This window comes from Streptomyces typhae, assembly GCF_009755605.1.
Lineage (GTDB): Bacteria > Actinomycetota > Actinomycetes > Streptomycetales > Streptomycetaceae > Streptomyces > Streptomyces typhae.
The window spans coordinates 1-54,829 of the sequence record NZ_WPNZ01000009.1; the positions used below are offsets into that span (position 1 = coordinate 1).

A 54,829-nucleotide genomic window follows, 5' to 3' on the forward strand; every position below is an offset into this window, starting at 1 on the left:
CGGGGGTGCCGCGGGCTCCGCTGCGGGTGCCTCGGATTCCGCCGGGGGTGCCTCGGGCTCCGCCGGGGCCTCGGATTCCGGCTTCGCCGGGAGGTCGGACGGGGAGCCCTCGTCGTTGGCGGTGCCGTCGGCCGTGGCTGTGCCCACCCGTTCCGCCCCCTGGGCGGCCCAGGTGCCCACAGGGGAGGCGGCGGGCTCCGCTGCGGGTGCCTCGGGCTCCGCCGGGGCCTCGGATTCCGGCTTCGCCGGGGGGTCGGACGGGGAGCGCTCGTCGTTGGCGGTGCCGGCGGCCGTGGCTGTGCCCACCCGTTCCGCCCCCTGGGCGGCCCAGGTGCCCACAGGGGAGGCGGCGGGCTCGGTGCCCGCGGCGTCGGGTGCCGTGCGGGCTGCGGGGATGTCGGCCAGGGGGTCCTCGGTGGCCGGAGCCGGGGCGGGAGCCTCCGGCGCCGCAGTGGCTTCTGCGGACGGTGCCGGGGCTTCCGGCGCCGTAGCAGCACCCGGCTGTTCGGGGTCACGGGTGGGCGGGTGGGAGTCCTCCGCCGCGGAGCGGCGGGCCTCGGGCACGCGTACCGTCACGTTGTCGAAGGCCTGGGCCACGAGCGCCTCCGCGGCGGCGGACCCGACGGAGGTCACGGCGGGAGCGGCACTGAGCCCGCCGTCGGCGGCAGCACCGGAGCCCTCCCGTGCCGAGGGGACGGAGCCCCCCTCGGCGTCCCGCGGGGACGAGGCGCCCCGAGCGGGAGCGGCCGAGGCTCCCTCGGAATCCCCTGCCGGGGGGTCGGCAGGTTCGGGGGACGCCGACGGGCCCCCCGTGGACGCGGCAGCGGCTTCGTTGCGGGACCGTCGGAAGACAGCCCGCAGGCGGTTCCAAATGCCCATGTGCGCAACCCTTCACGTGACTTGTGTCCCGGTGACCCCGGAGCCCCCCTCTGGCCAAGAGGGACACGTAAGGTTAGCGGCCCCCGCCGGAACCGCACCGGCGGCCCACGACCGACGACGGATTCACCCTCCGTTCACCCGCAGTCCCCCGTCGTGCAGGTCACCACCCCTAGCCTCCAGCCGGAATCACCGGCAAAAAGAAGCCAAAGCGCCGCCAACCGGCCACTTCATGGAGGACCCCGTGCCCAAGCTGCTGCCTCTGATCACCTCACACCCGGGCGGCTCCGGCGGCCGCTCGGCCATGACGTGCCGGTTCCGCTGTGGCGACGCCTGCTTCCACCCGGTGCCCAACACCAGCGACAACGCGTACATGGGCGACGTCATAGCGGGCGCGCTGAGCCGCCGCTCGATGATGCGCGCCGCGGCGGTCGTGACCGTCGCGACGGCCGCCACCGGCGGTCTCGCCCTCGGTCCTGGCGCGGCGGAGGCCCAGGCGGCGTCCGGCTCCGCGGAGGCGCGGGCGGCGGCCGCGGCGGCCAAACGCAGAGGGAAAGCCGCCCGGGGGCTCCGCTTCACGCCGGTCGCCCCGAACACCGCCGACACGGTCACCGTCCCCACCGGCTACGGCCAGAACGTGGTGATCCGCTGGGGCGAGCCCATCCTGCGCGGCGCGCCGGCCTTCGACCCGGACAGGCAGACGGCCAAGGCGCAGGCGGGCCAGTTCGGCTACAACAACGACTTCCTGAGCCTGCTCCCGCTGCCCGGTGAGAAGCACGGCGAGCACCACGGCCGTCAGGTCCTCGTGGCCAACCACGAGTACACGGACGAGATCCTGATGTTCAAGGGGTACGACGCGAAGAACCCCACCCGTGAGCAGGTCGAGATCGCCTGGGCCGCGCACGGCCTCTCGGTGGTCGTGGTGGAGGGCGAGCGCAGGAGTGGCGCGCTGCGTGCCGTACCGCGCCACCAGCTGAACCGCCGGCTGACCGTCACCAGCAAGTTCCACCTGACCGGGCCCGCCGCCCGCAGCGAGTACGTGCGCACCAAGGCCGACCCGCGGGGCGTCACCGTCCTCGGCACCCTCAACAACTGCGCGGGCGGCACCACGCCGTGGGGCACGACCCTGCACGGCGAGGAGAACTTCAACCAGTACTTCGCGAACGCGGAGAAGGTCACCGACCCCACGCAGGCGGCGCGCCTGAAGCGGTACGGCGTCGCGGGCGGTGAGTCGGAGCGCAAGTGGGAGCGTTTCGACGAGCGCTTCGACCTCACCAAGGAGCCCAACGAGGCCAACCGCTTCGGCTGGGTCGTCGAACTCGACCCGTACGACCCCGACTCGGTGCCGCGCAAGCGCACCGCGCTCGGGCGCTTCAAGCACGAGGGCGCCCAGCCGCGTCTGACCAGTGACGGCCGCCCGGTCGTCTACATGGGCGACGACGAGCGCTTCGACTACGTCTACAAGTTCGTCGGCAGCAAGCGGATGGCGAAGGGCAGCTCCCGCTGGGCCCGTGAGCACAACCTCACGCTGCTCGACGAGGGCACCCTGTACGTCGCGAAGTTCACCGGCGACTCCCCGGCGGCGGAGATCGACGGCACGGGCAAGCTCCCCTCCGACGGCGAGTTCGACGGCAGCGGCACGTGGATTCCGCTGGCGACCTCGTACGCGGGCGGGAAGGCCGTCTCGCACGTCGAGGGCATGTCCGCCGACGAGGTGTACGTCTTCACGCGCCTCGCGGGCGACAAGGTCGGTGCCACGAAGATGGACCGCCCCGAGGACATCGAGCCCTCCCCGCAGTCCGGCAAGGTGTACATCGCCCTGACGAACAACACCGACCGCGGCAAGCCCGGCAAGGCCGGCGCCGACGAGGCCAACCCGCGCAACCTCAACAAGCACGGCCAGATCCTGGAGCTGACGGAGTCCCGCAACCGCCCGGAGTCCACCCGCTTCGCCTGGAACCTCTTCCTCGTCGCGGGCGACCCGAACGACCCGGCCACGTACTTCGCGGGCTTCCCGAAGGACAAGGTCAGCCCCATCTCCTGCCCGGACAACGTCACCTTCGACCCGCACGGCAACCTGTGGATCTCCACGGACGGCGCGCAGCTCGGCTCCCACGACGGCCTGTTCGGCGTCGCCACCAAGGGTGACCGGCGCGGTGAGCTGAAGCAGTTCCTGACGATGCCCAAGGGCGCGGAGACCTGCGGCCCGCTCGTGCAGGAGCGGCGCGTGCTCGTCGCCGTGCAGCACCCGGGCGAGATCGACGGCGCGTCCGTCGAGAAGCCCGCGAGCGTCTGGCCCGACGGGCCCGGCCGGATCGTGCGCCCGGCGGTCGTGTCGGTGTGGCGCAAGGACGGCTCCGACGTCGGCGTCTGAGCGCCCCACGCGCATCGCACCGCGATCCAGGTGCCCTTCCCGGTCCGCGCGCCGCGCGGGCGGGGAGGGGCGCCCGCCCGTGGGGCGGGCGGGGTCAGAGCGGGGTGGGGCGGAGGTCCTGGGCCGCTGCGGGGCCGAGGTCCGGCGGGGGGACACGGCCGGTGGCGAGGCGCGGGAGGCGGGCCGGCGCGGGGGCCTGCTCGATGGGCGGGACCGGGGTCGGGATCCGGTCGAGGGTCGGACAGGGGGGCGGGGCGGTGCCTCTCGTGCCGAGCAGCCAGTCCTGGTACGAGGGGGCTTCCGCGGCGGCCTCCCAGTACGCGGACTCCAGTTCGCCGTAGACCGCGTCCAGCTCCGCGTCCGTGCGGGCCGCGACGAGCAGTCGTACCCCGAGTGGATCGCCGTACAGGGGTCTGACCGCCATGTCGGGTCTCGCCGCCGACGTCGGCTGACAGACCGTGACGACCTCGCCGGTGGCGACGAGGGTGGCGGCGGTGAGGTAGTCCCCGTGCAGGACGCGCGGGGAGAGCCCCGCTTCGCGCAGCACTCTTTGCAGTCCGTCCCATTCGCCGTCGACGGTCGGGTCCACCATCCAGCGGTCGGACGCGAGGTCGGTGAGGTGGACGACGGGTTTGCGGGCCGCGGGATGGTCGGCGGCGAGGGAGACGAACTGCGGTTCGCGTTCGACGAGCACCCGTTGGCGCAGCCCTTCGGGGAGGCGCAGCGGGCTGCCCTCCACTTCGTGCACGAAGGCGATGTCAAGCTGTCCCGCGGCCACCATTTGCAGGAGCGCGTTCGCGGAGACGTCCATCTGGAGCGAGGTGTCGGCCTCCGGCATGCGGTGCCGCAGCCGGCGCAGCCACCCCGGTATGGCGCGGCTCGCGGTGGAGCCGATGCGCAGCTGCGGGGCGCCGTCGGCGGCGCGGGCCGCCACCGCGCGGGCCTCGGTGATCAGGGCGCGCATCTCCACGACGAGGGGGCGGGCGCGGCTGAGGACGGTGCGGCCGAGCGGCGTCGGCCGGCAGCCGGTGCGCTCGCGGGCGAAGAGCTGACCGCCGACGGCGTACTCGATGCGGCGCAGCTGGGTGGTCAGCGAGGGCTGGCTCATGCCGAGTTGGCGGGCGGCCTTGTGCAGGCTGCCCGTATCGGCGATGGCACAGAGTGCGCGGAGGTGCCTGACCTCAAGCTCCATGGCCGTTGAGACTAGAGCGGCGGACGGCCTCACACCAGCCTCCCAAACCCCTACGGACCCCCATGAGTTGGTACGTATGAGCGGTGTCCTGATGTGCGGCGATAGGGCGGTGCTATCGCCATCTGCCATCATCCGCACGCGGCGTGGCTCCCCGACACTCTCGGGTACCGAAACGTTCACCTTTCACCGAACGAGCAGGGAGCCCCCCACATGCACAAGCGTTACCTGTCTGTCGCCGCCGCCCTCGGCCTCGCCGCCGCCGCCCTCGGGACCTCGTCCGTCGCGTCGGCCTCCGACTCCCCCCGGGCCGCCGCCGGTACCGCGTCGGTGTCCACGCCCGCGTCCATCGCCAAGTACGCGGGATCGGGTGAGGAGGCCGCCGCCAACAAGGCCTTCTTCGAGGCCGTCGTGAAGGCCGTCGCCGAGAAGCGCGCCGCCAACCCCGGCGCCCAGGCCGTCACCGTGACGTACAACCCCTCGGGGGCGCCGCGGTTCCAGCAGCAGATAGCCGCGTCCACCTCGATCTGGAACGCCGCCGTCACCAACGTCAAGCTCCGCGCGGGCACCACCGGCGCGAGCTTCTCGTACCGCGAGGGCAACGACTCGCGTGGTTCGTACGCGAGCACCGACGGCCACGGCCGCGGCTACATCTTCCTCGACTATCGGCAGAACCAGCAGTACAACTCCACCCGGGTGACCACCCACGAGACGGGCCACGTGCTCGGCCTCCCCGACAACTACCGCGGCCCGTGCTCCGAGCTGATGTCCGGTGGCGGCCCCGGCCCGTCCTGCACCAACGCCCAGCCCGACGCGCGGGAGCGGGCCCGCGTCAACCAGCTGTGGGCCAACGGCCTCGCCAAGGCCATGAAGCAGGTCCAGAAGTAGGTCCAGAAGCAAGCCCGGAAGCAAGCCCGGAAGCAGGTCCAGAAGTAGCAGGCCCGGCTCTCACGTCAGGACAGCCGCCCGCCCGGTGACGCCACCGCGCGGGCCGCTGTCACTTCCTGACGGAGCGGGCCGAGCACACCGTCGTCGGTCCCGGTGAACTCCACCGGGACCGGCACCAGGACCACCACCTCGCGCAGGCCCCCGGCCAGCTCCCGCAACTGCCGGGATACCTCGGCCACTTCCCCGGGGCCGGGCGGCGGGGCACCGTGCCGCACCCGTACCCGCGCGGCGGTCGTCGCGTCGACGATCCGCTCGACGGCCACCACGAGCGGCCACCACGCGGCGGCCCGCGCCCCGGTGGGCGGCGGCTCGGTGAGGGCGCGCTGGAACTCGGTGCGGATGTCGGACAGGTCGCGGTAGAGGCGGCGCCGCATCCGGGCGCGGGACGCGGGCGCCTGCTCGGACTCGGCGGCCCCGGCGGCCCCTGCGGTCTCCGTGCCGAAGGCGCACTCGACGTACCGGGCGGTGTCGGAGACGGCGTCGGCGAGCCGGTCGCCGATGCGGGTGTGCCAGCTCTCCGGCCAGAGCAGATACCCGGCGACGAGCGCGATGGCGCAGCCCACGAGGCTGTCGACGAGTCGCGGGACGACGAGCCCGAAGCCCTGGTGGTTGAGGACGTCGGACAGGAGCAGGATGACCGGGGTGATGGCGGCCGTCTGGTAGCCGTAGCCGCGGGGGGTGAGCGCCGGCACGAGCGCGGCGAACACGAGCACCACCGGCACGTCCCACCAGCCGCGTTCGACGGAGGCGAGGACGGGGGCGGCCACCACGAGCCCGGCGACGGTGCCGAGCGCCCGCAGGACGGCGCGCGAGAACACCGACCCGAAGTCGGGCTTCAGGACGAACGTGATGGTCAGGGCCACCCAGTACGAGCGCGGTACGTCGATGAGCGACACCAGCGCCTGGGCGATGCCGATGCACAGGGCCAGGCGGAGGCCGTAGCGCCAGGAGGCCCCGGAGAGGACGACGTTGCGGGTGGCGCGGCGGACGCGGACCCGGAGCGCGGCCGGGCGGCCGAGGCGGTCCTCCGCGCGCACCACCGTGAGCGGGTCGGGGTCGGCGAGGGTGTCGGCGGCGTGCCGCAGGGCGTGGTGGACGGCGCGGGCCGCGGGACCGTACGGCGGGGCCGGTTCCTCGGGCAGGCCGATGTCGGTGTACGCCGCGTCGCCGGGACGTTCGCCGCGGACGACGGCCGCGGCGAGGGCACGCAGGGCGGCGGGCAGTTCGGGCGGCAGTTCCTCGCCGTACCGGTGGGCGGTGGGCGCGGCCTCCACCACGGGCGTGACGGCGTTGAGCTCGGCGACGAGGCGGACCAGGTCCGGGCTGCGGCCGTGGTCGCGGGTACGGCGGGCGAGGACCAGGTCGTAGGCCTTGTTGAGGGCGGCGGTGACGTCGGCGCGCGCCTTGTCGTACGCCTCGTGCCGGTCGGTGGCGCCCTCGCCACGGCCCGCCGCCTCCAGGAGCGCGGCCGCGCTGCGGTACGTCGCCGCGACGGCGGCCCGTTCGGGTACGCCGGAGCGCAGGGGCCAGGAGAGCAGGGCCAGGGCCAGGACGAGGAGGCCGCCGCCGGTCATCAGGGCGGGGGCGAGCCACCACTGGCCCGGCAGCGGGAGGCCCGCCCCGATCACGCTGTTGAGCAGGAGCAGCAGCCCCGACACGGAGGCGACGGCACCGATCGTCGACATCATCCCGGAGACCAGCGCGACGGCCGTGACCGCGGCGACGGCTGTCCAGCCGTGGCCGAAGACCAGGGCGCCGAGGGTGACGCCCAGGGCGCCGAAGAGTTGGGGTACGGCGATGTTGAGGACGCGCATGCGGTACGCGTCCGCGGTGTCGCCGATGACGCCCGAGAGGGCGCCCATCGACGCCAGGGCGCCGTACTCCGGGTGTCCGGCCGCGGTGCCCACCGCCAGGGGGAGGCTCATCGCGATGGCCGCGCGGGTCACTGCTGCCCAGGGGGTGGGGGCAGCTTGTGGCTTCAGCGAGCGGACCAGCCAGTCGGGCGGGGTGAGGGGCCGGAGTGTGCTGTTCCGCATGCGCTCATTATCGCTGCCGCGCGCGTGCGTTCCCTCGCGGGGCGCCCCAGTCCCGCCCCTTCTCCGATCCTGGGGCTCCGCCCCAGACCCCGTATCGGCGCTGCGCGCCTCGTCCTCAAACGCCGGACGGGCTCGAATTTCCGCCGGGGCGGGCGAGAAGGGTGGGCGAGCGAGAAGGGTGCGTGGGCGAGAAGGGCGGGTGGGCGAGAAGGGTGGGTGGGTGGGGGAAAAGATCGCCGCGTAGCGGCGGCTTGTCGCGCTGGCGCGCTCGTCCTCAATCGCCGGACGGGCTGAAAACTTCGCCGGGGCGGGCGAGAAGGGTGCGTGGGAGAGAAGGGGGGTGGGAGAGAAGGGTGGGTGGGGGAGCAGATCGCCGCGTAGCGGCGGCTTGTCGCGCCGGCGCGCTCGTCCTCAAACGCCGGACGGGCTGAATCCCCCGCCCGGAGGGCGTAAGCGCCGGTGCGCGAGCGGTCACCCCGCCGCGCGGTGCAGCGTCAGATCGATGAGGAGCGCCCGGTGATCGGTGTCACCGATCTCCAGAAAGCGGGCGTCGCGCGCGGCGAAGTCCTTCGTGGTCAGGACGTGGTCGATCTGCGTCCCGAAGGGCCGGGGCACGGCGGTGGGCCAACTGGGAGTGCGGGCGGAGCCCGCGATCCGCGCGCCGTCGCGCAGCCCGGCCCCGAGGATCCGCCGGAAGGCGGCGTGGTCCTGGGTGGCGTTGAAGTCCCCGGCGAGAATGGTGGCCTGCCCGCCGCCCGAGGCGGCGAAGTCGCGCAGCCGCCCCAGCTCGGTGCGCCACCGCGCGACGTCACCGGGCGTCGGCGGCATGGGGTGGGCGAGCTGGAGGCGTACGGGAATGCCCTTCACGTCGGCGACGGCGCCGGGCATGCCGAGCGTGCCGCGCACCCCTTCGGCCGGTTTCAGCGGCAGGTTGCTGAGGATGACGGATCCGTCGGCACCGTTCCCGGCGACGGCGGCCCGGTAGGGGTAGGCGGACCGGGGCAGACCGGCCCGCAGCTCGGCGTCGCACGCCCGGTCGCACTCGGAGGCGAAGACGAGGTCGGGCCTGCGTTCCCGCACCGTCTCGACGAGCCCCCGCACCCCCCGCCCGAACTCGACGTTCGAGGCGAGGACCCGTACCTCGGCGACCGGCGGCCCCTCGGGGTCGCCCACCGTCCCGTACGGCTGGACGAACCACGCGAGCCCGCCGAGCACGGCCACCGCCCACACCAGACCGACCCGCCACCGCCCGAGCGCCGCGAGCAGCAGCGCCACCACGGCGGGCACGAGCAGCCACGGCAGGAACGCGAGGATCTGCGGCACGGGCGTGAAGGCGTCCGTGTCGGCGACGCGGCACCCGAGCACGGCGCTCACCGCGGCGAGCAGCAGCCCGGCGACCCAGGCGGCGACGCGGCGGCTCTGCGGCCGCCGTACGGCAAGGTGTTCGGCACCGGCGGCGTGGCCGTCGGCGCCCGCCTCGGGAGGCGGGGACGGTGCCGTCACGTGCTTCAAGGCATGCCCTTTCGTCTCGCAGATCCTCCCTCAGGGACGCGAACGGGCGGTGGGCGGGTTGCCGGTGACGGGGGCGGGGTCGGCGGCGGCAGCCGACCGCCCAGGCTCCGCACCCCGCCCGGCCCGCCGGAACGGTCCTGTCAGGCGGGACAACCGGGACCCCGGATTCACCTGGTCCTCCGGGGACAACCGGGACCCCGGAGTCCCCTGGTCCCCCCGGGACGACCGGGGCAGACGTCGGCTCACCCACACCCCGAGCGCCACGGCGAGCCCCACGGCGACGATGATCCAGGACGCGGTGCGCAGGGTGTCGGTCAGCGCGTCGTACACGGCGCCCGCCGCGTCCCGGGACACGTCCGGGGGCAGGTCGTCCAGGGTGAGGCCGCGGCCCACGGCGACGGCGGCGGCGAGCGCGCCCGCTCCCGCGGCAGCGCCGAGGGCGGTCGCGATGACGGCCCGGCGGCGGCGCACCGCGAGGAGGACGCCGCCCGCGGCGAGCAGCACGGCGGCGACGGGCAGCCAGAGCCCCGCGACCTGGAGCATGCGGAACCCCTTACGGAAGTCGCTGAGGTCCTGGGCCTGCATGACCGTGACCTCGGTGTGCCGCACCGGGATGCGGTTCGCGAACGGTGTGCCCTCTTCGGTGAGCTGACGCTTGACCTGCTGGGTGATGGGCGCGAGGTCGATGGTGACGGCGCCGTCGGAGTCATGGGTGAGCGCCGACTGGACGGCGTCGTGGGCGGCGCGGTTGGCGGCGTTCCACGCGGCCTGGAAGGCGCCGGTCTCGGTGAAGGAGTGCACCGCGTCCCGGACGAAGGAGGTGACCACCGACTGGAGCGGGCCCGCGTCGATCTCGTTCATCGCCGACTCGGTGACGGCGTCGCTGACGGCGGCGCGCACCGCCGGGTCGGAGGCGAGCGGCGCCATCGTGGCGACGTACGCGCTCGCGTCCTCGATCTCGTACTTCGCCCAGGTCGAGACCGTGCCGAGCGGTACGAGCAGGCAGGCGAGGACCAGCAGCACGGCGGACAGGGCGGCGCGAGGGCGTCTGGGCACGCCCCCCAGGCAAGACCCCGGCCACACACCGCGCGACCGGGGTCACTGCATATGGGGGCAGGAATGCCCGCCTTGGTGGGACGCCGCCCGCGAGCCGCCGACGCCTGGCCCTGCTCGCGGTTGTACAGCCGCCGGCGCCGGGTCCTACTTGCGGTTGTACAGCCGCATCGTCACCGGCCCGAACACCGCCACGAGCAGCCCCGCCCAGCCGAGGCTCCAGGCGACGTCGGCGGCGGGCCAGTCGCCCTCCATCAGGCCGCGCACGGCGGAGGCGACGTGCGTGACGGGGTTGTTGTTCACGAACGCCTGGAGCCAGCCCGGCATCGTCTCCGGCTTCACGAAGATGTCGCTGAGGAACGTCAGCGGGAAGAGCACCATCATGCTGACGCCCATCACGGACTTCTCCGTACGCAGGAGCAGCCCGAACATGGTCCACACCCAGGAGAAGGCGAACGAGAACACGAGCAGGAGCAGCACCCCGGCGAGCACGCCGAGGGCGCTGTCCGGGCGGAAGCCCAGGATGATGCCGACGGTCAGCATCACCGCGGACGCCATCGCGTACCGCAGGGCGTCGCCGAGGAGATAGCCCACCAGCGTCGAGGGCCGCCAGATCGGCAGCGAGCGGAAGCGGTCGAAGACGCCCTTCTCGATGTCGGTGTTCACCGAGACGCCCGTGTACATCGTGATCATGACGACCGACATCACCAGGATGCCGGGGAGCAGGTACTGGATGTACTCGCGCGGGGAACCGGCGAGGGCGCCTCCGAAGAGGTACGTGTACATCAGCACCATCATGATCGGGAACGCCGTGACGTCGAAGAGCTGCTCCGGCACGTGCTTGATCTTGAGGATGGCGCGCCAGCCGAAGGTCAGGGACGCGGACAGGGCGCTGGGTCGCTGCGGGCGCTCCTTGGCGATGAGCAGTTCGGCGAGGGACTCCGTGCGGACGGGTGCGAGGTCCTGGGCGTCGGTGGTGGCGGTGCTCATGCTGTCGCCTCTTCCTTGCGGAGGTCCGCTTCCTTGCGGAGGTCCGCGTCCTGCGGGGGCTCGGGTTCGCTGGGATGGCCGGTGAGGGCCAGGAAAACCTCGTCGAGGCTGGGCTGGCCCAGGGAGAAGTTGTCGACGGTGATGCCGGTGCGGGCCAGCTCGGCGAGGGCGCGCGAGGCCTGCTCGGCGGCGCCCGCTGCGCCCGCGGCGCTCTCGCCGACGCGGGCGGTGAGCGCGACCGGGTCGGCCTCCAGCTGGATCCGGGCGTCGTCGAGTGCGCGCCGCAGCACCTCCTCGGCCTGCGCGCGCTGCTCGGCGTGGCGCAGCCTGACGTGCACGGAGCCCGCGCCGACGGACGCCTTCAGCTCGCCCTTGGTGCCCTCGGCGATGACGCGGCCCTTGTCGATGACGGCGATGCGGGAGGCGAGCTGGTCGGCCTCGTCCAGATACTGCGTGGTCAGGAGCACCGTCGTGCCGTGGCCGACGACGGCGCGGACGATGTCCCAGACCTGGTTGCGGCTGCGCGGGTCGAGGCCGGTCGTCGGCTCGTCGAGGAAGAGCAGGTCGGGGGTGTTGAGGATGGACGCGGCGATGTCGATGCGGCGCCGCATGCCACCGGAGTAGTTCTTCACCTGCCGGGACGCGGCCTCGCCGAGGCCGAAGGCGTCGAGGAGCTGTTCGGCGCGGGCGTACGCGGCCTTCTTGCCGTGGCCGGTGAGGCGGGCGAGGAGCACCAGGTTCTCGGTGCCGGTGAGGTCCTCGTCCACCGAGGCGTACTGCCCGGTGAGGCTGACGAGGCCGCGGACCGTGTCGGCCTCGCGGACCACGTCGTGGCCGAACACATGCGCCTGGCCGCCGTCCGGGCGCAACAGCGTGGCCAGCATCTTCACGGTCGTCGTCTTGCCCGCGCCGTTCGGCCCGAGGACGCCGTAGACCGTGCCGGCCGGGACGGTCAGGTCGACGCCGTCGACCGCGCGGTTGTCGCCGAACGTCTTGACCAGGCCCGCGGTCTCGATGGCCGGACCACCGGAGCCCGGACTCCGGTGCGGCTGCTTGCTGCTCATGTCCCTGTGCCCTCCGCTGTGCGGTTCGTACGGCTGTTCGTCGTGAGGGGAGACCGGTCCCGCGGCGGAAACTCATCGCCGCGGGGCCGGGGCAGCGGGTCGCTGAGGTTCAGCGTGGCACGGGCTCCGGTGGAGCATGGGGTCGAACGGGTGTTTCCTTGAGCTGGGGACAGGACGCCACTGGGCGTGACTGAGCAGAGAGGAGCCGTCATGGCTCACATCGCACCCACCGCACCCACCGGCCACGGCGCGCACACCGGCCCCGGCGGGCATGGAGCGCACGGGGGTCTCCGCACGCTCTCGGCCGTCGGGGCGGTGCCCGCCCTCCTCGCCGTCGTCTACGGCCTCTGGGCCGCCGCCAACCACCGCGACGGCGGCCCGATCACCGGCGGGAACGTCCTCCTGGGCGTGGTCTCGGGACTGGTCTTCGGAGCGCTGTACGCGGGTCTGCGCCAGGCAGCCCCCACGCTCCCGCGCGAGCTGCGCGCGGGAGCGTGGGCGGTGTTCGCCGGGCTGTCCTTCGGCTTCCTGTGCGGCCTCACGGACGCGAGTGTCCTGCGGACGGCGGCGATGGCCGCCGCGGTCGCCGCTGCCGTCTTCGCGACGGTGTTCTACCGGTACTACACACGGGAGTGACGTCCCCTCCGCGGTGACTCAGAGGGTCCCGAGGTCGACGGCCCGCGCCATGGCCCGGTACCCCGCGTCGTTCGGGTGCAGGTGGTCCCCGCTGTCGTAGGCGGGCCGCAGCCGCTCCGGGTCCGCCGGATCGGCGAGCGCCCGGTCGAGGTCGACGTACCCGTCGTACTCGCCGGACGTCCGCACCCACGTGTTGAACGCGTCGCTGACGGCCGCGGCCCGCGGACCGTAGTGGTCGGATCCGCCGAGCGGCAGCAGCGTCGCCCCGATCACCTTCAGGCCCTTGTCGTGCGCGGCCCGGATCAGCTTGCGGTGCCCGGCGACGAGTTCGTCGGCGCTGACGACGGGCGCGGGCTTGTAGGTGGGCTTGTCGGTCTCGCTGAAGCCGATGTCGTTGACGCCTTCGAGGACGACGACGGTCTTGGCGCCCGGCAGGTCGAGCGCGTCCCGCAGGAAACGCCCGGTGCCCTTGTCGCCGTACCAGGCCGAGTCGTTGAGGACCATGTTCCCGCCGATGCCGGAGTTCAGGACGGGCCGGGGCGCGCCGGACTTCGCGAGGCGCTCGGCGAGGGCGTCGGACCAGCGCCGGTTGGCGTCGGTGGTGGAGGCGAAACCGTCCGTGATGGAGTCGCCGAAGAGGACGACCCCGCCGCGCCCTGACGACCGGGAGCCGTGCCCGGACGACGGGGATCCGTGCCCGGACGACCGGGGTCCGTGCCCGGACGACCGGGCCCCATGCCTGCCCGCCTCCCTGGTGGCGTGCGGTTTCGCGTCGCGTACGTCCACGCCGGACAGGTAGTACCAGGACTCGGTCGACTCCTTGAAGGCGCCCGCGCCGGTGTCGGCGGTGTGGTCGCCCTGCGCGCGGTAGCTGGTGGCGAACGACTGGGCGTGGAACGTGGCGGGGCCCGTGGTGCCCGCCAGGTGCAGAGTGACGGTCACGGACTCGAACCGGCCGAGGTCGAGGCCGACTTCGTCGCTGGTGAGCTGTCCGCCCGCCGGGACGGTTGCGGTTCTCCCGCCGCCGAAGGCGAGCCGCCGCACGGAGCCCCGCTCGACGCCCGCGCCCTTGGTGCCGTCGGTGCGGGCGACGGTGGCGCCCGCGATGTGCAGCGGGGACGCCCCGTACCGGTTGGAGAGGCGGACGCGGGCTCTGTCACCCCCTTCCGTCACCCGCACGACCTGCCGGAGGGTCTGGTGGTCGAAGCCCGCTTCGGACCAGTTGGGCCTGAACCCGGCGCTCGGGCGCTGCGGGGCCGCGGCCCATGCCGCGGTCCAGGCCGCCGCGCGGGCGTCGTGGCCGGTGGCGGGCGCGTCGGAGGCCCGCGCCACGGTGACGGCGGCTCCGGCGGTGACGGCGAGGGCGACGGCGACGGCGGTCGTACGGGCACGCGAAATCATCACAGGCTCCAGGGGGTTGGACGTGGGGGGCCGGGAGTGCCCCGGCCCCGGGGTGGTCCGGCACGCTGCCGTGCCGACTCCTCAAAGATCCGCCGACGGCGCGGGGCCAGCAACGCCGATCTGTGGAACGATCACCACGCTCAGGCTTATCGATCCAGGTCACAGGGGGAGCGCGCCATGGAGCGACAGGAACTTCAGACCTTCCTGACTCTCGCCGAGGAGCTGCACTTCGGCCGTACCGCCGAGCGGCTGCTGCTCTCGCAGGCCCGGGTCAGCCAGACCGTGAAGAAGCTGGAGCGGAAGATCGGCGCGCCGCTGTTCGAGCGCACCAGCAGGGTCGTGCGGATGTCGCCGCTGGGACGGCAGTTGTACGACGACCTGGCGCCGCTGCACGACCGGATGGAGGCGGCGGTGGCCCGCGCCAAGGACGTGGCGCGCGGGGTGGAGGGTGAGCTGGGGGTCGGCTTCCTCGGGTCCGGGGCCGGGTCGCTCACGCAGCCGGTCCTGAAGCTGTTCCGTGAGCGCTGCCCCGGGTGCGCGGTGCGGCTGCGCGAGACGCAGTTCCAGGACCCGCTCGGCGCGCTGCGCTCGGGCGAGGTGGACGTCCTCTTCACCTGCCTGCCGGTGCAGGAGCCCGATCTGACGGTGGGCCCGGTCGTCATCAACGAGTCCCGGGCCCTCGCGGTGCCGCTCGGCCACCGCTTCGCGGGCCGCTCCTCGCTGTCCTTCGAGGAGCTCGCGGGCGAGACGTTCTTCGGCGTGGCCGGTGGCGCGCCCGCGTACTGGTGGGACTTCCATGTGCCGCCGCGCACGCCGAGCGGCCGGGAGATCGGGCGCGGGCAGGACGTGGCGACGTTCCAGGAACTGATGACGCTGGTCGCCACGGGGCAGGGCGTGTCCCCGGTGATCGCCTCCGTGGGGACGTACTACTCCCGGCCGGACGTCGTCTTCGTCCCCGTGCACGACCTGCCGACGGCGGACGTCGGCCTGATCTGGCGCACCGGCGGCACCAACGCCCGCACAGAGGCGTTCATCCGCGCCGTACGGGACGTCGTCGCCGCCAACGGCGGGCCCGCCGCGTTCTAGACCGCCGCCGGGTTCTTCCCGGGAGCCGTGCACAGCGCCCAGATCACGAAGGCGCCGAGCGCGAGCGAGACGAGGGCCCACAGCGGGGTGTACGGCAGCCACAGGAACTGCGCGACCATGCCGAGGGCGGCGAGCGCGACGCCCGCGCCCCGCGCCCACTCGGCGCCCTTGAGGATGCCCCAGCCGGTCACGGCGATGAGCAGGCCGAGCACGAGGTGGATCCAGCCCCAGGTGGTGAGGTTGAACTTGTAGACGTAGTCGCCGAGACGGGCGTACACGTCGTCCTCCGCGATGCCCGCGATCCCGGCCAGGACACCGAGGACGCCGTTCACCAGCATCAGGACACCGGCGAACACCGTGCCGCCGGAGACCCAGGTGCCTTCTCCGCGATGGCTGTGGTGGCCCTGGGGGCCGGGCCCTCCGGGCCGGTCGTGCTGTGTGGAGTCCATGGACCGAGCGTCCGACCGGCGGGGCGGCACGGCGAACGGGGGTGGGCCGTTCGGGTGCGTCCGGCCGGTCGGACGCTCGGGCGGGGCAGGCTGGTGCGATGCGGGGGCGGCTCAGGCGCCGCGCTGGGCCTCCAGGCCGTCCAGGATGACGTCGAGGCCCACGTCGAAGTTGCTGCGGCGGGTCTGGTCGGCGGCGCCCGCGCCCTGTTCCGCGTAGAGCTGCCGCAGCCGCGGGAAGGGCTCCATGGCCTGCTCGGAGACGGCGGCGACGCGCTCCGCCCACTCCTGCTCGTCCTGGCCGCTGCGGGCCAGCATGGTCAGCCACGCGGCCTCCGTGGCGGCGGTGCCGATGACGTACGCCCAGATCGTCTTCAGGGCGACCTCGGCGCGCTGGGGGCTGAAGCCGCCGCTCTCGAAGAGCTCCAGGGTGTCCTCGGTGAGCCGCATCATGTTCGGCCCGAGGTGGGCCATGCCCACCTCGCCGAGCACGGAGGCGATCCAGGGGTGCCGCAGGATCGCGGCGCGCACGTTGTTCCCGCACTCCACGGCGGCCGCACGCCACTCGGTGCCGGATTCCGGCCGGGGCACTCGAATCTCGCCATACACCTCGTCGACGACGAGTTCGATCAGCTCGTCCTTGTTGGAGACATGGGTGTAGAGCGAGGTGGCGCCGGCGTTCAGGCGGGTGCCGAGCTTGCGCATGCTCAAGGCCTCGATGCCGTCGGTGTCGAGGAGGGCGACGGCCTCGGCCACGATCTGGTCGCGGCTGAGTGTGGGCTGGTCCCGGCGCGGACGCTGGGGCCGGGTCCACACCGAGCCGATCGCGTCGAGGGCCGGTTCCTTGCGCGAGGACTTCGACGGCCTGGCCGACGACCCGGCCGACGGGCCGGTCGACGGATTGGTCGGCTGCGCGGCGCGCGGCATGCGGCCACCCCTTTTCTGCTCGTCGTTCGCGTTGTGGTCGTTTCCAGCCTACCGCAGGGGCGCACGCCGTTCGGGGTTTGCGATCAGTGTTCGGCGGGCGTACAGTGTTCGGCGGAAGCGAACGCCGTACCGTTGCACTTGCTCTGGAGGTCCGTCATGGACGATGTGGGAACGAAGACCGCGGCCGGGGAGGCGGGCGAGCGCGATCCGAAGCGCTGGCTGATTCTGATCGTGCTCTGCCTCAGCACGCTCGTCCTCGTGATCGACAACATGGTCCTCACCGTGGCGGTGCCGCCGATCGCCGAGGACCTGAACGCGAGCGCGTCGGATCTCCAGTGGATCCTCGACTCCTACATGCTGGTGTTCGCCGGCCTGCTGCTCACCACCGGATCGCTCTCCGACCGGTTCGGCCGCCGCAAGGTGATGCTCATCGGGTTGCTGCTCTTCGGCGTGGCCTCCCTGATCGCGACCATCGCGGAGAGTCCCGAGCAGCTCATCGGGGCCCGCATCCTGATGGGTGTCGGCGGCGCGCTGATCATGCCGAGCACCCTGTCGATCGTGATCACCGTCTTCGACGACGAGGAGCGCCCCAAGGCCATCGCCGCCTGGTCCAGCGTGACCATGGTCGGCCTCGTCGGCGGGCCCCTGTTCGGCGGTGTGCTGCTCGACCACTTCTGGTGGGGCTCGATCTTCCTGATCAACGTGCCGATCGCCGCTGTCGCCTTCCTCGCCGCGATCGTCCTGATGAAGGAGTCCAAGGGACCCTGGCGCAAGGCCGACCCGGTCGGCATGGTCCTGTCGATGGTCGGCATGGTCTCGCTGGTCTGGACGATCACCGAGTGGCCCAAGGAGGGCTTCGGCGACCCGAAGGTCTATGTGGCCGCGATCCTGTCGGTGCTCTGCCTCGTGGGCTTCGGCATCTGGGAGACCCGCGTCGACGAGCCGATGGTGCCGCTCGCCCTGTTCCGCAACCGTGTCTTCACCGGCGCCAGCTTCTCCATCGTCCTGCTGACGTTCGCCAACGGCGGTCTGATGCTGGTCCTGAGCCAGTACCTCCAGTTCGTCCTGGAGTACACGCCGACGAAGACCGGCTGGGCCTTCGCGCCCCTCGCGCTCGCCTCGCTCGTCTTCAACGCCCTCAGCGCCGTGCTCGGCCCGAAGATCGGCAACCGCTTCATGGCGGCGCTCGGCCTCGCGGTCATCGCCTCCGGCTTCTTCACCCTCACCACCCTGGAGCCCGGTGACGGCTTCGGCATCGTGACCGTGGCCATGGTCCTCATGGGTGCCGGTGGCGGTCTGGCGATGCCGGCCGCGCAGGCGGCCATGATGGGCGCGGTCCCGCACGAGCACGCCGGTGTCGGCTCCGCCATGAACGACACGGTGCAGCAGGCGGGCGCCGCCCTCGGTGTCGCGGTCCTCGGCTCCATCCTGTCGAGCACCTACGGCAGCAAGATGCCCGACGACGCCCCCGGCAAGTCCGACGAGTCCATCGTCGAGGCCTTCGCGGAGGCCGCCCGCACCGGCAACGAGGCCCTCGTCCGCACGGCCCGCGACGCCTTCACCGAAGCGATGTCCTCGGCCTTCGTCGTCGGCGCGATCGGCGTCCTGGTCGCGGCGGCCCTGTCCCTGGTCCTGATGCGCACCCGCGGCGACGACGCGCAGCCCACGGCCGCGGTGCCGGGTGCGGCGCAGCCGGGCGACGGCGAGTCCGCCGAGAGTCCGGCGGACGTCAAGACCGGTCGCTGACCGCGGGTACGGCGGTACGCGACACCACGGCCGCTCGGTTTCCCCCCTACGGGGGCCCGGGCGGCCGTTGCCGTGTGTGGGGGGGGCGCCCCGTGAGGGGCGCGGGGAACTGCGCGCTCGGCGCGCGATGAGCCGCAGACGCGTCTGCTGAGTGGCCGTGCAGATGCGTCTGCGGTTTTTCTTGGGCTGGGCGCGCAGTTCCTCGCGCCCCTGATGGGGCGCGCCCGCGGGGTCACCAGGTGGAGCGGGCGCTGACGCCGTCGTTTGTGGGGGGATCTGTTCCGGTGTCCACTCCGCCCCTGACGGGGCGCCCCCCCCGGGTCACCAAGTGGAGCGGGCGCTCACCCCGCCGTCCACGAGGAGATCCGTCCCGGTGATCCACTCCGCCGCGTCGGACGCGAGGAACACACAGGCGGACCCGATGTCATCGGGCCGCCCGAGGCGGGTCAGCGGTGCGGCCCGCGTCCACCGCTCCACGCCCTCGGGCCACGCCTCCGCGAGGCCGGGGTGCCCGATGAGGCCGGGGGAGACGCTGTTGACCCGGACCCCGCGCGGCCCGTACTCCACGGCCGCGGCGCGCGCGTGCATGAGCAGGGCGGCCTTGGAGGCGCTGTAGTGGGCGTGCCCCGGCGCGGGCTGGTGTCCCTCGATGGACGCGATGTGGGTGACGCTGCCGCCTTGCTCCTGGCCGGACATCCGCTCGGCGGCGGCCTGGGTGCACCCGAACGCGCTGGTCACGTTGGCTTCCTGGAGCCGGCGCCAGTCGTCGGCCGTCATCCCGGACAGCTCCTGCACGGGCTGGATGCCCGCGTTGTTGACGAGGGCGTCAAGGCGCCCGCGCCAGGCGTACGCCTCCTCGACGAGCCGCCGGCACTCGCTCTCCCGCCCCAGGTCCGCGGCGACGACGAGGGCGGCGCCGCCGTCCTCGCCGATCCCGGCCGCGACCTCGTCGGCCCGCTCCGTGTTGCGGTGGCAGTGCACCACCACGGCGGCGCCCGCCCGCGCGAACCGCCGGGCGATGCCGCCGCCGATGAGCCCGCTGGCGCCGGTCACGAGTGCCACGCGCCCCTCCAGGGTGGGCAGGTGGGGATCAGTCACGGCACAGCCTCCGGATCAGTTCGGCCTGCTGCGGATAGCGGGCGGCCAGCACGTCCGCGGCACCGCCCTCGTAGTCCGACTCCAGGAACCCCGGAGCCATCGTCGTACCGAACAGGGACCACTCGCCGCCGTCCCGCACCCGTGCGCCCATCCACGTCCCCGCGCGCACGACCAACTGGAACTCCTCGCCGTCCCCGTCGCCCAGTATGCGCAGCTCGTCCGTACCGTCCGGGTAAAGAAGCAGCAGGTCCAGCGGGTCGCCCTGGTAGAAGTGCCACACCTCGTCCGTGGGCAGCCGGTGCAGCGCCGAGAAGTCGCCCGCCGCGGAGGTGAGCAGCATGACGATCGCCGTGCCCACGGGGTGCCCCGTGGCGTCCGGGGGCCCCGCCCAGGTCTGGCGGAAACGGCCCCCCTCGAAGGGCAGGGGCTCCAGGCCGTGACGGGCGATCAGCTGCTCGGCGGTGACAGGGCGCTTCGCCATGCGCTGTCCACGTCCTCTCCGTCGTCGCGGTCGAACCGGTACCCGTACCCGTGCTCCGGCAGCACGGTAGCCCCAGGCGTGGCGGCGAGGAATATCGCTGTCCCGGCCACCCACCCGGCACCTAATCTCAACGATCATGAACCGTCGCAAGCGGAAGAAACTCGACGCGCGTCTTTTCGGCGTGATCTGGTGGGGCGGCACCACCCGTGTGCGGGCACTGCTGCGCGCGGGCGCCGACCCGTCCCGGCCGGACCGCGAGGGCGTCACGCCGCTGTACGAGGCGTCCGTGAACGGACGGGCGGAGGTGGCGCGCCTGCTGCTCGCGGCCGGGGCCGCCCCCGACACCGAGAGCAGGGGGCTCGGCGCCGAAGGCACCCCGCTGTGCGCGGCCGCCTGCTGGGGCCACACCGAGACGGTGCGCGTCCTCCTCGAACACGGCGCCGACCCGAACCTCCGCGAGGAGGACGGCACCGGCTCGACCCCGTTGCACTGGGCGAACCAGGGGCCGCACCCCGAGACGGCCGCGCTCCTCGTCGCGGCGGGCGCCACGGCCTGACCGGAGCCCTGCGCCGAAGCCGACGCCGACGCCGAAGCCGGAGCCGTACGGTGGACAGCGGTCGACGATCCGTGCCAAGTGCATTGCCCCACGGTGCGCAGCGGCGTCACGATGCCGTCATGCGCTTCTCGATCAACATTCCGAACTTCGGGGACTTCGCGGACGCCAGGACCATCGCCCGGGTCGCGGCGCGGCCGAACTCGCGGGCTGGGACGGCCTGTTCGTCTGGGATCACGTGGTGCACGACAAGCGGGCCCAGCGCGGCAAGCCGTTCGGCGGCCCGTGGATGCTCCTCACGGCGGCGGCGCTCGCGACCGAGCGGATCAAGCTGGGCACCCTCGTCACACCGGTGGCCCGGCGGCGCCCGCACCAGCTGGCGCGGCAGGTGGCCACCCTCGACGAGGTGAGCGCGGGCCGGGTGGTCTTCGGCGCGGGACTCGGCGGGCCCATCGAGGACGAGTACGCGAGCTTCGGCGAGCCCACCGAGCCCAAGGTCCTCGCCGAACGCCTCGACGAGGGCCTCGGCCTCCTGGACCGCTACTGGTCGGGCGAGCCGGTGACGCACCGCGGCACGCACTTCCACGTCGACGACGTGCAACTCCTGCCCGCCACCGCGCAGCGGCCCCGGCCGCCGGTGTGGATCGCGGGCTTCTGGCCCAACCGCCCGCCGATGCGCCGCGCGGCCCGCTGGGACGGCGCCGTCCCGCTGTTCAAGTCGGCCGAGCACGGCGAGATCCCGCCCCTGGAGGAGTTCCGCGAACTCGTCGCGTACGTGCGCGCGCACCGCGAGGACGGCGGGTCGGGCGCCCCCTTCGACTTCGTCGTCGGCGGTGCGAGCCCGACCGATCCCGCAAGGGCCCGGGACCTGATCGGCCCCTTGCGTGACGCGGGCGCCACCTGGTGGGACGAACGCCAACTCCAGACGGCGACGTCCCTCGACCGCCTCGACCCGGTCCTGCGCCGCATCGAACAGGGCCCGCCCCGGCTCTGACGCCACCGGGTGACGTGCGCCGCTACGCGACCGGGTGGCGTGCGCCGGTACGCGACCGGGTGGCGTGCGCCGCTACGCGACCGGGTGACGCGCGCCGCTACGCGACCACCCCGACGGCCAGCGCCGCCCCGGCGAGCAGCGCCACCCCCGCCAGGCACCACGCGAACGTCCGCCGCCGGAGCGCCCGGTAGGCCTCCTCGTACTCGGCGCGCAGCTCGCGCGCCCGGTGCGCGGTGCGGCCCCAGGCGCGGCGGGCGAGCACCAGGTGCTCCTCGGTGTACTGCCGCTCCACCTCCGCGCGCTGGCTCTCGGTGAGCCAGGGCAGGCGGCGGGCGAAACGCTCGGCGGCCGCGCGGCCCTCGGATCGCGCGGCCTCGATCAGGAGCAGTCCCTCAAGGTCCCTGACCAGGGCCCGCGCATCGGCTCCGCGTTCGTCCATGGCGGTCATGCGGACACCTCCGCGGGCCGGGGCCCCGGCTCGACGGGGAGGTCGCCGGCCTCGACCTCCGGGTGGTGCAGGTCGAAGGCGGGCGACTCGCTGCGGATGCGGGGCAGGGAGACGAAGTTGTGCCGGGGCGGCGGGCAGGTCGTGGCCCACTCCAGGGAGCGGCCGTGGCCCCACGGGTCGTCGACCTCGACCTTCTCGCCGTACTTGGCGGTCTTCCAGATGTTGTGGAAGAACGGCAGCAGCGACATGCCGAGCAGGAAGGAGAAGATCGTCGAGACGGTGTTCAGGGCGGTGAAGCCCTCCACCGCGAGATAGTCCGGGACGCGGCGCTGCATGCCCGCCGTACCGAGCCAGTGCTGGACGAGGAAGGTGCCGTGGAAGCCCACGAACAGCGTCCAGAAGGTGATCTTCCCGAGGCGTTCGTCGAGCATCTTGCCGGTGAACTTCGGCCACCAGAAGTGGAAGCCCGCGAACATCGCGAACACGACCGTGCCGAAGATGACGTAGTGGAAGTGCGCGACCACGAAGTACGAGTCCGACGCGTGGAAGTCCATCGCCGGTGAGGCGAGGATGACGCCGGTCAGACCGCCGAAGACGAATGTGACGAGGAAGCCGGTCGCCCACAGCATCGGCGTCTCGAAGGACAGCGAGCCCCGCCACATCGTTCCGATCCAGTTGAAGAACTTCACGCCCGTCGGCACGGCGATGAGGAACGTCATGAAGGAGAAGAAGGGCAGCAGCACCCCGCCCGTCACATACATGTGGTGCGCCCACACCGTCACCGACAGACCGGCGATCGCGATGGTCGCGCCGATCAGGCCCATGTAGCCGAACATCGGCTTCCGCGAGAAGACCGGGACGACCTCCGAGATGATGCCGAAGAACGGCAGCGCGATGATGTACACCTCGGGGTGGCCGAAGAACCAGAACAGGTGCTGCCACAGCAGCGCCCCGCCGTTCGCCGCGTCGAAGATCTGCGCCCCGAACTGGCGGTCCGCCTCCAGGGCGAACAGCGCGGCGGCGAGCACCGGGAACGCGAGCAGCGCGAGCACGGCCGTCAGCAGCACGTTCCACACGAAGATCGGCATGCGGAACATCGTCATGCCGGGCGCGCGCATGCAGATGATGGTGGTGATGAAGTTGACCGAGCCGAGGATCGTGCCGAAGCCGGAGAACGCGAGCCCCATGATCCACATGTCGCTGCCGACGCCCGGCGAGTTCACCGCCCCGGACAGCGGGACGTACGCGGTCCAGCCGAAGTCGGCCGCCCCCTGCGGGGTCATGAAGCCGCCCACCGCGATCAGCGAGCCGAACAGGTACAGCCAGTAGGCGAACATGTTCAGACGTGGGAAGGCCACGTCGGGGGCGCCGATCTGGAGCGGCATGATCCAGTTCGCGAAGCCCGCGAACAGCGGCGTCGCGAACATCAGCAGCATGATCGTGCCGTGCATCGTGAACGCCTGGTTGAACTGCTCGTTCGACATGATCTGCGTACCCGGCCGGGCCAGCTCGGCGCGCATGAAGAGCGCCATCACGCCGCCGACGCAGAAGAACGCGAACGACGTGACCAGATACAGCGTGCCGATTCTCTTGTGGTCCGTCGTCGTCAGCCACTTCACGATTTCCCTCATGGACCGTAGGTGTCCGGCAGCCGCTCGGACATCACCGCGCACACCCGTCGTCCCCCGCCGAACCCCGCCGCGAAAGTCACAGCGATCAGGTGTGACGATCGAGGGCATGCCGGACACCTACGGTCCATGAGCACGGACGATTCCTTCGCGGCCGCCTACCGCGAGCACTACTGGGCGGTGAGCCGGTTCGTCGCGCGGCGGCTCGACGCGGGGGAGGCGCACGAGGTCGAGGAGGTCGTGGCGGACGTCTTCTCCATAGCCTGGCGGCGCCGCGCGGAACTCCCCGAGGCGCCGCTGCCCTGGCTGTACGCCGTGGCCCGCAACTGCCTGGCCAACACGGTGCGCGGACTCGGCCGCAGGCGGCGGCTGCTGCACCGGCTCGGCCACCACGAGACCGTGGGCGGCCGCCAGATCGCGCCGAGCCCGGACACCGAGAGCCCCGGCTCCTGGGTGCACGAGGCACTGGCCCGGCTCTCGCCCGCCGACCAGGAGGCCCTGCGCCTGACCACCTGGGAGGAACTCGGCGTCGAGGAGCTCGCGGTGGCCCTGGAGTGCAGCGCCGGTGCCGCCGCGATGCGGTTGCACCGGGCCCGGCGCAGGCTCCGTACGGAGATCGACCGGATGCGGATGAACGTACGAGCGGGGCAGGCAGGCCGGGCGGAACAGGCACACCGGGCAGGCCGGGCAGGCCAGGCGGAACAGGCACGCCGGGCAGGCCAGGCAGAACGAGCAGAACAAGCGGGACGAGCGGGAGCTGACAGCCGTGACTGACCACCACCTGGGCCACGACGACGGCCGCGACCTGGAGCTTGGCCACGACCTGGAGCTCGGCCGCGACCTGGACCTGCTGCGCGCCGCCAACCCGGTGTCCGCGACCGCCGGGCCCTGGCGTGACCGGCCCCTGGACGCCGTCGCCGAGCGGGGCCTGAACCAGCTCCTGCACACCACCCGTGTCCGCCGCGTCCGCCGTGCCCGGCGCCGCGTCGTGCTCTGGGCGGAGGCCGCCGCCGTCGCCCTCGCCGCCGTGCTCGCCCTGACCGTGCCCGACCTCGGAGCCGCCACCGCGACCGCCGCGCCGAGCGCCCTGCACCCGCGCGCCGGCTCCGCCGCGATGCCCCTTGAGCGGATCGCCGACCGCGCCGAGGCGCTCGCCCGCGACGGCGGACCGCGGCTGCGCAAGGGCGCCCACGTACAGAGCTGGAGCCTCGCCATGGACTCCGGACCGGACGCCGAGCGGCCCGTCACCCTGCCCGAGGAGCGCGAGGTCCGCTGGCGGCCCGACGGCAGCCGCACCGAGCGCGTCGAGTCCGACGGCAAGCTCCTGAGCGACCGCCTCTACCCGCCGAGCCGGTCCGACGCGCCGCCCTGGGCCCGCCCCCCGGGCACCCCCGCCGCCCTGCGCGCCTACCTCACCGAGGTCGACCAGCCGGGCTTCCCGCGCCGCACCGGACCCGTCAGCATCCGGCAGCTCCTCGACACGCTGCCGCAGCTCCTGGACAACTGGACGCTCGGCGCCCGCGAGAGCGCCGCGCTCGCCCGGGTCCTCGCGGACACCGGCGGCCTGCGCGCCGAGGGCACCGTCACCGACCGCCTCGGCCGCACCGGCCAGGCGTACGTGTACGACACCCCGGACGAGCACCTGCGGTACATGGTGATCCTCGACCCGGACAGCGGCGAGGTGCTCGGCCTGGAGGTCCTCTTCACCGAGGACCAGCCGGACTTCGCCGTCCGCGCCGGGGACGTGATGTCGTACGACGCCTGGCGCCGCTAGGTCCTGACCGCCGCTAGGCCCTGACCGCCACTAGGTCCCGTCCCCCCGGTGCTGCGCCCCCACCGTGTCGGTGATCGCCTGCCCGATGCGCCGGATGCCCGGCGAGCGCACCGGGCAGGGCCGGGACTTGGCGGTCGTCGGGGCCAGGCAGAAGTGCAGCAGGTCGTCGGGGCGGTGCAGGGCGGTGCGGCCGCGCTCCCGCTCGGTGCAGTACGCGGGGTGCGCGCGCTCGTACGCCGTGCAGGGGAGGTCCTCCGCCCAGGTGTAGCGGGCGGAGGCGGGGCTGACGGCCCTGCCCGCGTCGGAGACCACGTCGCCGGTGGCCGCGGCCTGCTGCCGGTACAGCGCGTTCACGCGGCGCACCCGGTCCGGGGTCATCGCGTCCGGGCCCTGCGCCACCCACACCACCTTCGGCCGTTCACCGCCCGCGTCCCGCGCCGCCTCGCCGATCTGCCGCGTCAGCCGGCGCGCGTCGGCCGCGTACCGCGAGAAGTACGTCCCGCGCGCCTTGTCGTACGTGATGCCGTCCATGCACGGCGTGTAGCCCCAGGCGTTCCCCCAGAACTGGAGCACCACGTAGTCGGGCCGCACCTCGCGCACCAGGGTCGCCGCCTTGTGCCGGTCCGGTACGAGGGAGTCCTCGCCGGTGCCCTCCAGGTAGTCGCAGAGGGTGGTGCCCGAGTAGGGGGCGCTGGTGTAGCGGGCGGCGAGCTGGTCGCGGAGGAGGTCGCCGAGGACGTCCTGGTTCTCCATGGCGAGGGAGTCGCCGAGGTAGAGGACTCGGGGGCCGGGGCCGGGGCCGGAGGCGTGGCCGGGGGGCTTTTCGGCGCCGCGGGGTGCGCGGTTCTTGGCACGGGTGCCGGGGTTCCCGGTGGCCCGGTCGGCGTTCCGGTCGGCTTGGGGGCGTGGGCTCGCCGTGTCCGCACCGGTGGGATCTTCGGGGGTGGCCGCGGGGGGTGCGTCCTCGGGGGCGGAGCCGGGGTCTCCGCAGCCGCCGAGCAGCAGCGCGCCCAGGAGTGCTCCCGCCCACCACGTCCTGCGCGTCCTGCGCATCCGCAACTCCCTCCCCGACTGGCGGAATTGGGTCACCAGGCAAGCACAGTCGGGGGTGCGGTGGAAGTCCCCCGCCCTGTGGGCGGCTGGTCCGCCCAGGGGGCGGAACGGGCGGGCACAGGGCGGACCCCGCAGCGCCGGGCAACGCACACCGCCCTGACCCGCATTACCTCGCGCGTAATCGCCCCCCACCCGCCCGCCCGGCAGTCTTGGAGTCACCGGAGCCCGGGCGGCGCACTCCGCCCGGGCTCCGGGAAGGAAGCCCGATCCGCGGCCTGACGATCCGCGACCCCACAACCCCGCAGGAGGCGAACCCCATGCCCGCACAGGACGTTCACGAGACCGCCGTCGCCCGCTACTTCGAGGCCTGGAACACCGCCGACGCCGCCGCCCTGCCGAAGGCCGTGGCCGCCGCGTGGACCGAGGACGGCACGTACACCGACCCGCTGGCCGACGTCGCGGGACACGAGGGCGTCGCGGCGGTCATCTCCGGGGCCAGGCAGCAGTTCCCCGGCTTCTCGTTCCGCCACACGGGGGAGGTCGACGGCCACCACAACCTCGCCCGCTTCACCTGGGAGCTGGTGTCCGACGCGGACGGCTCCGCCCCGGTCGCCGGGTTCGACGTGATCGAGCTCGCCGACGACGGCCGCATCCGCTCGGTGCACGGCTTCCTCGACCGGCTCCCGGCCGCCTGAGCCCGAGGCCGCCTCCCCGCACGCACAGGTGCCCCGGACCGCGCCGGTCCGGGGCACCTGTGCGTGCGTACGCGATCAGGCCTCGCGCGGCGCGACCTCGCCCATCTCGCCCCACCCGGACATGCCGGGGATGTCGGTGCTGACGATCTGCGGGACGGTGGCGATGGCGTACGACATGGTGTCCATGGCGGCCGCGAAGTGCGCGGACTCCACGTGCGCCGCGCCCGCCTCGCCGTCGCGGAAGCCCTCGACCAGGACGAACTGGTGCGGGTCGTCGACGCTGCGGGACCACTCGAAGAACAGGTTGCCCGGCTCCTCGCGGGTGGCGCGGGTGAAGTCGTCGACGAGGTCGAGCCACTCGTCGCTGCGCTCGGGGCGGACGGTGAACTTAACGGTGATGAAGATCATGGGGGGTCGTTCCCTGTTCGTTGTGCAGTGCACCCATGAACGTACCCCGTGGCTAGGACACGGACTACTCGGGACGGCCGGGCCCGCTCCTACCTGGCCACGAACTGGGTGAGGATCGCCTGCACCTCGTAGATGTCCACACCCTTGGTGAAGGTCTTCTCGATCGGCACGGGGTTGCTGGATATCCAGATCTTCAGCTCCGCGTCGAGGTCGAAGTGACCGGCGGTCTCGACCGCGAAGTGCGTGATGCTGCGGTAGGGCACCGAGTGGTACTCGACCTTCTTGCCGGTCATGCCCTGCTTGTCGATGAAGATCATGCGACGGTCGGTGAGCAGGATCGTGTCGCGGATGAGCCGGTACGCCGCGTACACCTGCTCGCCGTGCCCCATGAGGCGTGCGTAGTCCTGCTGCGCCGACGCCGGGTCGACGGTGTGAGCGTTTCCGAACAGCGCCATGGTCAGGACCCCCAAGTGTGACGACTCTTCCGGCCTTCCGGACTTCAGGCCGGACTTTCACCGTACGTGACGAGACAACCGAACGACGATGCGATCCGGAGGTCTCGGCCGACCGGGCACCGAGGACGAGCGCGGAGTCCCAAGCCCGTCCGGCGCTTGAGGACGAGCCCGGGGTTTCAAGCCCGTCCGGCGCTTGAGGACGAGCGCGCAGCGCGACACCCCCGCACGCAGCCCGCAGCTACCCGCGTTGGCGAGCCCGCCGCACCGGCCGGTCCCCCTCCGCCGGAACGGCAAGGTGCCCCTCGACCAGCTGCCCGAGAACCCGCAACAGCACAGCCCGATCCCCCTCGGGGAGCGACCCGAGCGCCTCCCGGTGCACCCGGTCCACGATCTCCTGGCTCCGCAAGGCCAGTTCCGCGCCCGCCGCGGTGACCGCGACGATCCGGGCCCGCCGGTCGTGCCCGGCGGGCCGCCGCTCGGCGAGCCCGGCCTGTTCGAGGGCGTCCACGGTGACGACCATCGTCGTCTTGTCCATGTCCCCGAGCTCGGCGAGCCGCGCCTGGGTGCGCTCCTCCTCCAGGGCGTGCACCAGGACGCAGTGCATACGGGCTGTCAGGCCGACCTCGGCGAGTGCCGCCGCCATGTGCGTGCGCAGGACATGGCTCGTGTGGTCGAGGAGGAAGGACAGGTCCGGCTGCGTGCGGGTGGGCGCCATGGCGGTCATGGCGGCCAGCGTAACCGAGCGGCCCAAGATGCGACCGAGGTAGATAGTCTGCAACAAAACTATCTGCTACGGTCCTGGTTATGGAGAACAAGCCCGGCACCGGCCCCGCCCCCCGTGTCCTCGCACCCGACGAACTCGACCGGATCCTGAGCGAGCAGCGCTTCGGCGTCCTGGCCGCCGTCCGCTCGACCGGCCACCCGCATCTGTCGACCGTCGTCCACCAGTGGGACCGCGAGGCCCGAGTGCTGCGGATCCCCAGCACGGCCGACCGCCTGAAACCCCGCATACTGGCGCGCGACCCGCACGCGGCCCTGCATGTGTCGCCGGACCCCTTCTCGTTCGCCGTGGCCGAGGGCGAGGCGGAGGTGTCGGAGCCCTCGACGGTGCCCGGGGACGCGGTCGGGCGTGAACTGCTCGCCATGACGCCGGGGTTCGACGACCCCGCGGACGAGGCCGCGTATCTGGAACAGATGGTGGCCGACCGCAGAGTGGTCGTCCGGATCCGGGTGTCCCGCGTGTACGGCACGGCACTTGGCGTGTAAGCAGGAGGCTCACGTACTCCTGAGGAGATCGATGATGGCTCTGAACCGTGAAGAACGCGAACAGTTCCTTGCCGAGCCGCACATCGCGGCGCTCGCCGTGGACTCCGGCGAGGAGGGGCGGGCACCTCTCACCGTCCCCATCTGGTACCAGTACGAGCCCGGCGGCGATGTGTGGATCATGACGGGGCGCGACTCGCGCAAGGCGAAGCTGATCGGTGCGGCGGGCCGCTTCTCGCTCATGGTGGAGCGCCTCGATCCGACGATCCGCTACGTCTCCGTAGAGGGCCCCGTCGTCGCCACCGAGGCGGCGACCCGCGAGCAGCTCCAGGAGATGGCCGCCCGCTATCTTCCGGCCGAGAAGGTCGACGGCTACGTGGAGATGGCCTGGAAGGAGCACGGCGAGCAGGTGGTCGTGCGGCTCAGCCCCGCGCGGTGGGTCTCGTCGGACCTCGGCTCGATCTGAGGGGTCCGGGCGGCCCGGGTGCCTCCGGCGGCCCGGACGGTGCGGGCAGGCCGGGCTTCCTGAACTCGCCGGGCCTGCGCCGCTCCTGGAACACCGCGCAGGCAGCGACGCAGGCCACGGCGACCAGGTGTTCGCGTCCGGCCAGGTTCGGCTCCAGGACCGAGCCCACGACCGTCGGGACGACGAACGCCAGGCACAGCACCGGTGCCCGCAGCCGCACCGACAGACAGGTGAAGAGCCCGACGACGGCGGCGGACGCCCCGGTGTCGACGTCGTGGGCGTACGCGGTCGGCACCCCAGCGAAGTGGTCGGGCCCGATGGCCACCATGACCCGCGCGCCGAGGGTGCCGGCCAGCGTCGCGCCGTACCCGACGAGCAGCGCCCGCCGCGGCCCGAGCAGGAGCTGGGCCAGGCCGAGGGACAGCACGAGGCGCGGGAGCCCGCCCCACACCGGCTGGTCCCGGGTGGGCACGAGCACGGACACGGGCGTGCGCAGGAGGGACACCCACAGCGGCTGATCGGCGCGCACCTCGCCGACGAGGCGTACGACGCGGTCGCTCGCCGGGAACTGCTGAAGCTCGTGCAGGCAGATCATGGCGAGGCTCGCCGCCAGCGCGAGCCGGACGCCGAGCAGCCCCCGCTCCCGCAGCTGTCGCCAGGCCACGAGCGCCAGACACCGCCACTCCGCCCGCAGCGCGCCCCGGACCCTCCGCACGATCCGCGGCATCGGTCGACCGTCCCTCTTCCCCCACCGCGTCGCGCCGCCGGCACTTCGCACCCATATGTCCCGTCGGGGGGCAAGGCTACTTGGCGGCGAAGCCGTACACCATCGCAGGCGGGGAGCGCTCGGTCAGCCCCGTCAGGGGGCGCAGGAGCGGGCGAACTGCGGCACCCGCAGCACCCGCAGCACCCGCTCCATGGCCTCCGCGCCCCGCACGGCCGCGTCCCCGCAGCAGTTGTTGAACAGCACGTGCACCCGCTCCGCCCGCTCCGCGAGCAGCCGGACCCGCGGCACCCACTCGGCCAGTTCGGCGTCCCCGTACGTGTACCGGAACCGGTCCTCCTTGCTGCCGGACCCCCAGGACCTGCTGCGGCCGTGGAACCGCACGATGGCGAGCGAGGACGAAGTGACGGTGGTGACCGGCGGGACGGAGGAGGGCAGCCCCTGCGCCATGTCCACGGCCACGGAGGCGAAGCCGTGGTGGGCGAGCAGCGCCGAGGTCTCCCGCTCCCGTTCCTGCCGCCACCACCCGGGGTGCCGGAACTCGACGGCGACGGGCAGGCCCGCGGTGAGCCGGGCGCACTGCTCGACGAGTTCCTCGCCGCGCCCTCCGGGCCCGAGCCAGGGCGGGAACTGGAACAGCACACTGCCGAGCCGCCCGGCCGCCCGCAGCGGCTCGATCCCCGCGGCGAACCGCGCCCACACCTCCTCGACGAGGCCGCGCCCGCGGGGCCGGTCGCGCAGGTCGGCGGGGAGGGCGGCCCGCTTCGTCGGATGGCCGGTCAGCAAGGAGAAGGCCTTCACGTCGAACACGAACCCCTCCGGTGTCCGCTCGACCCACAGCGCGCTGTTCCGCGCGCTCGGCAGCGCGTAGTAGCCCGCGTCGACCTCGACGACCGGGAAGCGCTCGGCGTAGTGGCGCAGCCTGCCCTCCGCGTCGCGCCGCCCCGGTGGATACCAGCCGCTGCGCACCAGTGCGGGATCCGTCCACGAACACGAACCGACGAGAATCTCACCCATGTACGCCCGGGTACCCGCACGGGGTGGTTCCAGCGGGCGCCGCGCGGCCCCTGGTGCGGGCGGCATGCCGGTGGCGCCCGGCTGCCCCATAGAATCCTCTGTCATGTCGAAGCCTGACGAGCTGCTCGTCAACATCTCCGCCAAGGTGGAGTCGGAGAACACCAATCAGATGTCGCTGACCGTCGTGGTCGCAGGCGCGGTCGTCACCGGTCGCCTGGCCCCCGAAAGGGTGTGGCGGGAGCGGGTGTCGGAAGTCCTGAAGGACTCGGCCCGCCTCGGTCCGTTCGCGGACGTCTTCGGGGAGAGCCGGGGCGGGGGCCCGCCGGACGACACGGCCGGCGCCCCGCGCGAGGACGGCGAGGCCGACGCGCCGCGCCAGGACGGCGAGGGCGGCGCGGCACCCGCGCGACCCACGCATCTGCACTTCCACCTCGCCCGCATCCTCCAGGGCAACGTGGGCATCCCCGAGACCGGCGGCATGTACCGCGTCGCGATCGCGGACGTCAGCGCCTGGACCGTGGGGGACTTCAGCTACTCGGACCAGTAGAACTCGTACCGCACAGCCGACTCGTTGCCGACCGCACGGACTCCACTCGTGCCGACCGCACGGCCCGGCCCGTGCCGACCCGCTGCACGCGGGTCGGCACGAGCCCGGGGGATCCGTCGTACGAGTCGTACAGGCCGTACAGGCCGTGCGACTCGTACGACTCATACGGCTCGTGGCGAGCCGTACGGGTCAGAGACCGAACTCCTGCGGGGACACGCCAAGCGCCTGGCAGGCCTCGCGCAGCACCTGCTCCTCGGCCGGCGCGATGTACCCGTCGGCTCCGGCGACGACGAAGCCGGTCTGGACGACCGCCTTGGCCTCCGTCTGCTTCTTCGACGCCTTGGCGATCTCCTGCATGGCTTCGGCCTTGCCGTGCTGGAAGTTCGCGGACAGCTGGTCGACGTGCTTGTTGAAGCGCTGCCGCAACTGCTCCGGCGGGAAGTTCTGCAGGACGTCGTTCTGCAGGATCAGATTCTCCACGTGCTGGCGCTCCGCCGGGTCGACGTTCCCGTCGGCGGCGGCGACCAGGGCGCACATGGCCATGCTGGCGTCGCGGTAGGCGCCGCTCTTCAGCTCCGTCTTCAGGGACGTGAGCTGGGACTTGAGCATGCCCACCAGCTGGGCCTTCGATCCCCGGGACCCCGAGGACCCCGATGATCCGGACGAACCCAGCGGTCCCTGGTGCCCGTGACCGCCGGAGCTCCGGGACCCCTGCGACTGCTGCAGGCCCTTTGCCTGGTCCTTGATCCGGTCCCACATCGCCATGCGTGCCACCTCGGCTGCCATGTCATTGACGTTCGCTCGTCCACGGGGGCTCCCGCGGGTATTCCTGCCAACGCCTTCCCCCGCCGGTAAGTTCCAGCCCCGGAACGCCCGGTGTGGCTCAGTAACCGGTGAGGCTGACCGCGAGATCGGTGACGGGCAGCGGGAACTGGCCTATGGACGTCGCCTCGCCGGTGAGGAGGTTCACTCCGTAGAGGGACGAGGTACGCGCACCGGCGGGCGTGAGGGTGGCGAAGGCGGTGTTGTTGACCGTCTTGCCCTTCGACAGTTCGCTGTAGATGTCCAGCCCGGCGTCCGCGCCCGCGTCGACGGTGAGAGCGCCGGTGGCGTTCAGGAAGCCGTTGTTGGGGGGCGCCTGGATGAAGAGCTGGTCGTTCGCGGGGTTGATGTCGAAGAGGGTGGTCGCGGTGGTCCCGTTGAGGTCGTTGTTGGTGTAGGCGGCGGCGCTGACACCGCGGGTCGGCCCGGTGATGGGCGGGGTGGTCAGGACGGTGTCCTCGACGGTGGTGTGATCGCCGAGGTTGTGCCGCAGGTTCTGCCCCCGGTCGCTGACCACGCGGAGCCGGTCGGCAGCGGGGTTGAAGTCGACGCCGAAGTTAGTGCCTTCGAGGGGCTCCTTGAGCTGGGAGACCTTGACGGCGACCGGTTCCTGGACGTCCGGCGGGAGCTGGAACGTGTAGATGCCGCCCTTGTCGCCGACGCCGTACAGCGTGTTGTTCTGGACCCGGAAGTCGAGGCCGATGAGGCGCTTGTCACCACTGAGGCCGTTGATGGCTCGTACCCACTTGAGGACGTCCGGCCGGTCGGTGGAGAAGTAGACCATCAGGGCCCCGTCACCGGCGAGCCCGTAGGTCGACAGGCTCGGTACGGCGGCGGCATCGCGCGTGGCAGGAGCGTCGGGAGCGGCGGAGCTGCTGCCCGGAACGGCCACGAGGAGCGCGGCGGACGCGGCCGTGGCCGCTGCCGCCGCCATGATTCTCTTACGGATCGATCTGTTCATGGTGCGAAACCCCCTTGGCTGCTGATGAAGAATCCCCATTAGCCCAGGGGGCCGGGATCCCCACAAGCGGCCAGAAGGGCCGGAGGCGCCCGGGACTGCAAACTTTGCACCCCATGACAAATTAACTCCGGGCGACGTCGGAGAATAATCGCGCGGCTTTACCCGGAGTGATAAAGCCCGTCCGGATTTCATCTGTCGATGCTTACGCCCGCGCTGGCATCCTCGACGCCCATGGGCAGCCTCTTCGCGGAGCTGGCCCGGCGGGCACCGGCCTCCGCACGCCGGGAAGTGGAGACGTACACACGTGAAATACCGGAGTTCGGGGTCCTTGCCGTGGATCCCCGGGCACGGGCCGAGACGCTGGAGTCCGCGGTGTGGTTGCGGCGCCGCGCCATCGAACTCTCCCCTGCCGATCTCACGCTGACGAAAAAGGATCTCGACCACATAGCGTCGATGGGGGAATCCCGCGGCCGCGGGGGAATGTCCCTCGAATCCCGCCAGCGGGTCCTAGGACTGCACACCGCGTTGATGCTCCGCGAGATCAATGAGGCGACGGACACGCTCCGCGGGGGCGGCGTCGACGAACTCATCCGCATGATGAGCTGGTTCGCCTCCCAGGGCGAACGCGGTATCGGGGCGTACTGCCGGGGCTTCGTACGGGGCCTGCGCCACCGCCTGCCGTACGTGGAGCAGGTTGCCCTGCTCGCCAGGGCGCTGCTCGTCGCCGACCCCATGGCCGCCGAGCTGGCGTCGGCGGTGGGGCTGACCGAGGAGGCGGAGCACTGGGCGGTGACGGTGGTACGGGTACCGGGCGGGCGGCCCGCGCGGGACGACCGCCGCGACGACCGCGACGGTACACCGGCTCGCGACGTCGAACTGGACGGCGAGTTGGAGGCGCTGGTGAAGGCGTACCAGGTACCGCTGGTGTGGCAGCGCGCACAGACACCGCCGGGGGACGACGAGGGCGGCGGCGAGCTGATCGCCCTGACTCCGAGCGCGCCACCCATGGCGTCGGCCGTGCCGCTGCCGCCGTCGGCGGCCGGTGACCTCGTACGGGACTTCGCCGGGGCCCTGGGCCTGCCCTGCGCCGCGGGCACCGCGATGGGGGCGAGACCGGAGCTCGCCGCGGCACTCGACCGCGCCCGCCGCATCAGCAGGACGGCTCCGCTGCACCGCACACCGCGACGCCTCGGTACGCACACCATGGCGGATGTCTTCGTCGAACTGGCCGTGGCCGACGTCCCGTTCGTGGACGACTGGCTGCACACCCTGGCCCGCCGCCTGGCCCCGGGCCCGGACCTCCTGGTCACCCTGGACGCGTACTACCACCACGACATGAACCGCACAGCCACGGCGACGGCCCTCAACGTCCACCCCCGCACCCTGGACTACCGGCTGCGCCGGGTACGCGAACTCACCGGCATTGCGCCCGCGTCGACGCACGGGGTGCGGGTACTGAGCGCGGTGGTGACGCGGAGGCTGTCGAATTCGTGGCACTGACGAACTCGTGGCACTGACCTCAGCGCAGCACCACCCGAGCAGGCCCCGCCGACGGCAGGAAGGCGCTCCGGATGGTGCCGCCCGCCTCGACCGAGATCCAGGGGTGGCTCACGAAGGTCTGCTGGACGTAGGACTCGGCGGGGGCGAGGACGCGGTAGAGCTGGGCCTGGCCCTGGTAGTCGAGCCAGTACAGGCGCAGGGGCTGTGCGCAGGCGTTGGAGAACTCGATGTGGGTGCTCTGTTCGGCGCGCACCGACTTGAGGGTGCCGGTCATGGAGGCGGGCAGCGGTAGGAGTTCGGGCCAGTCGGCGGGTCTGCCGGACGGCGGGGTCCGGGCGGGCCAGACGGCGGGGGAGGCGAGCGCGGTCTCGGCCCAGTGCTTGACGCCGCGCTGGGCGGCTTCGGTGGTGGGGTGGCCGGGGGCGAGCAGCCGGGTGCAGCCGTGCACGATGACCGCGTACAGCCGAGAAGCGCTCGCCGGGTCCCCGGCGATCCCGGTCCAGTCGGCGTAGCTCTGCCGCAGGCGCAGCGTGTACGGGTGGCCGGGCCCGAGCCGTGCGGCGGACTTCTCGGCGAGGGCCGCGAAGGCGTGCAGGGCCTTGCGCGGCCGGCCCGTCCGACCGGCCACGTCCGCGTCCTCCGCGTCCCGGATCAGGCCGGCCAGGTCGTCGCGGGAGGTGCCGGACGCCCCGGATACCTTGGACGTCGCGGGTGCCCCGGACACCTCGGGTGCCCCGGACACCTCGGACGTCCCGGACGCCCCGGACGCTCCCGGGCCCGTGCCGCTCGCCGCCGTACGCAGGTGTGCCCGGTTGCGGGCGATGCAGATCAGGCCCGCCGTGTTCCGGTTCCGGATCTGCGGCAGCGGGCGGGACTTGACGACGAGACGGGTGTGGATCTCCGCGTAGAGCGAGTTCATGTCCAGGAACGCGGGGGCGCCCTCCACACCGTCCCGCACCACGGAGACCAGCTCCCCGGTGAAGGCCGTGAACTCCTCGTCCGGCGGAGCGAGCGCCTTCGCCGTCTCGGAGGACGCCGTCAGCAGGCAGGACCCCTCCACCACGACCTGGTCGGCGAGTTGGGACCGGCCGCCCATCGTCCCGATGAGCGCGCGCCCGCTCCAGCAGCAGTCCAGGATGATCAGCTTGCGGCGCGCCGGGTAGGAGTGCGTCGCGATGATCCTGCGTACGTACTCGTAGCGCAGCGCGGTGTGGCTCCGCCCCGGACGTGAGTCGGGCAGGGAGAGATAGAGCTCTTCGGTGTACGGGTCCACGAGGCCGTGGCCCGCGTAGTAGAAGACCAGGGTGTCCTCGGCGACGGCCGCCGCGTCCTCCAGCGCGTCCAGAACGACGCCGGGATCGTCGGGCTGCTCGACGACCGTGCACTGCTCGGACGGAACACCCCAGGTCAGGGGCGCCTGGAACAGCTCGGCCAGGGTTTGCACGTTCCTGCTGACCGAGGGGAGCTGCTCCTGGTGCGCGTAGGTGTGCACCCCGACCAGGACGACCCGGGACTTGCGCGGGTCCGAGAGCGGCCCCGAAAGCGGCCCCGAAAGCGGCCCCGAGGGTCCGGCGGTCGTCACCGGGCGTCTCCGGCGGCGGGGGGTTCCGCGTCGGCGCCGGTGGGAGGCGCAGCGGAGGTGACGTCTGCCCGCAAGCGGTCGATGGTGCTCTGGTCGACGGTCAGCGTCCGCCCGTCGACCAGGATCACGCGGATCTCGGGTGCGGCCGGGCGGGACTGGCGCCAGTTCAGGACCGACGTCAGTACGGAGACGAGGGCGAGCGAGTTCGAGACGACGAGGTTGATGATTTCGAGGGCGTCTCCCATGTGGCCAGTGGGGTCGGCGCCCGTACCCGGGCTCGTACGTGACTCCGTACCCGGGCTCGTACGTGACTCCGTACCCGGGCTCGTACGTGACTCCGTACCCGGGCCCGTACGTGACTCCGTACCCGAGTCCGTCCTGACGGCCCCGGACAGTTCCGGGTCCGCGCCGAGCCAGCGCGCCAGCGAACTCAGGCCTCCGCCGGCACCAGCACCAGCACCAGCACCAGGACCAACACCTGTACCGGTACCGGCACTGGTACTCCCGGACTCCCCGACACGCACCAACTGGACACGCTGCACGGCCTCCGCACCAGCCATGTTCCAACCCCCGTCGACCCCGTGACCTCCGTACCGCACACCTGCTGCGGGCACGGCCCCGGCTCTGCCCGCGCCCAGATTAGGCCTGCGGCACCCGTGTGCGCAGGGTGCTCGCGAAGTCCGTACGCGTGACGGATCAGCGCGCGAGGTCGCCGAGGCCGCGCAGCCCGGCGAGGACGTCGGCGGCGCTCGGCGCGGTGGCCGGATCGCTGAGGTGCTGGATCATCACGCCGGACATCAGGGCGAGTTGCACGCTGCCGACGGTGCGGACGGAGGCCTCCGCCACCTCGCCCTCGGGGACGCCGTCCAGGATCGCCGCGAGGCCACGGCGCCCCTCCGCCGTACCGGCGGCCAGGGCGGCACGCAGCTCCGGCTGCCGCTGGGCCTGCATGAACAGCTCCATCGAGGCCAGCCAGAGGTCCGGGTGGGCGGTGAAGTCCGCGATGAGGCTGTCCCACATCTCCTCGAAGTGCCGCTTCGAGGAGCCGTCCGCGTCGGGTATGAGGGCCCGCCCCATGGAGTCGCCCCACTCGTCGAGGATCTCGAACAGGGCCTTGTTGAGCAGGGCTTCGCGGGAGCCGTAGTGGTAGCCGATGGCGGCCATGCTGACACCGGCCGTGGTCGCGATGTCGCGGACGCTGGTGCGGTCGTACCCCTTGTCGCGCAGGCACTGCTTGGCGCCCACGAGGAGGGCTTCACGGTTCCCCATGGGTGCAGCGTAGCAGCGGCTTCAGGCGTACGCCTTAGGCGATCGCATGGGGCGTGCGAATTGCGCGATCGCATTGCGCGATCGCCCAATTCTGCTTACTGTCTCCTCCATGAGACTCGCCAGAAGCGTCCCGAAGTGGCTTGCCGCAGCCTCGGTATGGGGGCTGGCCTTGGGTTTTGCCCCGATGGCCCCGGGTTGGCCGGGCCCCGCAGCGGCATCGGCCCACGCGGCGGTCACGACGGCTGACGCCCCCGGCGGCCCGGTGGTCCGCACGACGCACGGACTGGTGCGCGGCACGGAGCGCGGCGCCCTCCGCACCTTCCAGGGCATCCCGTACGCGGCCCCGCCGGTCGGCAAGCTCCGCTGGGCCCCGCCGAAACCGGCGCCGGGGTGGGACGGGGTGCGCGCGGCGACCCGGCCGGGCGCACCCTGCGCGCAGCCCGAGGGCCTCCCCATCGGAGTGCCCAGCAAGAAGGAGGACTGCCTCTACCTCAACGTCACCGCACCGATCACGCCAAAAGCCGCGGCCCGATCCGCGCCACCGGCCGAAGCCGCCGCCTCCCGCGGCGAACGACCGGTGATCGTATGGATCCACGGCGGCAGCATGATGTACGGCACCGGTGACATGTACGGCCCCGACCGCCTCGCGGCGCAGGGCGCGGTGGTCGTGTCGATGAACTACCGCCTCGGCGTCATGGGTTTCCTGGGCGACCCGGCGCTCAAGGGCGCGGAGGGGCTCGGCCTTGAGGACCAGCAGGCGGCCCTGCGCTGGGTGCGCGCCAACGCGCGGGCCTTCGGCGGCGACGCGGACAACGTGACGATCATGGGCCAGTCGGGCGGCGGCTACGGCGTCTGCGGACACCTCGTGTCCCCCGCGTCGGCGGGCCTCTTCGACCGTGCCGTCGTCCAGAGCGCCCCGTGCGCGACGGGCGGCTCCCGCACCCGGGCCGAGGCGAGGGCGGAGGCCGCGCGGGTCGCCGAGGCGGTGGGCTGCGGGGCACGCGCACACAGGGCGTCGTGCCTGCGCCGGAAACCGGTGACGGCGCTCCTGAAGGCGTACGGCCCCTTCAACGAGCCCCGCCCGGTGGCCGGTACGGACCTCATGCCGATGGCTCCCGCGCAGGCACTGCGCACGGGACGCTTCCACCGCGTGCCGGTGCTCGTCGGGGTGACGCACGACGAGGAGCGCGGCATGGTCCTCGGGCAGGAACTCGCTCCGGGCGGCGCCCCCATGAAGCCGTCGCAGTACGAGCCCGCGCTCCGCGCCCGGTTCGGACCCGCGGCCGACGACGTCCTGCGCCGCTACCCGCTGCGCGCCCACCCCTCGGCGGGCGAGGCCCTCGCGACGATCCTCACGGACGCGAACTGGTCGGCCCCGACGCTCGACACGGCCCGGCTCCTGTCACGGTGGACACCGACCCGCGTGTACGAGTTCGGCGAGCGCGACACCCCTTGGTTCAAGGGGTACGCGAAGCCCAGCTTCGACCAGCGCGCCCAGCACATGTCCGAGCTGGCCTACCTGTTCGACCTCAACCACCTGTTCGAGGACGTACCGGCGGCGCAGACCCGGTTCCGGGACCGCATGACCCGTACGTGGGTGGACTTCGCCAGGTCGGGCCGTACGGACTGGCCGGCGTTCGGGGCGGGCACCGACGGATACGTACAGACGCTGGAGGCGGGCGGATGGAGGCGGGCGGACTTCGCAAGGGATCACCAGTACGGGTTCTGGAAGTCCCGTGGCGCGTACGGCCCGACGACGAGTGGCTGACGGCAGGACGCGCACGCGGGCGCACCGCAGCAGGGAGGAGTGCTGCGGTGCGCCCTGAACTCAACGACGGTTACGGCCGTCTACTGACCAGCACCGACCAGCACCGACCAGCACCGCCCGCCACTGTCCGCCCGTGACCGATCGCTGCTGTCCGGTCCGCCCGTGACCGATCAACGCAGCCTGAGGGCCTCGCGCACGGTGTGGAACAGGTCGGTCTGGTTGGTGACGCCCTGGACGCGGTAGGCCTGCGGGCCCTGCGCGGCGATGCGCACCTGGGTGCCGGTGTGCTCCTGGGACTTGCCCGGGGTGTTGGTCGAGTAGTTGACCTTGAGCTGCTGCCCCTCGTCGGTGACGAGGGTGGAGGACAGGCCGGGCGGCTGCGCCTCCAGGGGCACGATCTGGCTGGTGTGCGCGTGGTCGGCGGTGGTGACGACCAGGGTGTCCGGGTGCTTGGCGGCGTAGTCGCGGGCGACCTTGACGGCGCGGTCGAAGGCGGCGGTCTCGCCGATCTGGCCGCACGGGTCGGCGGCGTGGTCCTGCTTGTCGATCGAGGCGCCCTCGATCTGGAGGAAGAAGCCCTGCTTGCTCTTGGCGTGCTTCTGCTTGGCCTCCAGGAGCTTGATGGCCTTGGTGGCCTGGTCCTTCAGCTCGGGGGTGCCGGCCGGGCGGCCGGGGTTGGAGGTGGTGCAGCGCTGCGGGTCGGTGCCGCCCTTGGCGGCGGCCTTGCCGGTCCACTCGACGGGCACGTTGCCGGGGGCGAAGAGCCCGAGGACGGGCTTGCCGCCCTTGACGGACTTGACCTTCTTCAGCTCGCGGTCGTTGGTGACGACCTGGTACCCGAGCTTCTTGGCCTGCTCGGTGACGGTGAGCCCCTTGTACTTGCCGTCGGTGACCTTCTGGTCGAAGCGCTGCTTGCCGCCGCCGAGGAGGACGTCGACCTTGTGGTTGACGCTCTGCTCGGCGATGGAGCCGGGCCCGCCCTTGGCGATGGTGTCGGTGGGGCACTTGGCCATGTCGGCCGGGCCCTGGCAGCTGCGGTCGGTGGCGTGCGAGGCGAGGACGGCCGGGGTGGCGTCGGTCAGCTCGGCGGTGGTGACCGAGCCGGTGGCGTACCCCTTCTTCTGCGCGAGCTCCAGAATCGTGGGCACGGCCTTGTCGCTGCCCGGGGTCTTCGAGATCCGCCCGTTGACGGTCTTCACGCCGGTGGCCCAGCCGGAGCCGCTCGCTGCGGAGTCGGTGACGTAGTCGGGGGTGCCGTCGGCGTGCACGGCGTACGTCGTGTAGGCGCCGGTCAGCGGGAACTTGTCCATGTTCAGCCGCCCGTTGGCGCCCACGGTGTAGTCCCGGGCGAGGGTGATCTCGGAGTCACCCATGCCGTCACCGATCAGCAGGATGACGTTCTTGGCCTTGCCGCCCTGGATCGCCCGCCGGGCCTGGTCCTTGGTGTCGGAGGCCCCGGCCGTGGCGGTGAGCGTCACCGCCACCGCGGTGGCGGCACCCACGGATGCGGCGGCTATGAGTCGGCGACGGCTGAGACGGGGGTGGCGGGGCATGGGAACTCCTTGGACGTGCGGGCGCTGACGCGCGTGCCGGTGCGTGATCTCGTACCGGTCCGTGATGTCGTACCGGTGGATGCCGCACCGATGTCTGTCGCACCGGTGTTTGTACGATGCAGCCACCTCACCAGGGCTAACTGAACCGGGTGGGGCTTGTGGGTGCCTTTTTAGTGTCTTGGGGGCGACTTCGGTTTCCTGGGCGGCTTTGTGGTCTTGGGGGCGGACGGGCCCGCACCGTGGCGGCGAGGGGTTCCCGGTCCGTGGGGGTGGCGGGGCGCATCACGTGCACGGGGGGCGTCTCCTGGAGGGCTGGAGCCGCCGTCCCGTGCCGGGCCTGGAACGGGCATGCCAGAGTGGGGAGTTGAAAGCCTTGAGTTCCAGGTGGGGCACCGTCGCATTTTCCGGGAGGCGCCAACCTTGGTGACCGGATGCACGCCCAGCGACCCCTCGCGGCGCTCGATACTGGGAGCCGTCGGCGTCTTCTCCGCTGCCGTGGCCATGAACGTCCCCGCGTACGCCGAGGCCGCGGACCGGATCGAGACCGTCAAGCGCGACCCGCACACCCGGATCGGGCAGGGCGAGGTCGACGCCTTGGCGGCCATGACCGAGAAGATCAGCGACCTGGACGACCAGTTCGGCGGCCGCACCGCCCGCCCCCTGGCTGCCGCGTTCCTGGTCAACACCATCGCCCCCCACCTGAAGGCCGACGCTCCCGAGGACGTACGCAGGGCGATGCTGTCCGCCGCGGCCGACCATCTCTACCTGACCGGCTACATGGCCATGGACGAGCGCCGGGACGGACTCGCCCAGAGCTACTACCTCAAGGCCCTGGAACTGGCTCAAGAAGCGCGAGACCACCTCACGTACTGCACGACCCTGCGTGGCATGAGCGTGATGGCCGTGGACCTCGGGCACAGCCGGGTGTCCCTCCGCCTCGCGGAGTCCGCCTCCGCCGCCGCGCCGCAGGCAGGCCCCCGGATGGTCGCCTTCCTGGCCGGGCAGCAGGCCCACGCCGCAGCGCGGAACGGGGACCGCGGCACCGCCCTTGCCAAGATCGGGGAGGCCGAACGCGCGATGGAGCGGGCCGAGTCCAAGGCGAAGGCGTTCGGCTCGTACGACCCTTCGAGCCTCGCCTACCACGTGGCACAGGTCCGCTACGAACTCGGCGACAAGGAGGCCGCGATCGATCTCCTGGAGGAATCCGACCGGCTCAGGCACTCCGTCTACCGACGCGGCCGCGTACGCCACCTCGGCCTGCTCGCCGAACGAAAGCTGGAAGTCGGCCGTCTGGAGGAGGCCTGCGGCCACTGGCGGCAGATGCTGGACGAGTACCCGCACGTCCAGTCCGGCCGCTGCGACGACCGCTTCAAGTCGATGCTCGTGGCCCTGTCTCCCTTCCGCCGCCATCCGCATGCCCGGGACCTGTACGACCGGGGGCGCGCGACGAGGGCGAACGCGCCGGCTCGTCGCCGAGCCGGTGGCACGTCGGTTTGATGCTTGACGATGAGGCCCGAGCGCCGGGGCATGAGCGAGGCCGAGATCATCCGCCAGGGCATCCACCTCGCCGCCATGGCGAATCGCGTCTGGGACGAGCCGCTGTTCCCGCGCACCTTCGAGGGGCCGGGACGTACGACGTCCGAGGCCGAGGCCCGTGACGCGGTCGCCGCCTATTCGGGGACGTACGAGTAAGGGCCCGTACTGGACCCGTACAGCGCTCGTACAGCGGACACGACCCGAGTCCAAGCCCACATCCCAGTCCGCGTCAGCCGGCGGTGGGGGCAGCCAAGGCCGGGTCCTGGCCGGAGCGGCGCAGCGCCTCGGCGACGAACCCGGACGCCACCAGCTCGGCCACGAGTTCCCGGAGGAACCGCACGGTCGTCGAACTCCGCTCCCTCGTCGTACCCACGGCTTGCCGGATCGTCATGAACGCGGGCTCCAGCAGTCGCAGTTCGGCATGCTGGTGCACGTGGGCGGTCAGCGGCTGGCGAATACCGGCTGCGACGTCCAGTCCCTCGGCGTGGAACACATCGATTCCGCCGACGCCGCGTACGACGGTGGCGTGCCGGAGGGCGCGGCTCAGGTGGAGGTCGTACGCGGAGCCCTTCTTGACCCCGACGCGGACCCCGTCGCGATCGACATCCTCGGCGGAGGTGAACGACGAGCCCACGGGCGCCGCGTACACCCCCTCGATGTGCACGTACGGCGCACTGAACGCGACGTCCTTCTCCCTGTCCGGATCCACGGCCAGGAAGCACAGGTCGGCGTCGCCCTCGGCCATCGCGGCGTACGACTTGCGAGCCGCGTCGAAACAGACGAACCGCACCGGCACCGCCAGCCGCGCGGCAACCTCCCGCGCAAGCGCGACGGTGACCCCGGCCGGCTCGTCGGGCGTCCCCTGGGCGAGCACCGGATTCCCGAGATTGATGGAGGCCCGAAGCACCCCGGTGGGCGCCAGGTCCTGCGCGATCTCTGCGTCTATGGGCGTCATGATCCCGAGCCTAGGCGGCTGCTGCTCAATGGTGCGTCGAGCCTTGCGTTGCCACAGGGCCAAGCCCCACACCAGTCATAGCCAGCACGACGCCCGCTCTGGCATCAGCCCGTCCGTGGCGCGGCAAGGACAGGCGGCGGGTGAGGGGGAGTGGAGCGGGCAGCAAAAAGGCCCGGGTCGATGACCTGGGCCTCAATGTGCAAATCCGTGGAGCGGGTGACGAGAATCGAACTCGCGCTCTCAGCTTGGGAAGCTCGGGTCTTTCGGACAGATTGCCGGGCTGAGCTGCGGCGAAGCAGCCAGGTCACTGGTCAGGCTGGCGAGCTGCTCCCCGTCATTCCCCGTGGTTCCCCGCACGACCTGGCACATGAGTGGCACGCGCCCGCAGCCTTGCAACGTCCTGGGGACGTGACTCGTCGGAGTGCCTGAGCCGCAACCGACGAAAGTCAACCACGATGGCGGGTGCGTCGGCCGACCAGGCGCGCGTGTGCCACCGCCACCCACCACCGGGCCTCAGCCACGCTGCTCGGTAACGTCCGTCAGAGTGAGCCGCGACGGGGGACGCGTGGTGCTAAGGCCACTCAGGGGCCCACCCGGGGGCGTGAGGGAGGGCCGCATGGGGGAGTCCCGTGAGGAGTCGCTTAGTGCGCGACGGAGGTTCACCTACAACCAGGCGAGACTTGTAGGTGAACTTGTAGATGAGCTGGCACTCGCGAGACTTGGAGCCGCAGAGTGTTGACTCTCTGTAGCGGCCGAGCGAAGTGAGTGGTGCTCCTGGCGATACGCTCCGTTGCTACGCTGCACCTCCGGTGACGGAGCGTATCGCCAGGAGCCCAGAACCCCAGCAAGTTTGACCAAGTTTTGGTTGAAAGGTGATCTTTTTGTTATCTTGAGTGCAAGGGGGCTGGAGGTTGTGGGTCTGGTAGACCTACAACCTCTCCTTGTAGGTTTGCCTTGTGGACACAGCTGAGCTGACAACGATCATCGCTGACCTGCGTAGCGAGGGAAGCGATATTGCAGAAGTAGAGGTAAAGCTCGCCGCGGGCGGATTCCCTCAAACGCTGGCACCTACATTGTCGGCATTTGCTAACACTCCTGGGGGTGGCACGCTAATCTTCGGGCTGGATGAATCTGATACCTTCTCCGCAGTCGGTGTATACGACGTTGTAGCCTGCAAGGCAGCGCTCGCCAATCTTGCTCGGACGGGCATGGAGCCCCCATTGAACGCTCGGTCCTGGAGCTTCGATTTTGAAGGGCGTTCAGTAGTCGCTGCGCAGGTCGATGAATTGTCCACTTCGCTCAAACCGTGCCGCGTGAAGGGTACGGGAAAGGCTTATCTGCGCTCATACGACGGAGACTATGAGCTATCGATTCTGGAGGAGCAGGCGTTCATTGCGAACCGAGATACTCCGCGGTTCGATCAGGAAGCAGTATCTTCTGCCTCCTTCGAGGATCTCGATCAAACTCTGCTGTCGTCTTACCTTGAAACGTGTAAGTCATCGTCGGCCGCCCTGGAGCGAATGCAGGACACGGAAGTTCTTTTCCGTACCGGTGTTGTGGTGGAACGAGGCGGGCCGCCCACTGTAGCGGGCCTATTGGCGCTGGGTTTGTATCCACAGCAGTACTTTCCCAACCTGGTGATTCAAGCCAGCGTAGCTCCAGGACCGAATGATCCAGTAGGCACGCGCGCTGTGGACTCCAAAAGGTTCGATGGGCCGATCCCGCTAATTCTCGATCAGGCGCTGAGATGGGTGCAGCGTAATACGAGAAGCCGTGTGCGTTTCGGTCGAGATGGGCACGGCCGGGACGAGCCGGAGTACCCCATTGAGGCAGTTCGTGAGTTGCTTTCCAATGCGCTAATGCATCGTGACCTTGGCCCCTATGCGCTTGGGGAAGCCATCACGCTGAAGTTGGAGAGCGGTCAACTCATTCTCAGCAATCCGGGGGGCCTATGGGGTCTTACAGTCGACCGTTTGGGAAAGACGGGGGTTACCTCCGCCCGTAATGGATACCTAACCCGTATCTGTCAGAATGTTCGTTACTCGCGCGATCAGCGCGTTGTCGAAGCTATGGCGTCGGGGATTCCCACTGTTCTGAGAAGCCTCAGAGAGGCTGGGATGGTGCCTCCTCGTTTTCACGATCAAGGTGTTCGTTTCACGGTTCGTGTGCCAAACCACACGCTCTTGGCGCCCGAGGATTTGGAGTGGTTGGCCTCCCTGCGGCCAGCGGTACCGTTGAATGATATCCAGAGACATGCGGCAGTAGCCATGCGTCATGGAGTGAAGTGGACGAATAAGACCCTCAGAGATGCATTCCCTATGGACTCCTTGGAAGCTAGGAACGTCCTGGCTGGCTTGGTGGATGCAAGAGTGGCAGAGGCGGTTGGTGAGCGTGGCGGACGTGTTTACCAGTTGTCCGAAATGCTCAATTCTGAAGATTCACCACAGCAGCAGAGACTGCCTATGGAGCCCGACACGTCGGCCGATAGTGAAGCCTTGGCTTCGCACGTACCCGGTTCCGGTGCTGCTGCATCGTCACCTCGGAGAGCGCCAGGCGCGAGGCGGGTGAATGCCGACAATATCGCAGCTTTGCTGTCTGGTGGACCTGCGAATATGAGTGCAATCCAGGAATCGACGGGGCTTACTGAGCGCCAGGCCCTGTACGCCTTGCATTTGTTGAAAGATGAGGGCCGGGTAGTTCTCCAGGGTGGTCAAGGCGACAGGAAGAGTAAATGGGCTCTCATCTATGAGGGGAAACCAGTAGCCGAATAGGTTGACGGAGCTGCTTTGGGCTGGAGCTGCTTTGGAGCGAGTTATCTTGGCCCCGTAAGCTTCCGGCGCGTCGGGCAGTCTGTGGACCTGCCCGGTAAAGCACGACGTTGGGGCCAAGATCTTAGAGGCTCGCCCCAAAGTGGCTGCCTAAAGCCGTGGAGCCGACCGTCCCAGCCACGAGGTACCTCTTATCTCTGGCATCAAGTGGCTGCATGCTTTGAGCGCGGCACGGGCGTCGGCCGGGCTGGAGCGGGGCGGAGACAGGAGCGCAGGCCCGGCCGGGGGCCGGGCCGCGCGCGGTGAGCGGAGCGAGCCGCCTTGAACCAGTAGAGAAAGTTGTAACTCAGCCCGTCTGCCAGGGCTTGAAGTCGTGTGCGCAGGCTGGGAGTTCTGCCGCCTGACGGTGGGCGAGCGGTAGGAAGAGGACTGGTCGTATCGTCCAGGTGATGCGTGTGTCCGCGTGAGTCACTGAGACCGTGCAGGGCTGCATCTGGAGAAGAGCTCTGCGGGTGCGGACGCGACCCTCGTACAGCCACTCCCAGGCTTCGACTGAGGCGTGAGTGTTCAGAGCCGGTGAGATCGTGCGGAGTGCCACCGCTACCCATCGATCCGCCTGCGGTGCCGAGTAGGCGTCGAAGGATGCTCGTAGCCGCAGCCCGGCCTGATCGTTCGTGATGGGTTCCGTCCAGCACTCGCACCAGTAGCCGCGACGGCACTCGGTCAGCCGCATAGTTGGCCTCCCCTGCCGGCCTCGGTGAAGAAAGCCGCGGTGACCGTGTGGCCGTGGTCGCTGTCGTTGACGATGACGCGGTGCGCGATGGCGCTGACCATGTCCAGGCCCCGGCCGTGTTCAGCCTCTTCGTCCTGGTGCTCGGCCTTGGGGGCGGTTCCCGTGCCTCCGCTGTCGGTGACCGACAGCGCGACCATCTGCGGGGATACCTCGATGGCCAGGGAGAAGCTGCCGGACTGACGCCCGCTGGCTGTGTGCAGGATCGCGTTCGCGCTCAGCTCGCTCACGATCAGTTCGGCGTCATCCGCCAGGGGCGAGTCACGAAGGATGTCCCGCGTCCAGCGTCGGGCCCGGCTGACCTCTTCTGGGAAACCTGGGCAAGTGAGGCCCCAGGCTCGGATAGTGCTCGTATACTCGTGCATACAAGTTCCTTCGTGCTGGTAGGCCGCCATGTGCAGCGGGTTCGAGCTAGACGAGTTTCACGCCGTCGTGGGCGCGAATGGCCGGCGGGGATGCCGCGCCGAGTGCGTCCAGGACGCGGATCGCGTAGGCCTCGTCGGCGAGTTCGGTGACTTCTTCGCGGGTCGCCCAGCGCAGAGCTCGGGTCTCGTCGCCGGTGGTGGGCGTACCGTCGGCGGCCTCGCAGCGGAAGACCATGGAGACGATCAAGCCCGTCATGTTCTTGTAGATGCCGGTGAGGGTCGCCGGAAGCACGATCTTGATTCCGGTCTCTTCGAGGACCTCGCGTTGCAAGGCCTCGGGGATCGTCTCCTCGCGTTCGAGGATTCCGCCCGGGGGCTCCCACTTGCCGTTGTCCTGGCGCTTGATCAGGAGGGCACGATCCTGATCGTCGACGATGACTCCGGCAACACTCACGGAGTGCGGACGGTCAGTGCTCACGGTCCTCGACCCTCTCGGATGGCTAGGCTTTCCACCGTAGCAACAACACTCGCCCACTCGTCTAGATACCTAAAGGAGTACACGTGACGTCACTCCCGAGCCTGCTCGGCGACATCGACCCCACGAGTGATCGTGCGGTCTTTCGGCAGATCGCCGACCAGCTGCGCGAGGCCATCGACCGTGGGCGATTCAAGGAGAGCGAAAAGCTGCCTTCGGAGGCCGAACTCGTCGAGCACTACGGCGTATCCCGGATGACCGTTCGGAACTCCTTCTCCGTGTTGCAGGGTGAGGGCCTGGTCCATGCCGAGCATGGCAAGGGCGTCTTCGTACGACCGCGGCCTCCCGTGCGACGGCTCGCCTCCGACCGCTTCGCTCGGCGCCACCGAGAGCAGGGCAAGTCTGCCTTCATCGTCGAGGCCGACGCTGCGGGCAGTCACCCCCAGGTGGACAGCCTGGAGGTCAAGGAGGCGAAGGCCAGTCAGGACATCTCCACCCGCCTTGGCTCGGTGCGGCGCGTGCTCGCTCGTCGGCGTCGGTATCTGCTCGACGGCCGGCCGGTCGAGTTCGCCACCTCTTACCTCCCGCTCGACATCGCACGCGGTACGCAGATCGCCGAACCCAATCCCGGCCCCGGCGGCATCTACGCCCGCCTCGAAGAACTGGGCCACCACCTCGACCACTTCGACGAGGAGATCCGGGCGCGGATGCCCGCACCGTCCGAGGTGAAGACGCTCCGGCTGGCCTCCGGTGTACCCGTGATCCACCTGGTCCGCACCGCGTACGACACGGAAGGGCGGGCCGTGGAGGTCTGCGACACCGTCATGGCGGCGGACGCCTACGTCCTGTCGTACCAGCTCCCGGCCACGTGACGGCCTGACGACTGTGGCGCGCGGTGGTCCGCACCCCGAACTCGTATACGCCAACAGGCCTACTCGTATAGACGAGTTGGCAAGTTGTGTGGCACAGTGGACGGCGTTCCCGGAGATCGGGTTCCAACGTCGCATCTTGTATAGACGAGTAGATGGGAAGAACCTTGCGAACCATTCGCGTGGAGACCTCGGCCGCGACGATCCTGCTCACTGAGGCGCCCGAGCCCAAGGTCCGCAACCGCCAGACCGGCGAGATCGCCAAGGACGCCACCAGCGGTGAATCGCTGATGACGATCGGCGTCGTCTACATCGAGGAGGGCGAGTCGTCCCTGATCAAGGTGACCATCCCGGAGAGCGGAGTGTCCGAGGGGCTGACGCTCGGTGCGCCGGTCTCGCTGCCGGGACTCGTCGCCCGACCGTGGGAGAGCGTCTTCAACGGCCAGCAACGGCACGGCATCGCCTACCGCTGCGCCGCCGTCACTCCGGCCGCCTTCCCGGCCGCCATGGGGGCCTTGGCCTGATGACCGACCTGACGACGCTTCTGGAGGTGGGTGGTCCTGTCGCCGCACTCGGCGGTGGGGCTGCCTACATCCGGGCCAAGCACCCCGGGGTCTACTGGTCTGCGGTCGGCCTGCCGATGTCCACGGCCCGGCTGCTCAGCTCGTACGGTTCGGTCATGGAGGCCTGCGGCCTGTCCGTGACGCCGTCCCGACTGCGTGTCTTGGCGGTCAAGGCCACGACCCGTGGGGAAATCCGTCCCGTACCGCCTCGGCGCGGAATCATCCGCCCGACCACGACCGGCTTACGGCTCCGTCTGCGGCTCGCACCGGGCCAGGAACCCGCCGACGTGGCCGCCTCGACCGAACGGTTGCGGCACACCTGGGGAGTTCACGCCGTCTACGTGACCACGGTCAAGCCTGGCGTGGTCGACCTGCGACTCGTCGGCTATGACGTGCTGCGAGAGGTCCGTATGCCGCGCAAAGCGGTGGGCGGATTCCTGAAAGTGCCCGTAGCGCTGCGGGAAGACGCCACACCGTTCGTACGCGACTACCGCGTGGTGCCGCACGGCCTCTCCCTGGGCGCCACCCTGTCGGGCAAGTCCATGTACCTGCGGCATCTCGTTGCCGGACTCGCACCGCAGCCCGTCGCCTTGGTCGGCATCGACTGCAAGCGCGGTGTGGAGCTGGCGCCCTTCGCCTCGCGGCTGTCGGCGCTCGCCACCGATCCCGAGCAGGCTGCCGAGTTGTTGCCTGTGCTCATCAAGGAGATGGAGGACCGGTACGACCTGATCAAGGCACGCCAGAGGATCGCACCGGGCACGCCGAACGAGGAGATCACCTCCGACATCTGGGGGCTTCCCGAGCAGGAACGACCCGTGCCCGTAGTCCTGTTCGTCGACGAAGTGGCGGAACTCTTCCTGGTCGCCACGAGGAAGGAGGAAGAGCGGCGGGACGAGATGGTCACTCAGCTCATCCGGCTTGCCCAACTCGGTCGTGCGGCCGGTATCTACCTGGAGGTGTGCGGGCAGCGGTTCGGCGCCGAGCTCGGCAAGGGCGCCACGATGCTCCGGGCCCAGTTGACCGGCCGCGTCTGCCACCGCGTGAACGACGAAGCCTCCGCGAAAATGGCGCTCGGCGACATCGCCCCCGAAGCCGTCTCGGCTGCCTGTGCCATCCCTGCCGAACGACCTGGTCTCGCCGTCGCCGGTGACACCTCGGGCGGCTGGTCCCGCATCCGTACGCCGTATCTCTCGCTGTCCGACGCTGCCGAGACCTGCCGCACGTCGGCCCACATGGTCCCCGACCTGCCCGCGCTGAAGCCCTTCCGGCCCTCCGCGCCCGCGCAGCCGGTCGAGTCCCCGGCTTCGGTTGTACGGCCGCGACCGGTCACCGGCTGAGCCGCACTCTCCTGCACCCCGGTCGGCGTGACCGTCTCGCGCCAAGTCCCTACCCCTGCCATGCCTGAAACCCGGAAGGAGCCGCAGCATGCGCGCCCAACTGGCCCGTATCGATGCGGTACTCGTCCAAGCCGTCATCGCCGCTGCCCTGTCCTTCGCCCACCTGCACGACGTCGCCTCGGCGGCCGGACAGGACGGGTGGAAAGCGTGGGCCTATCCGATCTCGGTCGACCTGCTGCTCGTCGCCGCCTGGCGTCGGCTACGGGCCGGTGACGCCAAAGCCGCGGGCTGGTGCTGGTTCGTCATCGCGCTCGCGGCTTCCCTCGGCGCGAACGTCGCCACCGCCGGACTGCTCGACATGAACCACGTGCCGGCCTGGCTCCGCATCCTCGTCGCGGGCTGGCCTGCGGTCGCCTTCCTCGGCGGGACGCTCCTCGCGCACTCGACGCCGACACCGCCCGACGAGGTCCGGGAGCAAGACCCCGAGGGCGTCGACGACCAGGAGGACGCGCCCGATCTCATTCCGGTGCTTCCGCCGCCACCGGCCGCCGAGCCCACCCCCACCTCGACCCCTCCGCCCACCGTTGCCGTCCCGGCCGCCCTCGTCGACCACGCCCGCAAAGTCGCCACCGAACACCACACCCGCACCGGCACTGCCATCGACACCACGATCCTGCGTGCCCGCCTCGGCGTCCCGATGCCTATGGCCGACGCCATCGCCGCTCAGCTCTGAACGCCCGAAAGCTCTGAACGTCCTGAAGGGAGATCCACATGAGCGCCAACCGCCGTTTCCGCTCCGTCGCCCGTACCGGTCCCGTCCAGGTCGGCACGTCGTACGACGGCCGTGGCCGTGAGAAGCACACCGCCGCCTGCACGGCCCCGCGCTGCGGCTTCTCCACCGACTACGACAGCCGCGCTGCCGCCGAACTGGCCGCCCGGACCCACCGCTGCCCCGTCCGCTGAAAGGACCGATCACCGTGACCGTCAGCCTGCCGCTCGTCTTCGTCCTTGGTCTCTTCGCCTGGGGAGCCGTCAAGTTCCTCGGCGTCCGCACGTGGATCGTCGTCGTGATCGCTCTGTTCGGCTTCTGGCTCTCGCACACCTTCATGGCCCCGGCACTCGGTCCGGTGCGACCCTGAAGGACACGATGGTCCGCGCCGGCCAGTCGTCCGAGAAGGCGGCGATGATCTACCAGCACTCCGAGGAGGAGCGTCAGCAAGAGGTCGCGGGGATGCTCGATCGGAGTGTTCGGAAGGCTCGCCGGGCTGTGGCACGGAAGCCGGACGATCAGGCATCTGGCACGGATGTGGCACGCGACGGCTGAGCGGAAGCGGACAGCAGAAAGGCCCGGGTCGATGACCTGGGCCTTCGTCGTGGAGCGGGTGACGAGAATCGAACTCGCGCTCTCAGCTTGGGAAGCTGATGTTCTACCATTAAACTACACCCGCGCAGTACCCCGGTTGACCCGGTTTCGTACCGTCGCACACTCTACCTCATCGCACGCCCCGGGCGCCCCCGCCCCGGGGCCCGGCTGCGCTGCGTGGGGTCGGTGTGACTACGGGCGAAGGGAGTTGGGGCGTACGGTGGGGGCCGCCTCGGGGTGACTCGGGGGCGGTTCGGAGGGTGGCCGGAGACGGGCCCCGCCGGGGTGTGCGCAGGGGTTCCGTGAGGGGTCCGTGCGAGGCCCGTGCGAGGGGGCACGCGAACGGAGTGCCGCCTGGAGTGGCGTCCCTTTCATCCCGTAATGTGGCTTTCGCCGTCGGCCGGATGCGGCCCCCGTTCGCGGGAGGACGGCTCTCTTTACGGCTCTGGGGAAGGGACTCGAGGACTTGATGGAGCGCACCGTCGTCCGTTGTGCCGAAGGGCACGTGTTCAGCACCGCTTCGTTCCCGATGCAGCAGGCCGACCGGCTCGGTCCCGGCCGGCTCATCCGGTGTCCCCGCTGCGCCCGGCTCCGGCACGCTGTGCCGGTGACCTTGGCGAAGCGGTAGACGGGAACGACCAGGGGCGACTGACGCAGTCGCGGCGCGCACGGCGTGCCGTGACCGTGGCGCGCGGGGCCCGTCCGATTGGGGCGGCCCCGCGCGCTCTGCGTATCCTCGGTGCGTGCTTCTCTCAGACAAGGACATCCGGGCCGAGATCGACGCCGGACGGGTGCGGATCGATCCGTACGACGAATCCATGGTGCAGCCGTCGAGCATCGACGTGCGCCTCGACCGCTACTTCCGGGTGTTCGAGAACCACCGCTACCCGCACATCGACCCCTCCGTCGAGCAGGCGGATCTGACCCGGCTCGTCGAGCCGGAGGGGGACGAGCCGTTCATCCTCCACCCCGGGGAGTTCGTGCTCGCCTCGACGTACGAGGTCATCACGTTGCCCGACGACCTCGCCTCCCGCCTCGAGGGCAAGTCGAGCCTCGGCAGGCTCGGGCTCGTCACCCACTCCACCGCCGGGTTCATCGACCCGGGCTTCAGCGGCCACGTGACCCTGGAGCTGTCCAACCTCGCCACCCTGCCCATCAAGCTGTGGCCTGGCATGAAGATCGGGCAGCTCTGCATGTTCCGGCTGAGCTCCGCCGCCGAGGCCCCCTACGGGTCCGAGCGGTACGGGTCCCGCTACCAGAACCAGCGCGGCCCCACCGCCTCCCGTTCCTTCCTCAACTTCCATCGGACCCAGGTGTGAGCCCTTCCATGAGTGACGTCCGCGAGAATCTTTCGTACGAGAAGTTCGGCGGCGCCGTGCGCGAACTCGCGCAGACCATCGCCGACGACGGGTACGAGCCCGACATCGTGCTCAGCATCGCGCGCGGCGGCGTCTTCGTCGCCGGTGGCCTCGCGTACGCCCTCGACTGCAAGAACATCCACCTCGTGAACGTGGAGTTCTACACGGGCGTCGGGACGACCCTGGACATGCCCGTCATGCTCGCCCCGGTGCCCAACGCCATCGACTTCACCGACAAGAAGGTGCTCATCGCCGACGACGTCGCCGACACCGGCAAGACGCTGAAGCTGGTGCACGACTTCTGCCTCGACGCCGTCGCCGAGGTGCGCTCCGCCGTCATCTATGAGAAGTCCCACTCGCTCGTGAAGTGCGAGTACGTGTGGAAGCGCACCGACGAGTGGATCAACTTCCCGTGGAGCGTCGAGCCGCCCGTCGTGCGGCGGCAGGGGCAGGTTCTCGACGCCTGACCCCGTACGGGGACCGAGGGCCGCCATGTGCGAGGGCCCCGGTGAGCTTGTGCTCACCGGAGCCCTTTCTCGTATGCCTCGTACGTCTTGTACGTCTCGTATGCCTCGTACGTCTCCTACACCTCGTACGCCTCGGACGTCTCGTACGGAAGCGCGTCAGAACGTACCCAGTTTGATGATCGACAGGATCGCCAGGAGCTGGATCGCCGACGCCCCGAGCGCCCGCGGCCACGGCAGGTCGTGGGACTTGCTCACCATGAGGGTGAGCAGCGCGCCCGCCGCCAGCCAGGTGGCCCAGCCGAGGAGCTGGACGAAGTTGTTGCCGCCGCCGAGGAACAGGGCGACGATGACGCGCGGCGCGTCCGTGATCGCCATGATCAGCATGGAGAGACCGACCGTCGGCTGCCAGGCGCCGTCGCCGCCGAACTGGCGGGCGAGGGAGTGCGTGACGATGCCGAGGATGAACGCGCTGAGGGAGATCGCCACGCCCGTGGTGAGCACGTAGGGGATCGCCGTGGACAGCGTGGCGTTCAGTACGTCCTCACGGGCCTCGTCGAAGCCGAAGACGGCGAGCAGGCCGTAGAGGAACGTGACGACGACCGCCGGGACCCACATCGCGTAGTCCCGCATCTGCAGGAAG

The 54,829-nt window shown here is 71.1% G+C and carries 55 protein-coding genes, 1 tRNA gene and 3 pseudogenes (1 of these 59 cut by a window edge); 27 read left to right on the top strand and 32 right to left on the bottom strand.

From position 1 onward, the window contains the following. A pseudogene (locus GPA10_RS17260) lies at positions 1–633 on the bottom strand (hypothetical protein); the annotation flags it as partial. A gap of 487 nt (positions 634–1,120) precedes the next feature. Between GPA10_RS17260 and GPA10_RS17265 the strand changes: the two are divergent. Beyond that, on the top strand, positions 1,121–3,250 hold the full coding sequence (locus GPA10_RS17265) for a PhoX family protein (protein WP_058850194.1): 2,130 nt from the start codon (positions 1,121–1,123) through the stop codon (positions 3,248–3,250). A 94-nt stretch (positions 3,251–3,344) separates the two neighbouring features. Here the strand turns inward: GPA10_RS17265 and GPA10_RS17270 are convergent, their stop codons facing one another. Next, complete coding sequence (locus GPA10_RS17270; RefSeq protein WP_058850141.1) at positions 3,345–4,442, bottom strand: LysR family transcriptional regulator; 1,098 nt, start codon at positions 4,440–4,442, stop codon at positions 3,345–3,347. A 210-nt stretch (positions 4,443–4,652) separates the two neighbouring features. Here GPA10_RS17270 and snpA point away from each other — a divergent pair, with 210 nt between their 5' ends. Next, positions 4,653–5,327 carry a snapalysin gene (snpA, locus tag GPA10_RS17275; protein WP_058850142.1) on the top strand — a complete coding sequence of 225 codons (675 nt, stop codon included), beginning with the start codon at positions 4,653–4,655 and terminating at the stop codon, positions 5,325–5,327. 65 nt (positions 5,328–5,392) lie between these two features. On the opposite strand, the gene GPA10_RS17280 is transcribed toward snpA, so the two are convergent. From GPA10_RS17280 to GPA10_RS17300, 5 genes are all read right to left on the bottom strand, one after another. Next, a complete protein-coding gene (locus GPA10_RS17280) occupies positions 5,393–7,423 on the bottom strand; it encodes an FUSC family protein (protein WP_157166332.1) in 2,031 nt (676 codons plus the stop codon). Positions 7,424–7,894: 471 nt separating this feature from the next. Beyond that, positions 7,895–8,935 (bottom strand): endonuclease/exonuclease/phosphatase family protein, encoded by a 1,041-nt coding sequence (locus GPA10_RS17285; RefSeq protein WP_157166333.1) that lies wholly within the window; start codon positions 8,933–8,935, stop codon positions 7,895–7,897. 30 nt (positions 8,936–8,965) lie between these two features. Then, positions 8,966–9,991 carry a hypothetical protein gene (locus GPA10_RS17290; RefSeq protein WP_198351629.1) on the bottom strand — a complete coding sequence of 342 codons (1,026 nt, stop codon included), beginning with the start codon at positions 9,989–9,991 and terminating at the stop codon, positions 8,966–8,968. A gap of 144 nt (positions 9,992–10,135) precedes the next feature. After that, the gene (locus GPA10_RS17295) at positions 10,136–10,978 is read right to left on the bottom strand and encodes an ABC transporter permease (RefSeq protein WP_157166334.1); all 843 of its coding nucleotides are present in this window, start codon (positions 10,976–10,978) and stop codon (positions 10,136–10,138) included. Then, a complete protein-coding gene (locus tag GPA10_RS17300; protein ID WP_157166335.1) occupies positions 10,975–12,042 on the bottom strand; it encodes an ATP-binding cassette domain-containing protein in 1,068 nt (355 codons plus the stop codon). Before GPA10_RS17300 ends, GPA10_RS17295 begins: the two co-directional genes overlap by 4 nt. A 210-nt stretch (positions 12,043–12,252) precedes the next feature. Here GPA10_RS17300 and GPA10_RS17305 point away from each other — a divergent pair, with 210 nt between their 5' ends. Then, a complete protein-coding gene (locus GPA10_RS17305) occupies positions 12,253–12,678 on the top strand; it encodes a hypothetical protein (protein ID WP_157166336.1) in 426 nt (141 codons plus the stop codon). Between the two features lie 18 nt (positions 12,679–12,696). On the opposite strand, the gene GPA10_RS17310 is transcribed toward GPA10_RS17305, so the two are convergent. Next, positions 12,697–14,079, bottom strand: a complete 1,383-nt coding sequence (locus tag GPA10_RS17310; protein WP_157166337.1) for an SGNH/GDSL hydrolase family protein — start codon at positions 14,077–14,079, stop codon at positions 12,697–12,699. A gap of 177 nt (positions 14,080–14,256) precedes the next feature. Here GPA10_RS17310 and GPA10_RS17315 point away from each other — a divergent pair, with 177 nt between their 5' ends. Beyond that, positions 14,257–15,165 carry a LysR family transcriptional regulator gene (locus tag GPA10_RS17315; RefSeq protein ID WP_157166338.1) on the top strand — a complete coding sequence of 303 codons (909 nt, stop codon included), beginning with the start codon at positions 14,257–14,259 and terminating at the stop codon, positions 15,163–15,165. On the opposite strand, the gene GPA10_RS17320 is transcribed toward GPA10_RS17315, so the two are convergent. Beyond that, entirely contained in the window at positions 15,162–15,614 is a 453-nt protein-coding gene (locus tag GPA10_RS17320; RefSeq protein ID WP_246259338.1) for a DUF7144 family membrane protein, read from the bottom strand. The two genes, GPA10_RS17315 and GPA10_RS17320, sit on opposite strands and share 4 nt — an antisense overlap. Positions 15,615–15,725: 111 nt before the next feature. Next, entirely contained in the window at positions 15,726–16,538 is an 813-nt protein-coding gene (locus GPA10_RS17325) for a TetR/AcrR family transcriptional regulator (RefSeq protein ID WP_079086679.1), read from the bottom strand. A gap of 156 nt (positions 16,539–16,694) precedes the next feature. On the opposite strand from GPA10_RS17325, the gene GPA10_RS17330 reads away from it, so the two are divergent. Further along, a complete protein-coding gene (locus tag GPA10_RS17330) occupies positions 16,695–18,284 on the top strand; it encodes an MFS transporter (RefSeq protein ID WP_079086680.1) in 1,590 nt (529 codons plus the stop codon). A 321-nt stretch (positions 18,285–18,605) separates the two neighbouring features. Here the strand turns inward: GPA10_RS17330 and GPA10_RS17335 are convergent, their stop codons facing one another. Then, the gene (locus GPA10_RS17335; protein WP_343041010.1) at positions 18,606–19,382 is read right to left on the bottom strand and encodes an SDR family NAD(P)-dependent oxidoreductase; all 777 of its coding nucleotides are present in this window, start codon (positions 19,380–19,382) and stop codon (positions 18,606–18,608) included. Beyond that, complete coding sequence (locus GPA10_RS17340) at positions 19,375–19,863, bottom strand: cupin domain-containing protein (RefSeq protein WP_157166339.1); 489 nt, start codon at positions 19,861–19,863, stop codon at positions 19,375–19,377. Before GPA10_RS17340 ends, GPA10_RS17335 begins: the two co-directional genes overlap by 8 nt. Before the next feature lie 136 nt (positions 19,864–19,999). Between GPA10_RS17340 and GPA10_RS17345 the strand changes: the two genes are divergently transcribed. Together GPA10_RS17345 and GPA10_RS17350 are read left to right on the top strand one after the other, a co-directional pair. Further along, positions 20,000–20,419, top strand: coding sequence for an ankyrin repeat domain-containing protein (locus tag GPA10_RS17345; RefSeq protein ID WP_157166340.1), 420 nt, complete (start codon positions 20,000–20,002; stop codon positions 20,417–20,419). Positions 20,420–20,538: 119 nt separating this feature from the next. Next, positions 20,539–21,410, top strand: a pseudogene (locus GPA10_RS17350) (LLM class flavin-dependent oxidoreductase). Positions 21,411–21,507: 97 nt separating this feature from the next. Here GPA10_RS17350 and GPA10_RS17355 read toward each other — a convergent pair. Next, positions 21,508–21,858, bottom strand: a complete 351-nt coding sequence (locus GPA10_RS17355) for a hypothetical protein (protein WP_157166341.1) — start codon at positions 21,856–21,858, stop codon at positions 21,508–21,510. After that, positions 21,855–23,489, bottom strand: a complete 1,635-nt coding sequence (ctaD, locus tag GPA10_RS17360; RefSeq protein WP_157166342.1) for an aa3-type cytochrome oxidase subunit I — start codon at positions 23,487–23,489, stop codon at positions 21,855–21,857. The genes GPA10_RS17355 and ctaD overlap by 4 nt, the downstream gene beginning before the upstream one ends. A gap of 126 nt (positions 23,490–23,615) precedes the next feature. Here ctaD and GPA10_RS17365 point away from each other — a divergent pair, with 126 nt between their 5' ends. After that, the gene (locus GPA10_RS17365; RefSeq protein ID WP_157166343.1) at positions 23,616–24,260 is read left to right on the top strand and encodes an RNA polymerase sigma factor; all 645 of its coding nucleotides are present in this window, start codon (positions 23,616–23,618) and stop codon (positions 24,258–24,260) included. Continuing rightward, on the top strand, positions 24,253–25,260 hold the full coding sequence (locus GPA10_RS17370) for a CU044_5270 family protein (RefSeq protein WP_343041011.1): 1,008 nt from the start codon (positions 24,253–24,255) through the stop codon (positions 25,258–25,260). Before GPA10_RS17365 ends, GPA10_RS17370 begins: the two co-directional genes overlap by 8 nt. A gap of 30 nt (positions 25,261–25,290) precedes the next feature. On the opposite strand, the gene GPA10_RS17375 is transcribed toward GPA10_RS17370, so the two are convergent. Continuing rightward, positions 25,291–26,313, bottom strand: a complete 1,023-nt coding sequence (locus tag GPA10_RS17375) for an SGNH/GDSL hydrolase family protein (RefSeq protein ID WP_157166344.1) — start codon at positions 26,311–26,313, stop codon at positions 25,291–25,293. A 317-nt stretch (positions 26,314–26,630) separates the two neighbouring features. On the opposite strand from GPA10_RS17375, the gene GPA10_RS17380 reads away from it, so the two are divergent. Then, the gene (locus tag GPA10_RS17380) at positions 26,631–27,008 is read left to right on the top strand and encodes a nuclear transport factor 2 family protein (RefSeq protein WP_157166345.1); all 378 of its coding nucleotides are present in this window, start codon (positions 26,631–26,633) and stop codon (positions 27,006–27,008) included. 75 nt (positions 27,009–27,083) lie between these two features. Here the strand turns inward: GPA10_RS17380 and GPA10_RS17385 are convergent, their stop codons facing one another. The 3 genes from GPA10_RS17385 to GPA10_RS17395 all read right to left on the bottom strand — a co-directional run bounded on the left by GPA10_RS17385 (position 27,084) and on the right by GPA10_RS17395 (position 28,595). After that, the gene (locus GPA10_RS17385; RefSeq protein ID WP_058852461.1) at positions 27,084–27,416 is read right to left on the bottom strand and encodes a putative quinol monooxygenase; all 333 of its coding nucleotides are present in this window, start codon (positions 27,414–27,416) and stop codon (positions 27,084–27,086) included. An 89-nt stretch (positions 27,417–27,505) separates the two neighbouring features. Next, positions 27,506–27,871 (bottom strand): PH domain-containing protein, encoded by a 366-nt coding sequence (locus tag GPA10_RS17390; protein ID WP_058852479.1) that lies wholly within the window; start codon positions 27,869–27,871, stop codon positions 27,506–27,508. Positions 27,872–28,109: 238 nt separating this feature from the next. Continuing rightward, positions 28,110–28,595, bottom strand: coding sequence for a MarR family winged helix-turn-helix transcriptional regulator (locus GPA10_RS17395; protein WP_157166346.1), 486 nt, complete (start codon positions 28,593–28,595; stop codon positions 28,110–28,112). Positions 28,596–28,675: 80 nt separating this feature from the next. Between GPA10_RS17395 and GPA10_RS17400 the strand changes: the two genes are divergently transcribed. Together GPA10_RS17400 and GPA10_RS17405 are read left to right on the top strand one after the other, a co-directional pair. After that, positions 28,676–29,137, top strand: coding sequence for a pyridoxamine 5'-phosphate oxidase family protein (locus GPA10_RS17400; RefSeq protein WP_157166347.1), 462 nt, complete (start codon positions 28,676–28,678; stop codon positions 29,135–29,137). Between the two features lie 34 nt (positions 29,138–29,171). Continuing rightward, positions 29,172–29,600 (top strand): pyridoxamine 5'-phosphate oxidase family protein, encoded by a 429-nt coding sequence (locus tag GPA10_RS17405; RefSeq protein WP_157166348.1) that lies wholly within the window; start codon positions 29,172–29,174, stop codon positions 29,598–29,600. Here the strand turns inward: GPA10_RS17405 and GPA10_RS17410 are convergent. Both GPA10_RS17410 and GPA10_RS17415 read right to left on the bottom strand, forming a co-directional pair. Next, positions 29,557–30,327, bottom strand: a complete 771-nt coding sequence (locus GPA10_RS17410; RefSeq protein WP_157166349.1) for a hypothetical protein — start codon at positions 30,325–30,327, stop codon at positions 29,557–29,559. The genes GPA10_RS17405 and GPA10_RS17410 overlap by 44 nt on opposite strands. A 132-nt stretch (positions 30,328–30,459) precedes the next feature. After that, positions 30,460–31,341 carry a DUF72 domain-containing protein gene (locus GPA10_RS17415; RefSeq protein ID WP_157166350.1) on the bottom strand — a complete coding sequence of 294 codons (882 nt, stop codon included), beginning with the start codon at positions 31,339–31,341 and terminating at the stop codon, positions 30,460–30,462. A 103-nt stretch (positions 31,342–31,444) separates the two neighbouring features. Between GPA10_RS17415 and GPA10_RS17420 the strand changes: the two genes are divergently transcribed. Further along, entirely contained in the window at positions 31,445–31,888 is a 444-nt protein-coding gene (locus GPA10_RS17420) for a hypothetical protein (RefSeq protein WP_058852457.1), read from the top strand. A 189-nt stretch (positions 31,889–32,077) separates the two neighbouring features. On the opposite strand, the gene GPA10_RS17425 is transcribed toward GPA10_RS17420, so the two are convergent. Continuing rightward, complete coding sequence (locus GPA10_RS17425) at positions 32,078–32,653, bottom strand: tellurite resistance TerB family protein (RefSeq protein ID WP_058852478.1); 576 nt, start codon at positions 32,651–32,653, stop codon at positions 32,078–32,080. A 118-nt stretch (positions 32,654–32,771) separates the two neighbouring features. Further along, positions 32,772–33,671 carry a DUF4394 domain-containing protein gene (locus tag GPA10_RS17430; RefSeq protein ID WP_246259340.1) on the bottom strand — a complete coding sequence of 300 codons (900 nt, stop codon included), beginning with the start codon at positions 33,669–33,671 and terminating at the stop codon, positions 32,772–32,774. A 231-nt stretch (positions 33,672–33,902) separates the two neighbouring features. Here GPA10_RS17430 and GPA10_RS17435 point away from each other — a divergent pair, with 231 nt between their 5' ends. After that, a complete protein-coding gene (locus tag GPA10_RS17435) occupies positions 33,903–35,171 on the top strand; it encodes a PucR family transcriptional regulator (protein ID WP_157166505.1) in 1,269 nt (422 codons plus the stop codon). Between the two features lie 19 nt (positions 35,172–35,190). Here GPA10_RS17435 and GPA10_RS17440 read toward each other — a convergent pair whose 3' ends face one another. The 3 genes from GPA10_RS17440 to GPA10_RS17445 form a co-directional block, all read right to left on the bottom strand. After that, positions 35,191–36,753 carry a caspase, EACC1-associated type gene (locus tag GPA10_RS17440; protein ID WP_198351630.1) on the bottom strand — a complete coding sequence of 521 codons (1,563 nt, stop codon included), beginning with the start codon at positions 36,751–36,753 and terminating at the stop codon, positions 35,191–35,193. Further along, positions 36,750–37,313: an effector-associated constant component EACC1 gene (locus tag GPA10_RS43380; RefSeq protein WP_281364804.1), complete on the bottom strand. Its 564-nt coding sequence runs from the start codon at positions 37,311–37,313 to the stop codon at positions 36,750–36,752. Before GPA10_RS43380 ends, GPA10_RS17440 begins: the two co-directional genes overlap by 4 nt. A gap of 136 nt (positions 37,314–37,449) precedes the next feature. Further along, positions 37,450–38,022, bottom strand: a complete 573-nt coding sequence (locus GPA10_RS17445) for a TetR/AcrR family transcriptional regulator (RefSeq protein WP_157166352.1) — start codon at positions 38,020–38,022, stop codon at positions 37,450–37,452. A 262-nt stretch (positions 38,023–38,284) separates the two neighbouring features. Here GPA10_RS17445 and GPA10_RS17450 point away from each other — a divergent pair, with 262 nt between their 5' ends. Further along, positions 38,285–39,790, top strand: a complete 1,506-nt coding sequence (locus GPA10_RS17450; protein WP_343041015.1) for a carboxylesterase/lipase family protein — start codon at positions 38,285–38,287, stop codon at positions 39,788–39,790. A 170-nt stretch (positions 39,791–39,960) separates the two neighbouring features. On the opposite strand, the gene phoA is transcribed toward GPA10_RS17450, so the two are convergent. After that, positions 39,961–41,343, bottom strand: a complete 1,383-nt coding sequence (phoA, locus tag GPA10_RS17455; RefSeq protein WP_058852449.1) for an alkaline phosphatase — start codon at positions 41,341–41,343, stop codon at positions 39,961–39,963. 423 nt (positions 41,344–41,766) lie between these two features. Between phoA and GPA10_RS17460 the strand changes: the two genes are divergently transcribed. Together GPA10_RS17460 and GPA10_RS17465 are read left to right on the top strand one after the other, a co-directional pair. Then, the gene (locus GPA10_RS17460; protein WP_343041016.1) at positions 41,767–42,840 is read left to right on the top strand and encodes an NsdA family TPR-like regulatory protein; all 1,074 of its coding nucleotides are present in this window, start codon (positions 41,767–41,769) and stop codon (positions 42,838–42,840) included. A 9-nt stretch (positions 42,841–42,849) separates the two neighbouring features. Beyond that, entirely contained in the window at positions 42,850–43,035 is a 186-nt protein-coding gene (locus tag GPA10_RS17465) for a hypothetical protein (protein ID WP_157166354.1), read from the top strand. Between the two features lie 73 nt (positions 43,036–43,108). Here GPA10_RS17465 and GPA10_RS17470 read toward each other — a convergent pair whose 3' ends face one another. Further along, positions 43,109–43,834 carry a transporter substrate-binding domain-containing protein gene (locus GPA10_RS17470; RefSeq protein WP_157166355.1) on the bottom strand — a complete coding sequence of 242 codons (726 nt, stop codon included), beginning with the start codon at positions 43,832–43,834 and terminating at the stop codon, positions 43,109–43,111. 956 nt (positions 43,835–44,790) lie between these two features. On the opposite strand from GPA10_RS17470, the gene GPA10_RS17475 reads away from it, so the two are divergent. Beyond that, a complete protein-coding gene (locus GPA10_RS17475) occupies positions 44,791–46,605 on the top strand; it encodes an ATP-binding protein (RefSeq protein WP_157166356.1) in 1,815 nt (604 codons plus the stop codon). Positions 46,606–46,948: 343 nt separating this feature from the next. Here GPA10_RS17475 and GPA10_RS42505 read toward each other — a convergent pair whose 3' ends face one another. Genes GPA10_RS42505 through GPA10_RS17485 form a run of 3 tightly spaced genes read right to left on the bottom strand, consistent with a single transcriptional unit; the run spans position 46,949 to position 48,211 of the window. Beyond that, positions 46,949–47,335, bottom strand: coding sequence for a hypothetical protein (locus tag GPA10_RS42505; protein WP_246259343.1), 387 nt, complete (start codon positions 47,333–47,335; stop codon positions 46,949–46,951). Then, positions 47,326–47,757: an ATP-binding protein gene (locus GPA10_RS17480; protein WP_157166507.1), complete on the bottom strand. Its 432-nt coding sequence runs from the start codon at positions 47,755–47,757 to the stop codon at positions 47,326–47,328. Before GPA10_RS17480 ends, GPA10_RS42505 begins: the two co-directional genes overlap by 10 nt. A gap of 46 nt (positions 47,758–47,803) precedes the next feature. Then, positions 47,804–48,211: an NUDIX hydrolase gene (locus GPA10_RS17485; RefSeq protein WP_343041077.1), complete on the bottom strand. Its 408-nt coding sequence runs from the start codon at positions 48,209–48,211 to the stop codon at positions 47,804–47,806. Between the two features lie 107 nt (positions 48,212–48,318). Here GPA10_RS17485 and GPA10_RS17490 point away from each other — a divergent pair, with 107 nt between their 5' ends. From GPA10_RS17490 to GPA10_RS44275, 7 genes and pseudogenes are all read left to right on the top strand, one after another. Continuing rightward, the gene (locus GPA10_RS17490; RefSeq protein ID WP_343041017.1) at positions 48,319–49,104 is read left to right on the top strand and encodes a GntR family transcriptional regulator; all 786 of its coding nucleotides are present in this window, start codon (positions 48,319–48,321) and stop codon (positions 49,102–49,104) included. 164 nt (positions 49,105–49,268) lie between these two features. After that, positions 49,269–49,625, top strand: coding sequence for an SCO3933 family regulatory protein (locus GPA10_RS17495; RefSeq protein WP_157166357.1), 357 nt, complete (start codon positions 49,269–49,271; stop codon positions 49,623–49,625). Continuing rightward, positions 49,625–51,001, top strand: a complete 1,377-nt coding sequence (locus GPA10_RS17500; RefSeq protein WP_157166358.1) for an FtsK/SpoIIIE domain-containing protein — start codon at positions 49,625–49,627, stop codon at positions 50,999–51,001. The genes GPA10_RS17495 and GPA10_RS17500 overlap by 1 nt, the downstream gene beginning before the upstream one ends. Before the next feature lie 88 nt (positions 51,002–51,089). Continuing rightward, positions 51,090–51,734, top strand: coding sequence for a DUF2637 domain-containing protein (locus GPA10_RS17505; protein ID WP_157166359.1), 645 nt, complete (start codon positions 51,090–51,092; stop codon positions 51,732–51,734). A 38-nt stretch (positions 51,735–51,772) separates the two neighbouring features. After that, on the top strand, positions 51,773–51,964 hold the full coding sequence (locus tag GPA10_RS17510; protein ID WP_157166360.1) for a mobile element transfer protein: 192 nt from the start codon (positions 51,773–51,775) through the stop codon (positions 51,962–51,964). Between the two features lie 14 nt (positions 51,965–51,978). Then, entirely contained in the window at positions 51,979–52,140 is a 162-nt protein-coding gene (locus GPA10_RS17515; protein WP_246259421.1) for a hypothetical protein, read from the top strand. Then, positions 52,107–52,325, top strand: a pseudogene (locus tag GPA10_RS44275) (tyrosine-type recombinase/integrase); the annotation flags it as partial. The gene GPA10_RS17515 and the pseudogene GPA10_RS44275, both read left to right, overlap by 34 nt. Before the next feature lie 50 nt (positions 52,326–52,375). Here GPA10_RS44275 and GPA10_RS17520 read toward each other — a convergent pair. Further along, a tRNA-Gly gene (locus GPA10_RS17520) sits at positions 52,376–52,449 on the bottom strand. Positions 52,450–53,107: 658 nt separating this feature from the next. On the opposite strand from GPA10_RS17520, the gene dcd reads away from it, so the two are divergent. Continuing rightward, positions 53,108–53,683: a dCTP deaminase gene (gene dcd / locus GPA10_RS17525; RefSeq protein WP_058852439.1), complete on the top strand. Its 576-nt coding sequence runs from the start codon at positions 53,108–53,110 to the stop codon at positions 53,681–53,683. A gap of 8 nt (positions 53,684–53,691) precedes the next feature. After that, the gene (locus GPA10_RS17530; RefSeq protein ID WP_058852438.1) at positions 53,692–54,189 is read left to right on the top strand and encodes a phosphoribosyltransferase; all 498 of its coding nucleotides are present in this window, start codon (positions 53,692–53,694) and stop codon (positions 54,187–54,189) included. Positions 54,190–54,345: 156 nt separating this feature from the next. Here the strand turns inward: GPA10_RS17530 and GPA10_RS17535 are convergent, their stop codons facing one another. Next, positions 54,346–54,829 carry the 3' end of a Yip1 family protein gene (locus tag GPA10_RS17535; RefSeq protein ID WP_343041020.1) on the bottom strand. 623 nt of this gene lie beyond the right edge of the window, so 484 of the gene's 1,107 nt are visible here — the last part of the coding sequence; the start codon falls outside the window, past its right edge; its stop codon occupies positions 54,346–54,348.

Bases quoted from the DNA above. Each gene is read 5' to 3' on its own strand.
- GPA10_RS17270 (WP_058850141.1), bottom strand. From the start codon at position 4,442: ATGGAGCTTGAGGTCAGGCACCTCCGCGCACTCTGTGCCATCGCCGAT.
- snpA (WP_058850142.1), top strand. From the start codon at position 4,653: ATGCACAAGCGTTACCTGTCTGTCGCCGCCGCCCTCGGCCTCGCCGCC.
- GPA10_RS17280 (WP_157166332.1), bottom strand. From the start codon at position 7,423: ATGCGGAACAGCACACTCCGGCCCCTCACCCCGCCCGACTGGCTGGTC.
- GPA10_RS17295 (WP_157166334.1), bottom strand. From the start codon at position 10,978: ATGAGCACCGCCACCACCGACGCCCAGGACCTCGCACCCGTCCGCACG.
- GPA10_RS17300 (WP_157166335.1), bottom strand. From the start codon at position 12,042: ATGAGCAGCAAGCAGCCGCACCGGAGTCCGGGCTCCGGTGGTCCGGCC.
- GPA10_RS17305 (WP_157166336.1), top strand. From the start codon at position 12,253: ATGGCTCACATCGCACCCACCGCACCCACCGGCCACGGCGCGCACACC.
- GPA10_RS17310 (WP_157166337.1), bottom strand. From the start codon at position 14,079: ATGATTTCGCGTGCCCGTACGACCGCCGTCGCCGTCGCCCTCGCCGTC.
- GPA10_RS17315 (WP_157166338.1), top strand. From the start codon at position 14,257: ATGGAGCGACAGGAACTTCAGACCTTCCTGACTCTCGCCGAGGAGCTG.
- GPA10_RS17320 (WP_246259338.1), bottom strand. From the start codon at position 15,614: ATGGACTCCACACAGCACGACCGGCCCGGAGGGCCCGGCCCCCAGGGC.
- GPA10_RS17325 (WP_079086679.1), bottom strand. From the start codon at position 16,538: ATGCCGCGCGCCGCGCAGCCGACCAATCCGTCGACCGGCCCGTCGGCC.
- GPA10_RS17330 (WP_079086680.1), top strand. From the start codon at position 16,695: ATGGACGATGTGGGAACGAAGACCGCGGCCGGGGAGGCGGGCGAGCGC.
- GPA10_RS17340 (WP_157166339.1), bottom strand. From the start codon at position 19,863: ATGGCGAAGCGCCCTGTCACCGCCGAGCAGCTGATCGCCCGTCACGGC.
- GPA10_RS17345 (WP_157166340.1), top strand. From the start codon at position 20,000: ATGAACCGTCGCAAGCGGAAGAAACTCGACGCGCGTCTTTTCGGCGTG.
- GPA10_RS17355 (WP_157166341.1), bottom strand. From the start codon at position 21,858: ATGACCGCCATGGACGAACGCGGAGCCGATGCGCGGGCCCTGGTCAGG.
- ctaD (WP_157166342.1), bottom strand. From the start codon at position 23,489: ATGAGGGAAATCGTGAAGTGGCTGACGACGACGGACCACAAGAGAATC.
- GPA10_RS17365 (WP_157166343.1), top strand. From the start codon at position 23,616: ATGAGCACGGACGATTCCTTCGCGGCCGCCTACCGCGAGCACTACTGG.
- GPA10_RS17375 (WP_157166344.1), bottom strand. From the start codon at position 26,313: ATGCGCAGGACGCGCAGGACGTGGTGGGCGGGAGCACTCCTGGGCGCG.
- GPA10_RS17380 (WP_157166345.1), top strand. From the start codon at position 26,631: ATGCCCGCACAGGACGTTCACGAGACCGCCGTCGCCCGCTACTTCGAG.
- GPA10_RS17385 (WP_058852461.1), bottom strand. From the start codon at position 27,416: ATGATCTTCATCACCGTTAAGTTCACCGTCCGCCCCGAGCGCAGCGAC.
- GPA10_RS17390 (WP_058852479.1), bottom strand. From the start codon at position 27,871: ATGGCGCTGTTCGGAAACGCTCACACCGTCGACCCGGCGTCGGCGCAG.
- GPA10_RS17395 (WP_157166346.1), bottom strand. From the start codon at position 28,595: ATGACCGCCATGGCGCCCACCCGCACGCAGCCGGACCTGTCCTTCCTC.
- GPA10_RS17400 (WP_157166347.1), top strand. From the start codon at position 28,676: ATGGAGAACAAGCCCGGCACCGGCCCCGCCCCCCGTGTCCTCGCACCC.
- GPA10_RS17405 (WP_157166348.1), top strand. From the start codon at position 29,172: ATGGCTCTGAACCGTGAAGAACGCGAACAGTTCCTTGCCGAGCCGCAC.
- GPA10_RS17410 (WP_157166349.1), bottom strand. From the start codon at position 30,327: ATGCCGCGGATCGTGCGGAGGGTCCGGGGCGCGCTGCGGGCGGAGTGG.
- GPA10_RS17415 (WP_157166350.1), bottom strand. From the start codon at position 31,341: ATGGGTGAGATTCTCGTCGGTTCGTGTTCGTGGACGGATCCCGCACTG.
- GPA10_RS17420 (WP_058852457.1), top strand. From the start codon at position 31,445: ATGTCGAAGCCTGACGAGCTGCTCGTCAACATCTCCGCCAAGGTGGAG.
- GPA10_RS17425 (WP_058852478.1), bottom strand. From the start codon at position 32,653: ATGGCGATGTGGGACCGGATCAAGGACCAGGCAAAGGGCCTGCAGCAG.
- GPA10_RS17430 (WP_246259340.1), bottom strand. From the start codon at position 33,671: ATGAACAGATCGATCCGTAAGAGAATCATGGCGGCGGCAGCGGCCACG.
- GPA10_RS17435 (WP_157166505.1), top strand. From the start codon at position 33,903: ATGGGCAGCCTCTTCGCGGAGCTGGCCCGGCGGGCACCGGCCTCCGCA.
- GPA10_RS43380 (WP_281364804.1), bottom strand. From the start codon at position 37,313: ATGGCTGGTGCGGAGGCCGTGCAGCGTGTCCAGTTGGTGCGTGTCGGG.
- GPA10_RS17445 (WP_157166352.1), bottom strand. From the start codon at position 38,022: ATGGGGAACCGTGAAGCCCTCCTCGTGGGCGCCAAGCAGTGCCTGCGC.
- phoA (WP_058852449.1), bottom strand. From the start codon at position 41,343: ATGCCCCGCCACCCCCGTCTCAGCCGTCGCCGACTCATAGCCGCCGCA.
- GPA10_RS17465 (WP_157166354.1), top strand. From the start codon at position 42,850: ATGAGGCCCGAGCGCCGGGGCATGAGCGAGGCCGAGATCATCCGCCAG.
- GPA10_RS17470 (WP_157166355.1), bottom strand. From the start codon at position 43,834: ATGACGCCCATAGACGCAGAGATCGCGCAGGACCTGGCGCCCACCGGG.
- GPA10_RS42505 (WP_246259343.1), bottom strand. From the start codon at position 47,335: ATGCGGCTGACCGAGTGCCGTCGCGGCTACTGGTGCGAGTGCTGGACG.
- GPA10_RS17480 (WP_157166507.1), bottom strand. From the start codon at position 47,757: ATGCACGAGTATACGAGCACTATCCGAGCCTGGGGCCTCACTTGCCCA.
- GPA10_RS17500 (WP_157166358.1), top strand. From the start codon at position 49,625: ATGACCGACCTGACGACGCTTCTGGAGGTGGGTGGTCCTGTCGCCGCA.
- GPA10_RS17505 (WP_157166359.1), top strand. From the start codon at position 51,090: ATGCGCGCCCAACTGGCCCGTATCGATGCGGTACTCGTCCAAGCCGTC.
- GPA10_RS17510 (WP_157166360.1), top strand. From the start codon at position 51,773: ATGAGCGCCAACCGCCGTTTCCGCTCCGTCGCCCGTACCGGTCCCGTC.
- GPA10_RS17530 (WP_058852438.1), top strand. From the start codon at position 53,692: ATGAGTGACGTCCGCGAGAATCTTTCGTACGAGAAGTTCGGCGGCGCC.